This window comes from Anaerobiospirillum succiniciproducens DSM 6400 (assembly GCF_000482845.1).
Lineage (GTDB): Bacteria > Pseudomonadota > Gammaproteobacteria > Enterobacterales > Succinivibrionaceae > Anaerobiospirillum > Anaerobiospirillum succiniciproducens.
Genome location: NZ_KI519511.1, coordinates 40,237 through 97,907, shown reverse-complemented (window position 1 = coordinate 97,907; position 57,671 = coordinate 40,237). Strand labels below are relative to the sequence as shown.

Here is a 57,671-nt window from a genome sequence, read left to right as displayed (position 1 = left end):
GCTAGAAATCGCAGACTGCACCTTATTCTTGTAGGTGTCGTCAATGCTTTGCTGTGCGGAGCTTAATGTAAATAAAGAGCCCGCAGCACAGAGGGTAAAACCAATCGCATTTAACGTAATGACTTTAGAGCAAGCTTGCAGCTTCACAAGAATTTCCTTTTCTCAGGGCTTTGCGCCTTCGCATAAGCATCGTGATGAAAGATCATACTCTGATGCAAAGGCTACCACTAAGCCACAATGCTCAGTAGAAAACCGTCAAAACCTAGCGAAAACCTAAACCAACCCTGCTATTTTCACAGCAGCAAAACGATCTTAAGACAACAACAGCATAAAAAGTAACAGCCCATAGGCTTTGGCATCGAGTGCCAAAGTCTTAGTGCCTTAAATGTGCATGTACCTAACTTAGTGAACAAACAACTTGTAAGTACCAAGCTAAAGCCTAAAGACTTGCTTTAAGTCCCAAAGCTTTATGCACAAAATCAAACAAGCAAAGCCACGATCTTAATCTTAACTTTAACGCCACATCAGACTGTTAATATGCTCTAGAACCTAAGCAAGAGCTGAAAGCATCATCATAAAAAGATGTGCCTAAAAGCAATCGCTTTTAACTAGTAGCACCACAAGATCATAGATGCGGCAACATAATATGAGAGTAAAAGCTTCTATCTATCTTGCGATCTTAAAGCGCAAGTTAAAGATGTTTGCAACTCTCATAGCATAAAGAAACTGTTGTTAAAGAACCTGTATAAGAGACTTAAGATCTTAGAGCAGGCTCTCTTAAGAGCGTGTTAGAGGAGATCAGTATCCCCTTAACTCTTGCATGCATAATATGCTGGGTCACATCGAAAAAATTATAGCACGAAGAGTACATAAAGGCGCACTGTAGCAAGCATTGCGGCTATTGTCTTGACACTTGTAGAGTCTAAAAAATGATCGTCATCACAGGCAGCTAGTACACAATGATCTAGCCAAAATAAAGCCACGAAGAGATCAAAATAGGCAAAAGGCCATGCCTAAAATTCGCTTAAATACGGGATTGTCTAAGAGATTACAGGTGACAAGTTTTTTGTAAAGATGCGAACCTTATCACGCAAGATCAAGCTCTACAAATAGTGCAATTGATGGCTTACAGCCATCATAGACAAATTCCTAATTGAGATTCTTATTCACCATCGAACCAACAAATCTAATTACACCACAAAAGTCATCTTAAGCTTTCAAGCTTTTCACGCGCCATAGCTGCAGCGGCTAGTACTTACTAGCGCCGCTAGTAAAAATGGGCTCATTAGTAGTCCCATTAAGAACGAGCTATGCCCAATTTTGCAAAAACACGGAAAGCAGCCTGATAAGGCTCTTGCAAGAGCTGATCTTGAGATGATGTGGTCAGCTAAGAAAGCTGACCCATAAGATAATAGAGTGTGGCGTGTTTAGATCTAAGAGTGAACTTAGTGATATGGCCTGTATCAAATCAAGTAAATTATGCCTCAGGCCATTTAACAGCTTAATAAGCTTGCCATTTGAGTAGTTTAGGCACCTGGCCACTTAAGGAGGTTATGCTTGCGGGCGCGGTTGAGCTCTTTGATGTTGACCATTTGTTTGATGATCTCAAGATTATCTTCACAAAGAAAGCCACGAATACCCACACGGCAGGTAGTGATGCAGGCACGACAGCCCATGCACTTATGCTCCATACCTGGAATGATCTCATGGGTATGGCGATCGATAATGCCAGCTGGGCATACCTCGGCACAGCGACCACACTCGTTGCAGGTGGAAATATCTAAAAGTTTTGGGGTAGCCTTAATCTTGGATCTTTCACGGTAAGGCGTGGTGGTATCGACATTAAAGCTAGGTAGAGGGCTATTCTTAGCCTCGGCTTCACATACTTTTTCGATAATGCTGCGGGCCATGGTGCTGAGCTGTTCTTTGTCGCGCTTATCTGGTCGGTGTGAGGCTAAGGTACGATCCTGAGAGTGCTCAGCAATGGCTTCTAATGACGCAATCACCTCAAAGCCATGCTCTTTGAGCATAGTAATAGTCTCACGCTCAGCATCTTCTATAGCACGGTTACCGTAAACTGAGCACACCACGGCCTTAGCGCCATTGCCTTTTAGCTGCGGCCATTGTTCTAAACAAGATGGCATACGACCAAAATAGACTGGATAGCATAAGACTAAGAGGTCGTTAGGCGTAAACTCAGGTACACGCTGCTCTCTTTGCATGGGTGAGAGGTAATTGTATGTGATGACTTGGTAGCGATACTTTGGGCTCAGGTCTAAAAGACCGTCCTCTAATGCCATGGCAACTTTCTTGGTGCCACCAGTTGGAGAAAAGTGAGCAACAACAACGCGATTAACTGACATGAAAACAGATCCTATGTCCAAAGAGGCAAGCACATAGTGCGCACAGCAGAGCCTGACGCATATTTAACAAAAATATTGTTCAATTACCATTCTATACTATAAATGCATAACATTGCGCTACAGATAGTCATGCCTTGACTACTGAAGTCGCCACGGGCTCAAGAACCCCATAAAAACAGCATTCTAGCCCATCAATACCCACCATAAAATGACCATACGAGCCTAGCTACACCAAAATTCTGCATACCATCACCAATGAGTCGACACACTCGGCCTTTCTTGCCATGATCCGCTGCTCGAGCCGATCGATCTGATCGATCGCTCCTTCACTTTCACATCAATCTTGCTATGCCTCTTAACTCTTTAGCTCTCGATCTTTATCTGGGACTATGGCTCACCGCCTAAAGAAATGTGCCTCCAATAAAATAGCCTGCCTTGCGTGGTAGCTACATCTATAGCCAAGGTCACAAGCATTACCCGCATCAACAGAGCCGCAAAGCCAAGTCGCCAAAAAACAGCCCATGCTGCGACTAAAGCTTCAGTCTCAAACACAGCTGCAGTGTACACTGCCACTAAAACCCGTTCGTAAGATCTTCTACCATCTTATACTAAGCTTAAGAAGACGGCCGCATCAAGACTAACGGCTTTTGGAAGCGAGTCACCATGCTCAAAAATAATCATTGAGAGTCGTTGAACGTCAATATGACTCATTGAGAGTTATTGAGACTCAATGGGTATGACCACTTTCTAAAAGGCGAGTAGCTGCAGTAGCCACTAGCGTTTCAAAAAAGCGTTATTAGCTAAAATTAGCCCAACTTAGCTAAACGGCCCATTGTCCTAAGCTGCTTCGTTAGTATCTATCGAGCTGATGAGGTAGATCATGAGTCTGTACAGAGCTTGGTTGAGATGAGCTTCTGCAAAAGCATGCCCCATATCAGCGCTGGCCAATGGATTGAAGCGAGAGCAGGGCATCTTGCACTTTGTACGGCTAGATGGGCTTAGATTTAGCTCTTAGTGAGATCGCAAGACACTATGAACACAACAACATCTGCCGTTAAAACTGCAGCACAAAAGACAGGCTACAGTTGCTTTATAGCTGCCTAGAACTGTTATCTTCAAAAAATGGAGATCTTGTTACTAACTGTAGTAATTAACAGAACGTGAGAACTGCTAAAAGAGTGCTGCTAGTGAAGTTTGCTTGGTGCTAATGCATAAAGGTCAGGTTCAGCTATGTGTGAGCCTAGAGGCTAGGATATTTGGTCTGCTAAAAAGTTAGCCTTGCGAAGCGTGGTAGTACGTCTTGGTCTTTTAGACAGATTACTAACTAAGAGTAGTGCCGACTTGTGCGGCTTTAGTGCGCTAAATGCCTAGTGCAGCTTGAAGTCTGGTGCTGATTGAAGTCTGGGCTTATTGAGGTAGCTTGGTGGTAAAAGGCTATCTTGATTGGATGGGAGTGCAAAAGAGGCTTGGTGATTGTTTGATTGCTTGTGGAAAGGGCTTGGCAAGGGAGGATTTATTATTTTGCAGCTAGCCTAGCTCTTGATAGAGCCAAGCTAGCCTTGATATAGCGGTGGCTATAGCGTTAATTACTTCTTAGCGTCGGTCTTGGAGCCCTTAAGCTCAGCAGCAACACGAGTTAAGTTCTCGATACGATCCTCACCTGATGGGTGGGTAGAGAGAAGGTTGGTAAGACCATTGGAGCTGCCAGATAAGGCGATCATCTTCTCCCAGAGCTTAGGAGCGGCATCGATATTGTAGCCAGCACGGTACATCAGCTCTAAACCAAGCTCATCAGCCTCAGTCTCGTGAGAGCGGGAGAATGGTAAGCTCAGACCAACTTGAGAGACGATATCGGCAAGCTGTAACTTCTGAGTTTCAACGCCTAAGAATGAAGCAACTGACATGGCAGTCTGCTTTGCGTACTCAGCTGACATCTGCTCACGGGAGTGCTCGCGCAGAGCGTGGGCAATTTCGTGGCTTAATACTGTAGCAAGCTCATCATCGGTAAGCTTGAGAGTATCGATAATGCCAGTGTAAACACCGATCTTACCGCCAGCAGCACACCAGGCATTAACCTCATCAGAGGTAAAGACATTAACTTCCCACTTCCAGTCCTTGCAGTCAGCACGGAAGGTTGGGGCAATCTTAATCATCTTGTCAGCAATCTTGCGTACACGATTGTAAGTCTTCTTGTTGGTATTGAGAGTATTAGTGCGCTTAGCCTCGGCTAAAACATTCTGATAGTACTTATCTGCCTCTGCCATCACCTCTTGCTCAGATACGAGCATGATTTGGGTACGGTCAGTAGTGACAGAGTTAGAGGTAGTGCTATTGCAGCCGCTCAGTGCAGGGGCTGATACAGCTAAGGTTAAGGCCATTGCCAGTGCACTTAATACAGACTTCTTTGCCATGCTAATCGTCCTTGAAATAATAAACTGCTCAATATACCTAGGCTGCAGCCGCTTAAAGTACGGATAACACTACCAGCCTTAGGTACGAATAACTGTTTAGCTTTAAGAGATAAAAGCAACGTCACCCTGAAGTGCCCTTAAAAGCTTTGTGACATTCTATGTGATAAGACATAGTAAAAATTTAGTTTGCTGTCATTTTGTGAGCAATGCTTCATCATTGCTCTCAAATGTTGCAAGCTTGAATGTCAACAAGCCATTTTCTGTCAATCACCACCCCAAGCCTAGCTACAACAATTCGCATAAATACGCCAAATCCACCCAAAACCACCATATAAGCTATAGGCCCAATGCCAAACCAAGACCCTGTAAGACATGTACAGCTGAGCTAGCCGGCACCACTGCACTACAAGAAGTAGCTGCACTACATTGCATAACTCAAAAATGACATACCCCGTCCCATGCCATGCTCTCGAACCATGCATGGAGCAAGTAGCCATCTTCAAAATCGGCCTCATCTCGTCACGCATGTATAACAGCAGTTGAAAGCAGCAAAGGATCAGCAGCAAGGTTAACTGGTAAAGGAGCAGTTGCAAAGGATAGCGGCAAAGGAGCAGCAACCAAGGAGCGGTTGCAATGGTCAGTCGCTAAGGATGTTTAGCGGCGCAGCAGTACCGTGTTTTATAAATGAGCATGGCATCGTTAAGTGAAGGCAGAGCCATGGCTGACATAACTGCAGGTTATTAATTACAGGCCATGAGCATGCCCAAGCCTGATGCTCGTTCCTATCTAAGACCTAGCATCTATAAAAAGCTCGTGCTCATCACCCACAAAATCTATATACACGTCATGAAACCCATAAATAAGAGACTTTATGGCCTGTGGTCGTGCTAAGCTGTTAGGCAAGATCACCTTACTTAAGCATGATCTATGGTTGCTATGAGGTGATGAGGCATCTGTTAATTGCCCTCGTGCTTTTATACAGACTGTGCGAGTGGCTGTTTAATGCGCTGTAGTTCTGCCTGCTTAAAAGCTAGCCTCTTAGCATGGCACTCTTTATGAACTAGCTAGTTCACGCATACAGCATCAGCATAGGCGTCGCTTAATAAAAGTAGACATTAAAGTTCTTCAAAAAGGCTGAATTAACCATCTGATGCTTGATGATGAGCGCTGCAAGGTTGTTGTTGTGATCATTACTTGTCTTGTGATGAGCTCAGCTTAAGCTCTTAAGATCGCAGCGCAGCTAAGAGCAATTTGCTACATGGCGGCTGTACAAGGCCATGCAATACAGTTCGGTTTAGCCTAAAAGCTAGGCAGTGCTGTGCAATGCGCGGCAGGGAGTGCTGGCGGTATGGTGCGGAGCGGAGCGCATGGTCTGCTGTAAGCAATATGAGGATTTAGTATGAGATTGTTGGTGATGGTGCTTGCGCTGAGTGGCTTAATTATGGTGGGCTGCTCAGGGCCTAAGCAAAAGCCTGAGGATATAGCGCTTGCCTTCAATGAAGCGGTGTTTGCCGGTGATGTCCAAAAAATCATGAGCATCATGTATACCGATGAGGACTATGTTGCAATCCATGGTAAAAAGAAGGCAAACAGCAGTAATGATGCAAATAGTACTGAGAATGAGTCAGGAGCATTATCAGAGGGCAAGCTTACTATCGCACTCAAGCCAGTGGCGGTGCATGCTGCATTGCATGATGGTTATAAGTCGGCAAAAGTCTTAGCTGTAGATGGGGATTGTTATAGCCACAAAGATGAGTGCAGCGTTAAGCTTGTAATAAGCTTTGTTAATGGCACCGTGCACGAAAACGACATTAACCTTATTAACGTAAATGGCAACCTCAAGGTCAAAATGTAGTGCGCTTAGAGTTGATAGTGCGGCGGCATCTTTAGAAAGTGCATTGCAGCACAAGCGGCAATGGCCATTCTGTGAATTTATCTCAAAAAGGCTTAAGCTACTAAAAAGTGTCTAAGATCTATATTGTCGTATATAATCTTGACGACGCAAGGTAAGTGCAATCTCATGAGGACTTGTGTTAGTTAAGTTATAGTCAGTTTTGATTACTGCTCAATAGCAGTATCTCTTATGTGTGTATAGGAATAGTAATGCGCAAGTTCAAGGGCCTCGTTAGTGCCGTAGTATTGGGTGCTTCTGCTTTAGTCATGACTGCTTGTGGCGGTCCAAAGCCAGAAGATGCAGCTTTAGCCTTCTCAAAGGCAACTTTTGAAAATGATATCGATAAGGTCATGACCTTAGTTGATACCAAGGGTTTAAGCGAGGACGAGTTAAAGCTTGCTAAGGGTAAGCTTACTGTTGCTCTCACTCCTGTTCAGACCAAGGCTAAGATGAGCGATGGTTACAAGGGCACTAAGGCTCTAAGCGTTGATGGCAACTGCGCTAATGACGGCGATGCTTGCTCCGTTAAGGTTGAGCACACCTTTGGCGATGGTTCTACCGATACCGGTGTGGTTTCCTTAGTTAACCGAGAAGGCGTCCTTAAGGTTTCCCTCAAGTAGTACTTATTAGTCACTACTTTTAAAAGCGGCCCACTGCATTAGCCTAGTGCTATTTGCTTGGGCCGTTTTTTATTCTGCCTACCAATATTCACCTCCATGCGCATAGGCATGCCCAAAAGTCATGCTTCTACAGCCACCTGTTCGATCTTAATGCGCTTGATGCAGGCAACAAAGCTAAGCAAAGCTAAGCTAAGCTTAAAGATCGCCATCCGCTAAGCTCAGCCCAACTTTGTCATCCAATCCCATCCATTTTCAAACGGGCTTAGCTAAGCTTATCTCTTACTGGTTGCAAGTGGCAATCTTGTTATCTGCTAATGAGGATGAAGAGTTGAATTGCTGCTTATGGCTCTGGGTGTAAAAGCATGTTTTGACAGTGGAGTTTACCATTTGCTATTCGTGATTTAGGCGAGGCAATGGCTACTTTTTGATGGATTATTGAGCCTTTTTAAGGGGTATAGGGCACTTTAATGCAGGGTTTGGGTATCTTTGTTCCCTGATGGGCTGTGTTACAATTTAGTGCACTATGGCTGTAGATGGTGCAAATGGGATGTAAAACTCAGTTTTGGCAATTGTAATGCATGATAATGCGTACTAGCTGTCCTTTTGACATGCATGTTTTTGACAATTACTCGGCACTTTATGTTGATAGATTAGCTCGTTTTGAGTTTATGAGTGCCGCACATGAGGTATTACCTATGCCAAAACTTAAGACTTGGTTAGCTGCAGGTGTTTTAGGCTCTGCTGCATTACTTTTATCCGCTTGCGGTGGTTCTGAAAAGCCTGAGGACGTAGCAGTGCAGTTCTCTAAGTATGTCTATGAGGGCAAGTCAGACAAGATGTTAGAGTTAATCGACACCGGTAAGCTTAGCTCTGACGAGAAGGCTGTACTGGATGGCAAGCTTAAGATCGCTATGGAGAGCGTCAAGGGCGAAGTTGAGAAGAACGGCGGCTGCAAGGAAGTTGTAAGCACTGGCGTTACTGGTGAGTGTAAGGATGAAGGCGGCGTTTGTACCGTTAAGCTCAAGACCACCTTTGGCAATGGCGAGACCGAAGATGGCGAGGTTAAGGTAGTTAACGTAGGCGGCAAGTACAAGGTATCTTTCTAGTAGATAGCCTCTAGTATTTGTTGCGCTTATAAGACACAGCTACAGTAGCTATAATTTAGCGCAATTGATTAAGAGCAAGTTTTAGCTTGCTCTTTTTTATGAGCAAGATTTATAGCCTCAAGAAAAGCTAGTGGCTCTTTTAGCTCTGCTAAGACGTGCCTTAATTGCAGCACTGTTGAAATTGAATAAGAGTTGGGCTTAAAGGGGCTTTGAGGCGCGAGTAAAAGGGACTTTTATTGTCCTCTTCATACATATTGAGTTTGATGATAATCATTCTCAAAGTTGTATGTAGGCGCTAGATCCTGATTTAATCGGATTTTGCTGCGTCTGTATCTAGATTTTAGTGCAAAGCGTCGCGCAACTTTACAGCAAACGCCGTATATATCTTGATCTGTGGAAGTTGCATAGATACAATACGCGACACTCAAACAACATATAAGTGTATTTTAGTTACAGCTTAACAACAAAAATAACATAAGGTCTTATCATGCTCTGCTATAGCATTAAGATTGCTCGCATTTTCCTGTTATTAGCATTATGCGCAATATTAACTGCATGCTCATCTGATCGATCCTCACCAGAATCGATTGCTAAAGCATATGTAACAGCAGTATATAGTGGTAATGGTGAAGCAGCTTTAGCTTGCTACAATGTTGCTGCCCATAATCAAAGACAAATCGACTTCTTAGCTGAAAACCTCGTACGTGAGGCCTCAAGCTCCGTCAAGTTAGTGGAAAACTGTGGCGGTTTAAGCGATGTCGAGATTTTAGGCGTGCATCAGTTAGGTCCATCCCCAGACAATTTAAGAGTGCAGATTAAGAGTACTTTTGAAGATGGTACTGAGGTGATCTCCTTTGCCCGTGTTCATCGCTATCAAGATGAGTATTTCATCAGCATGTAGGCACATTAAGTTATAGCTTAAGCAATCTTCGATGCCTAAAGCCATAGCAAAGGCATTTAACAAAAGCGCTTTAACAGCCTAAGGCCTAGTATCCTAATGATAAAGTGTTGGGATCTGGGCCTTTTATGTTTATGAAATAGGCATTGCCAATGTCCATGCCTAGCTTTGCCTCTCCTTGCTAAAGCATAGGCAAAGCCGTGCACCCCAAGCCACTTAGCTCAGATAGCAAACCAGCGCAACTTAGCTCATCCTTGCAGTCCAGCTCAGCCATGCAGTCGAGTCCAGCTCAGATCGCAAGCGATCCTCTCAGGTCAGCCTTGAAGTTCAATCAAGCTCAGCCTTGAAGCCCAGCTCAGGTCAGTATTGAAGTTATTGAAGTTCAATCAAGCTCAACACCGTACTTTACATCACACATGGTGCTGCCATCACTGTAGTTAACTGCCTGATGCTGTGCTCACAATATGCTGACGACGTGACGAAGCTTAGCTGTAAATTGCTCCATAGTATAAGGAGTCAGCTAGGCCTCTTAGGAAGATAAGATAAAGCCAAGGATAGTAACTAAAGAGCGTAAACCATCAAACATGCCTTTAGTAATTGCCTTGAATGGCTTAGGTATTTTGTAGCTCTTCTTTGCTGCGCTCTAAAGCTTCTAAAACATCATCTTCATGGTCTATGCAGATAGGCTGAAAATCTTTAGTTTTAGGAATTTGTTGATAGACTGGAGTTTTAGTAAAAGCCTTTAGGACTTGATAGTTAAAATCCATCATGCACTCAATTTGACTATCTAGATCATCGCCAAACATCAGCTGTAGCTCTTGCTCAGAAAATACCTCATACGAAGCAACATCTTGGTATTCCCAATCGCCTGTATTAAAGCGCAAGTCTAAAATATCTTCAGGTGTCTGATACATATCAGCATACTTACCCTGAAGATAGTGCTCTAAGCTCTTTTGAAACTCATCTTCGGTGTTAAAGCACAGCATCACAGTGCCATATTCACTATTGCAATCTAAGCCTACGCTATAGAAGGTTAGCTCAGGATTTTCTTCTAAAAAGTCTTTTGTATCATCACTAAGCTTGTTAAGCAGCCATTGCAGTTTACGTTGAAGTAGTTCATCTTTCATATTAAGTACCTTAGTTGAGTATGATGCTGCAGCTACTTAACCGCTAATGCATTAGATAAGTTCCATTACTGATGCAGTATGTGCCAGCAAATGAGTCTTAATGGCGATGCTTTGCCCGCGAGGCTATCTATAAAAGCTTATTGCTGCTGCATGTGCCAAGCTGTGATTATAGAGCTTTAAAGCGGCCGTATCGGCCTTATTGGCTATACAGCTTAATTGCTGCGGTATTGGCCTTGGTGTAGCTGCATTGCTTGGCTGCGCTATATTCAGGGCTATAGCTTTGTTTTGGGCAGCTACTGTAGCAGGATCTTAAGCTTGTCTGTGTTCACAACGAGCAGCACTTGCTTAGTTTGCTTTGTCCTCGCTGCTCTGAGTCATAGCTGCAGCTGCATCGGTACTTGCCTCATCAGATGCATTGGCTGTTGCCTCGGTTGTATCGGCTGCGGCCTGCTCATCTGTTGCCTCGGTTTTATCAGCAGCAGCCTGCTCATCTGAGGATGCAGCTTGTTCATTTGCAGCTACTACTTGCTCGCTGGTATCTGCACCTGTTGTTGTGTCTTGAGGTGCTTGTTTGTCGTTTAAGCCAGACATGGCAAGTAAGGCTACAATCATTACGACAAATCCAATGGTAGCAGCCAACTTACGCTGAGCTTCAGTGAGGTTTTTAAAGAAAAACATGGTGCAATCCTTTAGCTGAGTTGCAGATATTTTGAGCTACGCACTCATACTAAAAAACTATCGATAGTGCGTAGCTAGAAATCGTATCTCTACATCAAACGGCTATGTATAACTGATAAGCAGGGATTATATAGCCTCATATATAGCTATAGCTTAGGACGCACCATAGCACGCTATATAGCAGCATAGCGTGACTTGCAAACGCCAAGGCAAGGTAGCGGCATTAGCATGCGCAAGGCTGTAGTAGCGACCTTAGTTAGAGAAGCTTGACTAAGTAGCTATTGTCGTGTTTTACCAGAGTTGTTACGCTCTCAAGCTCAGTGCCATCCCCAAAACTCAACTGCATGCTTACAATATGCTCATCACCCTCATCGCTTACTGAGATAGTTTGGGCTCCTTTGTAGCCACCAAGAGTATTAGCGCCAATGCGAGCCTTTTGGGAAATACTTTTGATTTGAGCTACGAGGTCATCTTCATAAGCTGCGGCATCTTTAGGCTTATACATCAGCTTTACTGCATGGTTGACATTGCCAGAGTAGATAGAGTCGAGGAAGTTTTTGGCAACCTTATCAGGCTTAGATTGTTCAGAGCAGGCGCTGCTTATTAGAGTTGCGCTAAGCGCAAGTGCAATCAGCGTAAGCTTAGATGCCATGTAAAACTCCTTAACTACATGAGGCAAGAAATGGTGCAATGTATAGACAGGCTCGATACAAGTATGAACGCAGCTATCACATAGAAAATAGTGATGTTTGTTTGGATTGCTGTTAATCATAACCTAAAAGCAGCACTTTGCTAAGAGCCCATACCACTTGCCAAGTACTAAATAAGGCCATATTCTCGCAGCCTTATCAGGCAAGTCGGCTAAACCGCATTCATCTTACCCACCACACAAAAGAGCAAGCGCATCCTCGACCTAAAAGCCACATAGCAGCTATACACAGAGCCCCAAGCGCTGATGCTACGCTGCAACAGGGGCGGACACCACGCTTCTAGACAGTTACAAACGCAAGGCATCTGAGGATGATGTAAAGCTAAGGCTCAGTCTCTCAAATAGGCTAAGCGGGCGCTTGATACTGCAGCAAGGTTGAGATAAGTTGGTGCCTTGCCAGAGCTTAGGTAGTGTCCAGTCTTTTGTGGAGCCGCTTTCAATTGCTCATAGCCACTACGAACGCCACTATGACATGCTGTCATCGCCATCTTGTCTTAGCTATGCATGGACAGAAAACTTAGGCTTGCAATTAAGCATCGTTGCTTACAATGCAAGATGCTGATTTATGGTAATACGCTAAGTAGCGTTGTTAAGGATGGTGCTACGGCCACAAGGCTACAGTTCTTAGCTCTTGAGCAACGCAAGAGGTAGCAGGGCAGCGCAGTTTGAGATGTAAGAGCAATTACAATATCTTACTTGTCTGCCAGTCTGAATGGCGAGGGTTTCTATATTGGCTTAAGGCAATAAAAAGCCCCGCGTGGGCGGGGCTTGAAATATATGCTAGAGAGTAAATTAGTTATTTGCCTTGAGCTTTCATAGCATCATGAACTTGCTTAGCACCAGAGCAGCCATTGGCAATACCGAGCTTACAAGCCTTTCCAAAGTAGGCATTTGCTAAGTTTAAGTTAATCTCGGTCTTGTAGTTAGGAATGTCCTTGCCGCCAGTTAAATAAAGCTGACCTAAGAAGGTACAAGCAAGACCATTGCCTACGTCGCAAGACTTATTAAGCATCTCTAAGGCAGTCTGGGCATTTTGCTCGATAGCAATGCCACTTAAGATATTGGTAGCAAAGAGAGTACAGGCATCGCCATTACCCATTTGGCAAGCAATATCTAAGAAGTAGTTGGAGTCTTTATCATTGCCAGCTAAATGCAGCTGCATGGCATTTTGCAGGCACACATCAGCATTACCTGCCAAGCAAGCTTGCTTGGTGTATTTAATAGCCTGTTCGCCTTGATTGAGCTGAGTGTGGTAATTAGCTAAATCTAAGCAAGCCTCTGGGGTATTTAAGTTACAAGCTATATCAAAGAACTTAAAGGCCTCAGACTTGTCAGCTTCAGTTGCATCTGCTTTTTGGCTAGCTTGAGTGTAGAGCATTTGACCTTGGTAGTAGCAGCCTAAGCCGATATTGCCATCGCCTTTCTTAACGTGCTCGCTCTTGGCCTGAGCATACTCGCAGCTTGAGGCAAATAAGGACAGGGCCATAGCATTATCCTTAGTCTCGCCCTTGCCATCACGATATAAAGTACCTAGCTGAGCACAAGCAAATGGATCACCAAGCTCACAGCCACGCTTTAAGATACGTGCGCCTAATTTGTAATCAATCTTAGGACTACGCTCGGAGATGTAGTAAGTACCGTAAACGCCTAATGCCTTTGACCAAATATCGCAGGCCTGTTGATTGCCGCTTGAGCAGGACTTTTCAAGATTAAAGCCAGCAAGCTTCATATTAACTTCGATATCCTGATTAGTATCGATAGCTAAAGTAGCGTAGTGAGCACCTAAGGTAGTACAGGCCTCAGTATCATGGCCAGATTCGCATTTATGGGTAAGGTCGCGAATCTGCTCTCGGGAAAGAATGTTTTGACCTGATGCTACATGGGAGTTAAAGGTGCTTGCCTTTGCCTCAGTTACAAGGTTCATAGAGCCTAAGATTAAAGCTGCAGCAACAGTGATAAAGGAGAGTTTAGCAAAGGGATGATTGCTAAGGTTTGAACTAGCTGCGGTTGAAGTGCAAGCAGAGTTTGAATAAGCGTTACTTGCACTGATGCTATCGAGCTGAGCGCTCTTATTTTTGATGAACATATCAATACCTCAACTAGTCACTTGTGTTTGTCGATTAACCCTAAATATACCATTAAGCGGCCAATAATCTTGATATGAACCGTAAAAAGCATAGTGTATGAATGCTGCGTCACAATTTTTAACATGATTTTTTGTCTGTAACTAGGAATATCGCAAAATAGCCGCTTTGCGGGGCATTTTCGTGAAACAAGGTTGCAAAAGTTTCACGACAAGTACCATCAATTAATTAAAACATAACACATAGTTAAGAACGTTACATTGAAATACGTAAAAATGTAAAACAATAATCATGCAATCACAGGCACAGTGTAACCACGGCAACAGATAAATAGACCAGCAACGCCACCAAAGCAGCCTAGCAAACAGCTAACCAGCTTTAGCCACGATCCCTTCTAACTAGCAGTGAAGAGAAGGTAAAAAATGACAAGACAAAAAGAAGAGGCACTTTGAAAGTAGGGCCATCCGCCCACCAGCTATAAGCTTGTCGCGCACGAATAAGCGCTTAAGAAAACAGTACAAGCCATATGAGCCGCATGGGGCTACGGCCTAGAGATGCTTTGGCGTGTAAGAGGCCAAGCAACAGGTGCACGTGCATGCAAAGATAGAAGAAAAGGGCAGTTACTAAAGGTTGAGAGTAGTACTGCGAGTAAAGAGCAAGGCATTAGCCAACAAGCTCATATCACCATGAGTACAAGTCAGACGCCTAAGATAATCGCTACACGTACTCTTGCCAGGGCATGAGAGCACTCTACTTTAGGCCGTGCATGAGCAAAAACAACTTTATGCCGTGCATTAGCAAAGGCGGCTGCCCAAAAACAACAAAGGCAGGATTTCTCCTGCCTTGTAGAGGCTTGCCAGCTACTCTGGCAAGCGCATGATGATTGATAACTGCTCTTATTAGAAGAGGTAGCGGCAGCTTGCGCTGAAGCCTAAGTTATCAGTGTTAGATGATGAGGTGTAGTTCAGGCCTGCAGACATACCTAAGTTACCGGTCTCACCATTAATACCTAAGGTTAAGCCATAGCTGAAGTTATCCATAACCTCGGTATCAGTATCGGTGGTCAGGTTAGCAACATTTGCCCACTTGAATGAACCCTTGTAAGAGTTGTCACCGAAGTTACCAGTTAAAGTGAAGTCAGCATATGGGGTAACGATCCAGTTGTCAGATGCGTATGCCTGAGCAATGGTTACACCAACAGGGACGGAGATTACGCTCATCTTATCAGAGGAGAATGAACCAGCATCAGTAATGCTGTAGTCATCAGCCTCGATCATGGAGTAACGCAGACCCATGTGTGGGGTAACTGCCATCTGATTGAAGTCGAAGGTGTACTGAGCATTAACGCCTAAGCTCATGTTAGTAGCAGTAGAGTCAGCCTTGATGGTCTCATCAGTGATGAAAGCCTTAACCTCGTTATCAATCTTGGTGTAGCTTACATCAGCAACTACAGCAAAACGGTCTACGTTGTAACCAGCGTATACAGATAAGCCATAGAAGTCGAAGTCGCTAGAGGCAGTAGATGCCTGACCCTTGCCTTTAGCATCACCAGAACCGATGTTAAAGAGCACACCAGCACGAATCTGAGGGGTGAACTCAAAGTCACCACCAAAGGCTACGCCTGTGGTATCAACATCAACACCGTAGCTTACGCCCTCAGAATCAAAGCCATCAGACTCAAACTGATTCATCATGGGAGCTACGAATGCGCTACCACCCATGTTGTTCTGAGCTGCAATGAAGTCAACTGGGGATGATCCAATTGCAAAGCGAGCAGCAACAGCGTTAGTAGTGACGTTGCCTGCAGCAATAGCTGAGTGAGCAACACCAGAGTAAGCGCCTAAACGGGTGATGGTATCAACATCGTGACCGTAGTTGAGGTTCTGAGTGATGTTCTCTAAGAAACGGTTGTTAACCTTGGTGTAAACCTTATCACCAATGTGCATGTAGTTCTTAATCTCAGCACCGGTTAAGACAGTATTGCCCTTCTTGTACTGACTTGTAGCCTCATCGAAGGTTACGCCTGCAACAAAATCACCGTGCAGCTTAGTACCGTTTGCAAGCTCCTTCTTAGCATAAGCAACGATGGTGTTGCGAGCAGGGTGAGATGCATCGTGGTAGCTCTTATCCAGAACGTCCTTGTTAACGTTCAGCTGGAAGCCATTAGCATTAGTTTCTTTACCCTTCTCCATGACGTACTCATAAACACCGCTTAAGGTGGTTGCCTTGAGGTCATTACCGTTGATGGTTACACCACCTGAAGCACCAGCACCGTTATCTGCGAATAACTTGATGCTATCCATAGAGCTGAAGTCGCCGGTTAACAGAACAGATGAGTTCTTCTCTGCGTATACAGATGCAGTGGCCTTATCAAACTTGATTGCTGCATTCTGAGAGCCGTTAGTATCGAAGCTGTTAACTGCAGCATCAGCTGAAACAGCTAAAGCAGCGCCTTCACCGATGTATGCAGCATTCTGGTTGATTGCGTTTTGGTACTCAGTGTTACCAGTACCAGCAGTCATGTCCTTGTTGTACTTCTCAAGGCCACGCTTAGGATCGATGATGAGCTTGCCGTTAGCATCTTCAACAGTTACGTTCTTAGCAACGTACATGATAGAGCCATAGCCTTCGGAGATTAAGCTAGCGGTTCTTGGATCTAAGTAGTCAGCAAAGAGCTCTTGTAACTTCTCTAAGGTCTTATCGCTCTTCTCATTCTCAACACCAACAGCTAATATGGAGTTTTGCAGCGCAATAGCCTTACCGTCGACAATACCTGCAGAGTCCTTAGTAGTGTCAAAGTTTGCTTCACCAAAGCCAGCCACAGAAACGATAGAAGCTGCACCGCCAAAATCTGGATCAGCGATTAAGTCACCGCCGTTGAGCTTTACGGTGTTAGCAACTAAGTAACCAGTGGAGCTGCCAATTGCGATATCAATACCGTTCTTCTTAGCAGTTCTGCTGTCTTGGCCAACGATCAGCTGAGTATTGTCATTACTAGTACCAGTCTTTTGGGTAAGCGTAATGTGCTTAGCATCTAAGGTTGCGCCCTGAGCAACGGTAACACTCTTCTTGTCTGCAACAGTCAGAGTATCAGTTACCTTGGTGGTACCGCCGTTGTTGATCATGCCATGACCGGTGAAGCTTAATTTTTCGATGGTGTTATTGCCACCGAGCTTAGCATCGTAGTCGCCCTCAGTAGTGTTTGCACCAGTCTTTGAGAAGGTAGCATTCTTAGCAGTGATGTCACCAGCGAAATTAGCTTCACCAGATACGGTTAAGTTCTTACCGTCCATCTTAAGGGCTACGCCCTTAGATGCTAAAGACTTAAGGTTTGTAACGGTAACATTGTCAGTAACTTCAAGCTCACTACCAATCTCAAGATCTTCGATATTTGAGATAGTGCCAGTTACCTTGGTCTTGCCAACGATCTGTACTGAGTTGTTTGTAGCACCAGTGCCACCGGTCTGGCCTGAGATTGCGCCAAGCTCAGTTACAGGAGCGTCACCCTTGCTGCTAATAACTAAGGTGGTCTTGTTATCCTTGTCGGTACCGTTGTTGAGGGTAATTGCACCAGCCTTACCACCACCACTAAGAGTTAAGTAGTTAGCTTCATTGATAGTAATCTTGCCGGCATTAGTGCCATTAGATACAAAGAAGCCGCTGTTGCCTGAGGCATTAGCTAAGATGGTGTTACCATCAACAGTCAGTGTGTCAGTACCATTCTTAAGAGCAATTGCACCAACAGAACCCTTGAATGAAGTGCCTTCAACGTCAGTTACGGTAGCCTTGGATAACTTGTCAGAAGTTACACTAGATACAGTGTCCTGGAAGTTCTTGTACTCAGTCCATGAAACCTTATCGCCACTGATAGTCAGGCCCTTGATGTCTGCATTACCAATGTTTAAGAAGCCGTCAATCTGGCCGTTCTGATAGTCTTTAAATAGCTGACCCTTTAAGGTTTCTAAGCCCTTAGCACTGATGGTGATGGTCTTCTCTTTATCAGTTGCTAAAACGCCTAAGTTTAAGTTAAAGGTGGCGTTCTTGCCCATCTTAAACTGATCAGCTTCGAAGCTGCTATCAAAGGTAACGGTATCGCCGTCTACCTTAGTAATGCCTTTCTTAACAGCGTGCTCACCAAGAGTAACTTCAGAGTTAGCTCCCATTTCAATGGTGCCAGTAGCTGAATTGCCAGCATTAATGAAGTCTACACCATCCTTACCGGTAATAGTTAAGGAGCCGTTAACCTTGATTGCACTTGCTGCACCACCGCTTACGGTCTCAAACTTTGCAGAAGAACCACGGTTAATAGTAAAGGTGTTTGCATTAGCAACGGTTAAGTCAGTGCCGTTGAAAGCTGCATTTGCAGTCTTGTCACCGCTTGTGTAACCAATAGTAAATGAGTCAGGTGCAGTGTTGGTTACATTTACCTTTTTACCATTCCACTCGCCAGACTGGACAGTAACGATACCATTATCAGCTACTTTGATATTGGTTGCGCTGCCACCCTTAGATGTAACTAACTCACCCTTCTCGTTAGTAGAAACAGCACCGAGTAAGAGAGTTGACTTTGTGCCAGCATCAGTAGCGGCTGAGCCACTTACTACTACAAAGTTACCAGAGTTCTCAGAATCTAAACCTGATGAGATCTTGTAAACACCGTCGCCTAATACAAAGTCTTTCGCAGTAGAGCCTTCCTTTGCGTTTACCTTTAAATTTGAGGCAACTAAAGTACCACTAACTGCATAGTGAGGATTAGTGCCGGCATTACCAGTGTAGTTAAGGGTAAGGCCGCTATTTGCTTCTAAAGTACCACCATTATCTGAGCCTGTCTTATCTGCAACAGAGATTGGATTAACATTTGTACCACCGAGCTCTAAAACTACGTCGTTGCTAAGTGCAAGAGTACCATCGTTTTCAGCCTTAAACTTAACTGCCTTTAATGCGGCAGAGGCTTTGCTGTCTAAAACTGCAGCGATATTTTCTTTGCTGATTACTAAGCGACCACCAGATTGAGCGCTAAAGGTGGTTTCGGCGGTAGTAGTAGCTGAGCCAGATAAAGTTGCCTTAGAAATATCTAAGACTGAGCCTTTCTTTTCTGCCTTAGCAGTAAAAGCATTAGCGCCAGTTACGATGATCTTAGTGTCTTTGTCAAAGGTTAAGTTTGATACTGCGCCTTCGTCTACTTTAGAGTTAGTAACTGTGATAGTGCCACTAGTTAAAGTCATCTCACCAGAGGTGTAGTTGAACTTACCTCCATCAACATTAAAGCCGTGAGCTGCATCGGTACCATTGATATTTACATTGCCTGATACCTTGCCTTCACCTGCAGCAACCTTATCACCACTTGCAGATACATTGCGAAGTGTTAAGGTCTCTTTCAGGTTAAAAGACTTGCCATTGAACTCAACGTTCTTAGCTTCTAAGTTGCCAACGCCAGTGGCGAAATCAAAGTTCTTATCTTTATCCTTTTCTTTATCACCAAAGGTAAGCTTGTCAGCCTTGACAGCTAAGGTGCCTGCATTCTGAACAGCATCAGTAATAACGATATTAGAACCGCCTAAAGCACCACCAGCCTTGTTAGCTTGGCTAATTGCACCATCTGTTACAGTACCTGCAAATGTAAGGTCTGTATTAAGCACAACCTCATCAGTGATATAGAGAGTACCTCCTGACTGAATTAGTAAAGAACCCTTATTGGTGCCTGTTAAGTAGCCCTTTAAAGTGTCCTTGCTAATCTTAAAGATAGCTTTTGATGGATCAGTTGAAGCAGCTAGGTTATCACCAACAGCAATATAGTCGTTGGTGCCAGAAGCTGCAGAAGACTTGAGTTCAACGTGCTTGTCGATGTTTACAACACCAGTCTTTACGTTTAATGTGCCACCAACATTAACCTTGCTGGTCTCTTTCTCAGCGCCAGTAATGGTCATCTGACCTGGCTTGCCAGTACCGATCTCAGCGAGATCTACGTTTAACTCACCATTAGCCTCAACAGTGATGTTTGAAGAAGTGAAGGTAGAGCTCTGTACCTTGTAGTTGGTCTTATCACCGAAGGTGAAAGTTGAACCCTTCTCAGCAACTAAAGATGAACCCTGAATGGTGTTGTCCTTAGTGCCCTTGGTCTCAACCTTACCATTGCCCTTAACAACGATTGATGATGAGGTGCCGCCTAATACATTGGTGCCAGTACCGCTTAAGGTAACTGTAGCACCATCACCAGACTCGCCATTACCAATAACAATGCTGTTAGCAGCTAAGTTAACAGTAGCATCAGCGTTGGTAGTATTTACGGTAACATTACCCTTCTTGATGTTAACTGAGCCTAAGTCAACATTTAACTTTGCGCCAGAAGCAGATGACTCTAAGGTTAAGCCATTCTTTGCATCAACCTCTAAAGCACCTTCACCAGTTAAGGATAAGGTCTTGCCTTGACCAGTAGCGGAGATCTTAGCGCCAGTAACCTTGTCGCCAACGAGAGAGAGCTTCTGCTTTTCGGAGAGAGTTAAAGGCTTGTCTTCGGCAGAGGTGATGTTTAATGAGGTGTATTCACCCTTTGCTGGATCGGTAGAGGTCTCGCCATTGATGACTAATGAGCCATTGGAGGAGCCTGCAAGTGCATTATCCCAGCCTGCTGCGTCTAAGGCATTGGCGGCGTTAGCCTGTGCGGCGGCGAGGAAAGAGGTTAAAGCAACGGCAGTGGTAATGCCTGAGACGTATGCGCTTTTGAATACAGCGCGATACTGGGCCATTAAAAACTTAATAGCGTTATTAGTCTGCTTCATTGGTTTTTAAATCCGCAAAAGTGAAGGGTGGAACAAACTTAAGTTTTGTCAACCAAGACCACCAAAAATCAGGGGCCTTATGGAAAGCACTTAGCCGTCTTGTGCAGCATTGGCCGCACTGACAATCCAAGATGGTAGTAACTATCTTGGTGGTGGAGCGCTTGGTTAGTAAAGATTGCTAGTTCTAAAAGACTGTGTACTCTTGTTTAAGAGTGGGGGAGCACTAGGCTCTTTTAAGAATGTAAGAGCATCAAGTGCAAAGAATTCTGTTAACAAGTAGTTAATAGTAACAACAGCTTGTTTGTATTTGACGCGTGTTAGAACGAGTTCTAAGGTTAAGTCTGTGAACTAGCTCGTAAAATACTGCAAATTATATCATCACTACATCACATTTTTTGCAAACTGCGTATATATACTTGTCTAACCTTATTTATGCTGGTGGCAAGAGATTATTTAGAGTTTGCCTAAGCCTTGAAAATACTTATTTTGAGTAAGGTTTGGCTAGTGAACATGTCGATTGAAAGTAGATAGCTTAATCCTTAGCCCTAGCCACTTATGATGACATAATCATGCAGTGATGGCCTCTTTTGCATTAAACGCTTAGATGCAGTGGGTATGAGCGGGCGATGTGGCATAGTACAGAAGATGGTCTTAGTAAGCTCGTACTTTGGCGGTGGTTACTCATTAAGGTTTAGGCTATATCTTTTGTATATTTTGCTTAAGTCTTCATCTCTATTTGGCTACAGAGCTCGAGCCTTGATAGACCTGCTTATGTCGAGGGGTAGAGTATAGAGAGTATCTCTTAGCTGTAGTGAAAGTCGGTGGCAAGGTATTGGCTTTTGCTGCTGCGGTGTGTCCGTGAGCTGATTTAGTGATGCTTTGTGCTTCTCTGCTTGAGTCGTTGGTGTGGGCTCTTCATTGTCAGGTAAAAATACACTAGCAAATGCCAGCCAAGTACTCATTTGAGTCTTTGGCACAGTACGTCCAAGCTTTTTTCTTACCTTGACCAAAAGTGCGATAGTACAGTCCTTTTGATAGCAAGCTAGTTAATACAAGGCTCTTACCTTGGTATCTAAAGATAGTACCTGGCAAATCTCTTTTTAAGCTATTGTATCGGCGCATAGACTTTGTCACTTCAAGCTGTGACACCATTCTTTGTGCTTTAGCCTTTCCATATTGTTTGGCTATTTTCTCGCGCCGCTGACTAAGAGAGTCTCCCTTTTGCTCAAAACGAGGGGGACGGTTCTTTGCAACGATATTCACTTATACTTATACAGGCTAAATTTTTACAAAATTAAGCCTAAGCCTAAGTCTAAGGAGCTCTGCTATGTACGAAGCCTTTTATAAAAAATATGAAAGTGAAGTTTTTACTGCCACTATTTTAGTTAAAGAAAATCTAGGTATTGGCCATATTGGCGGTTACGGTAACTTTAGTTGCAAAATACTTGCTATGGTCTTACCTGATGGCACTTTAATCGATAATGAGCTCACACTTAACTGGCCTGTAGCTTGGGAAAATGCTCCACGATCAGAAACCTTTGATCGCCTCAAAGCACTTCATACTTATGAAGTTGAAGTCTCCAAATACTTAATTGATCCTGACACAATGGATGAGAGCCGTCAGGAGTATTGCTCAAAACATTATTGTTTACACAAAGTACTTAAGTCCGATATTGAGCACAGCGCCTTACAGGCTATTAAAGAAGAGTTTTTACGTGAAGTTGCGATAAATGATCCTATGCTAGGCAAAATTGTTTTGGATAAGAATATGGGCAACTTTGTATCAGAGGTTGACTGGTGTGCAGGCCAAGACAACGCAAGTGAGGTGCAACTGTATTTAGATGTGGATGAAGACAATGTCGATGCTTGCACTCAATCTCTTAGCCATGCCCATACCATGTTCCAAGCACAAGAAAAGTTTGACCGCTTGATGCGCGAATATGCTGCCAAAAGCCTTCTCGAGGATGCTAATGCTTGGATAGCCGACGACGATGAGCAATCACAACTTTACCCCAACGGCCTAAGCCTTGAAGACTTCATGAAACGTATTAGACTAAGTGAGCTATCCATTGATTCTGATGGGTCAATTTGCGCCTATTATGATGATGACGACATGTTTTGGGGCCATGTCATTATTGTTGAAGGAACAATACCAAACTTAACATTTGAGCGTGCTTATATTGCAGGTTGATTTTAAGCAAACCACTCTCATAGATGAAGCAGCCTTTACCCCATACCATCAGCCATACGGCTCTTGCTCTGCCCCGCCATGGCCTATGCTAGGGCTTGTGCCATATCCACAGGGCCAAGGCCAAGGTCGGTCAGCGGGCGATGTGGCATAGTGCAAAAGATAGTCTTAGCTAGTTCGTACTTTGTCGGTGGTTGATCATTAAGGTTTGGGCAATATCTTTTGCATATTGTGCTTAAGTCTTCATCTCTATTTGGCTACAGGGCACGTGCCTTGATAAACCTGCTTATGTCGATGGGTAGAGTTTAGAGAGTTTGTCTTAGCAGCAGTGGAAGCCGGTGGCAAGGTATTGTTTTTGCGCGATGGCGTGTTCGTGAGCTGATTTAGTGGTGCTGCGCTTGACTGCTTTGGTCGTTGGTGCGGGAGTATTGTGGCTTTGTGACGGGCCGTGCTATACAAAGCTAAGCATTGGTGCTTTAATCGTGGGTGGTCAATTCTTTTAGTAAGATTTGAGCAAGAGCTTGGTTGTATAGCTGTACTGCAGCATTGAGTATTACGTCATGATTTGTCTTGTACTTAAGACCATGGTTCTTGTGTAAATTGAGGTGAGATTATGAGCGATTCATTCTTTGCTAAGCTGCGTGAGAGTGCCGATGAGCACGGCTATTTTGCAGTGCTGACTGTAGATTTTGAAGATGAAGGCCGCGATTACGATCGTCGTGATGAGTTTGTTGACAAGGGCTTTTGGGAATACCCTGGCAAGAATCATGTAATGGAGGATCGTGTCTGCAATCTCTTTGTTGGCGATGTAGTGCTGCTGAAGACTGCTATGAGTGTAGCCTCTGGTTTAGAAGCTTACGGTGTTACTAAACCGATACAGGCAATGTGTCTGCTTGCTGCAGGCAAGGTAGTAGAAAATGGCTTAGATGGTCATAATGTCCGTATTGAATGGCAACGCTTTGAAGAACCACTAAACTTCTTTGCTTTAGACACTAAAGAGCCAATTGAGCTTTTCAAGCTCGGTCAAAAGAGCGATAGCTTAGATGCTGAGCTGGCGCTGTTAGACTTTGCGTTAGTTGAGCCTAAGCAAGACTTAGAGGCATTTTTAGCAGATGAGCGTTGGGCTTCATTAAAAGATTAGCGCATTAGTCAAAGCTTAACTTGATGAAGTGCGATGCCCTTAGGTTACTTTGGGTTAACTCTAAGAGCTGTGCTTATATATCAGCATCTTATCTTTAGCAATACCAACACATCTGCTGCTGCACACTTGGATTTTCTATGAACTTAAGAACCTTAACCTGCCTTAGTGCTATAGCACTGCTTACCTCTTTATCTATGCCGTTTGCTCAGGCAGAGTCTGACAATGGCATTGCAGGCACACAGTCTACCTTGCTTGATAACCTCCCGCAAGATCGCGAGCTTAGTGAGTTTAAGGTAGTGATGAAGCTACAGCAGGGATCAGAGATTCGTCTTGAGCTCAATAACTCCAATGTCAGCCGTGATTTACTCAACCGTCTGCCATTACGTATCGATTTAGATACTAATGGAGCCGGTGGCTTAGTCTTTAGCCTTAATGATGGCCTATTACATGAAGGCGATCGCGAGCTTAATGAGGTAGGCCCTCAAGATGTGGTCTATGACCCTCAGCTTAAGCGTGTCACTTTTGCTTTGGTCGACAGCCCAGAGCTTGCAGGTTGCTACAAGATTGGTGAGATTTCTGAAAAGGCAGTTAAAACCTTATCCGACTATAAGCCAGCGGTAGCTTTCTTAGAGGCTCGCCATAAGTAGACACATGGGGCTAAGGCTGGATTTGCACGGAATATAGAGCTGAGCTGTGCGCTATAAAACCGTTGGTCATGGTTAGTGCAGATGACTTTGTAGAGCAGTTGAATTGGGCTGGATGTCGAGGGCTGATGACGCTGGTGAGCTTTTGGCCTGGATGCTGATGGGAAATGGCGCTGGAGAGCTATTGGCCTGGATGTTGAGTTCTGATTGCGCTGGTTAGCTGTTGGGCAGGGTGATGAGGTGAGATGCGCTAGAGGGCCAATAGGCTTACTCTAGCGCATTGAGTGTGGGGTGAGTTTAAATTAGTCTTCTACAGACTGAGGCTCTTCTTTGATCTGGATGAGGATGTTGGATACGATAGCTGCAACACCACCAGTGGTAATACCAGAGCTAAAGATGTTCTTAATCATTTCAGGGAACTGCTTTAACACATCTGGTACGAGCTCTACAGACAGACCGAATGAGAAAGAGATGGCCATAACTAAGATGGCTTTACGGTTGATGTGCTGAGAGGCAATGATACGAATACCAGAAGCAGCAACGGTGCCGAACATGAGTAAGGTAGCGCCGCCTAAAACTGGATCTGGGATTAAAGAGAAGATGTAGCCAACTACAGGGAAAATGCCCAGGATGATTAAGAAGCCGGCAATGTAGTAACCAACGAAGCGGCTAGCTACACCAGTAAGCTGAATCATGCCATTGTTCTGAGCAAAGATAGAGTTAGGGAATGAGTTTAAGATACCGGCAACCATGGAGTTGAAGCCGTCAGCTAAGATACCACCAGAGGCACGCTTGATAAATGCTGGGCCTTCTACTGGCTCACCTGAGATGAGGGAGTTGGCAGTAACGTCACCATAAGCTTCGATAGCGGTAATTAAGTACACAATGCCTAAAGCAATAATGGCAGAGATATCAAAGTCGATACCATACTTAAATGGCATTGGAACATTGAAACCACCATAGCTTTGTACTTGTGAAAAATCGACACGACCCATAGAAAAAGCTACTGCATAGCCAATAGCCAGGCCGATAACGATGGAGCTCATACGTAAGTAGCGATTAGAGCTACGATTGAAAATGAGGATGGAGATTAATACTAAAGCAGCTAAGCCTAAGTTTTCCATGCTGCCAAAGGTACCATTGCTCATAGCACCAAAACCACCACCACAAGCAGTGATACCAACCTTAATTAAGGATAAACCAATTAAGGTTACTACAATGCCTGAAACTAATGGGGTGATGATCTTACGAGTGAAGCGCAGCACACGGCTTACGGCCATTTCAACAAAGGAGCCAGCGATTACAGCACCAAAGATCATGGATAAACCACCAGTGGCACCTGCAGCAATGATTGGGGCGATGAAGGAAAAAGAGGTACCCTGAATACATAAAAGACCGCAGCCAATAGGACCAAGCTTACGGCACTGAATAAAGGTGGAGATACCTGAGGCAAATAAAGACATGGAGACTAAGAAAGAGGTAGTCTCAATATCAAAGTTTAAGGCACCTGCAATGATCAGAGGAGGAGTAACAATAGCTACGAAGATAGCTAATAAGTGCTGAAGTGCTGCAAAAAAGGCATCTTTAACTGGAGGCTTATCATTAAGACCGTAGATAAGCTCAGACTTCATCTCCTTTACAGTGCCATTAGGCTCATGATAGCTAATATCTACACCCTTAGCATTATCGCTAGTGGCCTGTACGGACTTGTTTTCTTGCTCTGACATGTGAACAGTTACCGTCAACAAAAAGTTTTAAAGAACAGCCTACTGTTACTCCCCTCCACTAAAAGAGTTCTACACATAATGAGTGTAGGTGTGATGGTTTTGGAGCCACAGAAAGCTAAAAGGATGAGCGGTATTGTACACGTAAAAAGTGATTTTGCGCGTCCAAAATCACACTTTTTGTTTTACCATCTTGCATAAAAATAATACTTGTATCTAGGCATAACGAGCTTGTATCCAAGAATCAGCTATTTTCCCGCGACTAGAGAAAAAGGCCATCGTATGGTGGCCTTAAAAACGATGTGCCCTCAACGCGATCTTCACAAGCTACCCAAGCCAATTACATAACCATGGCAACAGAGCACCTTTAGCCTTCAAGTAAGACATCTACACAAATAGCACTTGCAAATGCCCACTATGAGGCATGCTGTTCCACAGCCACAGCCACAGCCACAGCCACAGCCACAGCCACAGCCACAGCCACAGCCACAGCCACAGCCACAGCCACAGCCACAGCCACAGCCACAGCTGCAGCAATAGCTATAGCTGGCGCAACAGGGAGTGGGGCATAAAGACAAATACCCGAGCCTCGGCATGTGCAATTCACAAGTACAGCCATAAAAGGCCTAAGGCTACAGGCACTTGCAAATACTTATGCCCCAAAAAACAAAGGCCACCTGATGGTGGCCTTAAAGATGATGATCTAAATTGCTTAGAGCTTTTCGTCGTATGGATCATCAAAGTCGTCAATGAGCTCAGCTGCGAGGCTAGCAAGAGAGTTTGAACTCTTATGCATGATTTGCTCATATGAGGTTGGATCGATTTCGATATCGTCGATCTCTTCTTCATCCTCACTAAACTCATCTGCTAAAAGATCAGGGCTGACAAAAGACTCAGCTACAACATCTGCCACTGCAGCTTGTACGGCACGAGCAGCATCATCAGTTGCCTCGAGATTAGCTGCAGCTCCTGACTCAGAGACGAGTTTGTTTTCAACTACAGCACCCTCATCTTCGTTATCTACAAAGCGAGTTGGAGTTGCAAAAATCACGTCCTCAGAGATGAGTGGGTCATGTACTAAAGCAGATGGCTCTTGCTCAGCCTCGCTAGCATTGTGCTCGCTAGCCTCAGCAACACTCTCATCTTCATTATGAGTATTTGCCTCTTCAATAGCATGCTCAAAGGCCTCAACTGACCCCTCAGTTTCACTGCGCTCTTCAATTACTAAAGTGCCAGCTTCCTCAGTAGTCTTGCTCTTTGCAGCTTTAGCATTGTAGAAGTAGCCACCGTGCATCTCCTGACTTAAGGCATTGATGAGATTTTCGGTACTCTCATTAGCTGCAATATAACCAGAGCTTGCAATGGCCACTGCATCAGTAGCACTTAAGGCAGCGTCTTTATTTACATCTCTAGCCTTGTCAGCAATTGATGCCTTAGAGCTAATCTCAGATACATTTAATGGAGTATTGATAGAGCTCTTGCCTGAAATAATGGCAGAAAGCTCTTCAAGGCTCTGATGGGTGTACTCTGCAGTTACATTAACCTTAGCAGTGCCTACAGAAATCTTTGGAGCAGGTGCATCTTTATCATTGCGGACAGTCTTGTAAGAGATGCTAGTTGCAAGATCCTCTTCACGAATGTCCTGTACAGATGAACTTTCAGCGCTCTTGATCTCACTAGCAGCTGCACTTTCCTTAACCGCAGCTGATGAAGTAGAAGAAACTGAAGTCTCAACTGCAGCAGCGCCATTCTTCTTAGCCATGTGCTCAAGGCGTAGTTGAGCAATCTGCAGTCTAACCTTACGCTTAATGCGAGCAATTTGAGACTTGCTCAGTGGCTCACCAGCATTGCGCTCCTTAGCTGCAGCAAAAGCTTCATCAGATAAACGAGTACGTTCGCTAGCTAAGAAAGCCTCAATCTCTGGATCAAGACCTTCGCTCTCGCTTGACTCGCGCTCCTCTGACTCTTCTTCAGCAGCCTTGCGCTCAGTCTCAATACGAGCTGCTTCTTCGGCAGCCTTACGCTCGGCCTCAATACGAGCTGCTTCTTCAGCGGCCTTGCGCTCAGCCTCAATACGAGCGGCCTCTTCAGCAGCCTTACGCTCAGCCTCAATACGAGCGGCTTCTTCGGCTGCCTTACGCTCAGCTTCGATACGGGCGGCCTCTTCAGCAGCCTTACGCTCAGCTTCGATACGGGCGGCTTCTTCAGCAGCCTTGCGCTCAGCTTCTAGACGTGCAGCCTCTTCAGCAGCCTTACGCTCAGCTTCTAGACGTGCAGCCTCTTCAGCAGCCTTACGCTCAGCCTCAATACGTGCTGCTTCTTCGGCAGCCTTGCGCTCAGCTTCTAGACGTGCAGCCTCTTCAGCAGCCTTACGCTCAGCTTCTAGACGTGCAGCCTCTTCAGCAGCCTTACGCTCAGCTTCGATGCGTGCAGCTTCTTCGGCAGCCTTACGCTCAGCCTCAAGACGAGCTGCTTCTTCAGCAGCCTTGCGCTCAGCCTCGATGCGGGCGGCTTCTTCAGCAGCCTTACGCTCGGCCTCGATACGGGCAGCTTCTTCAGCAGCCTTACGCTCAGCTTCGAGACGGGCGGCCTCTTCGGCAGCCTTGCGCTCAGCTTCGATACGGGCGGCCTCTTCAGCAGCCTTACGCTCAGCCTCAATACGGGCAGCTTCTTCAGCAGCCTTACGCTCGGCCTCAATACGAGCTGCTTCTTCGGCTGCCTTACGTTCAGCCTCGAGACGGGCAGCTTCTTCAGCAGCCTTACGCTCAGCCTCAATACGAGCTGCTTCTTCAGCGGCCTTACGCTCTGCTTCGATACGGGCAGCTTCTTCGGCGGCCTTACGCTCAGCTTCGATGCGTGCAGCTTCTTCAGCAGCCTTACGCTCTGCTTCGAGACGGGCAGCTTCTTCAGCAGCTTTACGCTCTGCTTCAAGACGGGCTGCTTCTTCGGCAGCTTTACGCTCAGCTTCAAGACGGGCGGCTTCTTCGGCAGCCTTACGCTCGGCTTCGATACGGGCAGCTTCTTCAGCAGCCTTACGTTCTGCTTCGAGACGGGCGGCTTCTTCAGCAGCCTTGCGCTCTGCTTCAATACGGGCAGCTTCTTCAGCAGCCTTACGTTCTGCTTCGAGACGGGCGGCTTCTTCAGCAGCCTTGCGTTCTGCTTCGAGACGCTCGGCCTCGATGCGGGCTAACTCAATTTGTTCGGCGAGCTCTTGCTTGGCCTGATTGATCTTAGTAATGAGATCGGCTTGAGCCTTAGCTAGGCTGTTTAACTCACCAAAGAGCTCTTGAGCGGTGACATTGGCCTGAGCAATACGCTGACGCTTTTGTTCTGCTTCACGGGCTCTAATTTCATCACGCTCACGACGAGATAAGATCTTAAGCTCGTAAACATCATTAGAAGAGGTGCCATTAGCGGTAGTAAAGTCAGCAAATGGTGAGTTGCTTGGCTTAACGGTGCTAGCTTGGCTGCTACCACTTGCTAATGACTTATCCTCACTCTTAGTAGCAACATCACTTACGCTAGTATTCTGTGAGGCAGTGGTAATGATAACGTTGCCATGCTCTAAGACGCTCTCTTGCTCTTGTGTAGCAGGAGTTGAGGTCTGAGGCTCAGGTTGTTTAGCACTATCACTAGCAGTAGTTGCTTGGGCTGTTGCTTCTTTGTCTTGAGCTTGAGTGTCAGCTTTTGCTGAAGCTGTAGCTGCATCTTTAGCTGCAGCTGCATCAGTAGATGAAGTAGCGGCACTAGCACTTTGGGTAGAGTCACTTGAGTTAAGTTTCTCTTGTGAAGCAGGAGCTACACTGTCTTGCTGAGCAGCTTGCTCAGTAGATGTGTGTGCTGACTCGCTCTGGGCTGCAGCTGATACCTCTGCTTGAGCTTGAGCTTGCTTTTCTTTAGCCTCTTGCTCTTGAGCATGTTTATGGGTGATGTTGACGCCTTGATGAGGGTCTTGCTGCTTTTTAAGTGCCTCTAAGAACTCTTTTGGAGTACCAATAAAGGAACCAGCTGCTTTATTAGCGCCATTGTGCAGAGCCTTAAGCTCACGCTTGTCATATAAAATTGGCTCGCTAATACCTTCAGCTGGTTGCTGTTCATCGGCAAGTAAGTCTTTTTCGTCAATACGCTCTTTGGTAATAGCGACATAATCAGAGCTAGCAAAAGCATAGCGGGCTGATGGTTTATCAACTTTTACTGCCTGATGACTTACCGGCATATCAGGTACTTTTTGCGGTAAGTTATCTACACGAGTATTAACATCTGGCAAGCTTAAGTGCGACAGGGCTGAGAGTCCTTGTGCACGATTAGCTTGGGCTGCATCAATTTGAGCTTGGCGAGCACGTGCAGCCTTTTGCTGAGCTGCAGCCTTCATAAACTCAATACGGCTTTGCTCTAAATAAGCCTGAGCCTCGTCAACAGACACATTTTGTCCTGATGAGACGGTCATGGTGGTATTCACTTCCACCTCAGCTGCAGGGGACAGCGTGTTGAGGTTTTGTGAATAAATAGAGCGGCCTTGAATATTAGTAGCTACAGCAGGATCTTGAGGGCGCTGATTGTGGGGTTGGCCCATATGCTCACGAGTGGACGAGACTCGTGTAGATCTGCCAGAGCTGATTTCAACACAGGCAGTGGCATTTGCAGCAGTAAACTCACCACCAAAACGATCGATTGGGGTGGAGAAATCTCTAAAAGCAGTACCGCCACGCAGGCCTGGTTTGAAGTTGCCATTTGGATCAGCAACTGTATCTACCTGACCTTTATTGCCTGGCATTAATGGCATATCTGCTACGCCAATCATCTTGGAGGTAGCAGTAGTTGCCTCAGCTAAAGCACGTTGCTCTGAACGTGGCAGACCACCACCAGCAGTAGCAATTTCAAAGGCAGACATACGCGACAGATTGCTCTCGCTGCGCTGAGCTTGCTTACGTCTAAAGCTGTTTAAGTATTTAGCATCAGTTTGCTGCAGAAGCGCATGAGCCTCAGGGCTTACTACAGCTGAGTGAATTACACGCTGTGGCATATCCAGCTCACCAGGGTTTAACACCTCAGGGAACTTGGTATTACGTGCAGCAATAGAAGAGGCAGCACGTGCGGCAGCTGCTTGCTCACGCTCTGCGGCGGTGTGCTCATTAGATGGCTTGAAGAATGATCCAGCTAAGTTATGGGCTTTACCATGCTCAAGCTGCTGTTCGCCCTTGGCATACTCTAATTGCTGAGAGTAGAGCTCTTGATCATTGTCATGAGTGCCAAATGAAGCTTCAGAACGTGCGTAGTTCTCAGAGAGATGACCAACACTGTTGTTTGCCTCATGATTAAAGTTAGATACCTCACCCTGAGCAGCATCATACATAGCACTCTCATCGGCACCATGAGCAAAGCTCTGCTGATCGCCATTAACAGGGCGAGTGCGGCCATCATTAAACTGAGAGTGATCACCAATGTGTGCATCATCCTGAGTAGATGCAGCTAAGTCACTCATAGGCATATGGCTATGGGCTGCAACTTGTGATTGCTCAAACTCAGATGCACTTAAGCTGTGAAGCTTAGCTTGCTCATCGCTGTGAAGCTTGGCCTCTAAAGACGAGGAGGAGGCGTTTGATGAGGCTAAAACATTACTGCTACCTGACTGACCATAGGCTGCAGCATTTTGAGAGAAATAACCATAGGCAGCAGCATTATCAAAGCTACCGCTAGCAAAGTCATAGCCGCTATTGACGAGGTGATCCTCGTTGCGCATATAGGCATCATTGCGGCCCGTCTTTGGCATTTGAGGTGGGGTTGGGTTTATATCAGAGGTGGCAGAATGTAGATCATTATCCTTGCGCTCAGAGACTGACAAGTTCTCATTATTTTTGCGATTATTTGAGGCAAAGAAATAGTGCGGGGCTTCTAAAGCCGAGTCATTGTCATCAGAGAAGCCACGTAATAAATCATCCGAATGGTTTAAAGAAACAGAATCAAGCTCATCGCTTAAAAAGTCATCGCCAAAAGGATCACTAAGTTGGTCGTTTTGATTGATGCTATGCAATTGTTCAAGAGCTTGCTCAGCATTCTTACTCCGCTCAGAGGCGGCAAAAGAGCTATTAAGATCGTTAATAGCCACATCAGCGCGTAAGCTTAAATGCGTTAGCGTACCAAAGCTGTCATGTACTTCTGCAAGCACGGACCCGCGCTCAATGCCACTAGCACTCACAGTGGCAATAATGTCACGTGAGTTGGCACTCTTAAATGCACAAGTAGTTAGGTTATTCATGCCATCTTGTCCGATGGACTGCCCCTCTTTAAGGGCCGCTTTATAAATAACCGAGCCGTCGGCAAGTCTGTGCGCAACTACCGATCTAAACTTGTTAATGTCAGTCATGCTAATTAATTATGCTGTACGCGCATAGATAGCTAGTCTATGTCGACAGCCCCCTGATAAATACAAGATGCTCGCAAAAAACTAAAACCACACATAAAAGCAATCCTCATAAACCTGCCTCGTCCGCAAGTAACAAGTTAGTGCTTTAAGTCACCATAAAATATAGCAATGGTTGTACTGCCAAGCTAAGGTAGACCTAGGCTTAAGTTGCGTTACGCGCACCTCCCCACAATAACCATACCATTGTATATGACAATACACGCTTCGTCGCGCTTTTTAGTTGTCTGTAAGCACTTAATCACAAAAAAACGAACGCTATTCTTACAAAGCGCGATCAAACGATGTCATTTGTGACAACAAAACACTAAAAAGTACCCGCAAAAGATAATAGAGCGACTGCCACCCTCCCCATCCACGATAAGACACGCTATTTCAAGGCGACACCCAACTATCAGATACCAAAGTGGCTTTACCGCCACAAAAGATGCCCATCAGCGCCATAGTCCAAAGATAGAACCACCACAGGTAAAACCAATCTTTTCCCTCAAGATCAGCACTCAGGAGTAATTCAGCAGCCAATCTACACGAGAGCAACTGCAGTATTGAGTTAAAGCTACCGACGTGCAACTATCATGAGCAATGACTAACCATGCCTACAAGAACCAAATATTGCCCAAACCAATCAAAAGATAGGCAACGACGTGCGTGCTAAGCCAATAGAGCTAAGCAAACAGTGCATTGACTTAGACAGCCAGTTGACTAATGCAGGTGAGTGGCACGCAACAGCATTAGCTATACACATCTGCAGTAGCGCTACAGTGGCAAGTGAAAGGGGAATAGGCATATACGTGCTGCTATTAAGGTTCACAAGCTTGATATTGCCAAGAGATTGGAAAGCAAAGACTTTGCAAGTACTTGAAAGATACTAAGACACGTGAGCGCAGGGAGCGGGGCGCAAATGTTGAAGCAATGGGATCAAAGATAAGAGGCGCATGGCTCTTAGCAACACCCAGCGTAGGCTTGTAGCAACGGCCATAAGTTGGATTGCAGCAACAGCCGTGAGTTGGCTGTTGCGCGAGGAGTCAGCGCATTGTAGTTAGCTTGATGCGCTGAACGTAAGAATTGAAAGAGATCGGATTGCTAGTGGCAGCTATGGCTAGGCAAAGGTGATCTTGCAATCGTCAAGGGAGGCGATAGTGGCTAAGGACTCTACATGAATGCCTTGATCTCGGAGCATTTGACCGCCGTTTTGGAAGGACTTTTCAATTAAGAAGCCCATGCCCACAAGCTCGGCACCAGCCTGGGCAATTAAGTCTTGAACACCAGCTGCAGCCTTACCATTAGCAAGGAAGTCATCGATGAATAACACCTTGTCATCTTTAGTTAAGAACTCAGCTGAGCAGCAGATTTGATAAGTGGTGTTCTTAGTGAAGGAGAAGACCTCAGTAACTAAGGTGTTATCCATGGTAGATGGTTTTTTCTTCTTGGCAAAAACCACGTTCTTATGAGCAAGGTAGCCAAGTACTACAGCAGGGGCAATGCCGCTTGCTTCGATAGTGAGAATCTTATTGTAGGAGTTTGGGTCAAAACGACGCATAAACTCCTCAGACATGGCATACAAAAGCTGAGGGTCGAGTTGGTGATTGATAAAACCATCAACCTTAAGAATACCTCCAGGAAGGCTCTTTCCGTCACGGTTAATACGATCAACTAAGATAGGAAAATTGTTAGCCATTGCTCTTCCTTGCCACAAATGAAAATACGAAAGTACGTCAAATGTAGATGAGCTAGTGTTTGTATGCTCAGTGGCTCTACCAACGCGTTTAGCAGCACATCAAGACGTAAGAGAGCATAGATCTACCTATGCAGCTCGTAAATTCTGCTCATTCTACAGCTAAAGATCTGTGCTGACAATGAAAAATGACACTCATGGCCAATGCCGCTTTAAGCATGTAATTGAAGATAAAACGTAAACGGTCGCTAGCTCTTAATCTATGAGCTCACAGCCAGCACGAGGAGCTAATTGAGACTAGATGCGATTATGTCTAGGATGATTGGGTCGCTACCATACTAGTTGTGAGCATGATCCCGTATTGGCAAATTGCTTGGGTTGTTTTTGTGATGAGGTCTCCTTATTTGTTCATCTAAGCTTACTTACTTTGAGCGCATCACTATAATGATTTGAAGATCATAGTGCCCAACTTTGGGATGCTATATGACTAAAGCTTTTGTCGAATGCTTAAGTGCTCATGGTCAAACTTCAATACCATGATCTTTTAGCTTGAATGCTCGATTAAAAGGAACAGTAGCCATACTTGCAGCTAAGCTGAACTTATGAGGCTACATTTGCATCTCCTTATCTTTAGACAAAGTTAAGGTCGATGCGTTCAATGATGATAATGGAAATTTGATACGTAAGAAGAATTGGACAGCAGCGCGGCTTTAAGAGTCGCTCTTTAAGACTGTCTGTAAGGTTTTGCAGCAATGAGTGAGTTTAAAGGTCAAGATTTCGGTGATGATTCTTTGGACCTTCATCCTGAACTGTATGATGAAGTGCAATTTCAGGCAGTAGATGAACATATTGCAAAGTTCTTTGGTGAATGCTCTGGCGTATTTCATGAGCTGATTTCACCAGATATTCATTGCGATATCTATATTGTTCATGCCAAAGATCAAGATGATCGTGCCTTTTTCAATTTAATTACTCATGGTACTGGTGCGCATGTTATGAACGTACCAGACAAGTTTGCCTCAGCCGATGTCTACCGTGCCGAATTTGTCGTAAGTCTTCCTAGCAATTGGAAAGTCGACTCATCTGTAGAGATAGACTATTGGCCAATCCGCCTGCTCAAAGTACTCTCAAGATTACCAATTGAAGAAGATAGCTGGCTTGGCCCATATCATACTGTTAGCCTGCCAGATGGCTTTGCTCAAGGTACTGATTTTACTGGCGTGCTCATCGTGCCAGCCTTATCTGTCAGCGTGGGTGCTGATCGGGAAGAAGCTTCGATTTGTGAGCTGCCATATGGTGATGGTGATGTTAACTTCTATCAAGTTATTCCTCTCCATCAAGATGAATTAGACTTTGCCGTTGATCACGGCTCCATCGAGCTCCTCAAACGCTTTGGCGATCAGATGAGCTATATCATCGATCCAACACGCCCATCCATCCTCTAGTCCACTTTCAAAAACCAAATCCTCCTCCTCCTAAAGAAAAAGTGAGATGACCTCTTTTTAAGGAGGAGTGGTTGACCTTTCTTAGCAATGAACGAGCTCTTGAAACGCTCTGTACATGGGCTTAGTTACATACGCATCAAGGCTTAACTGCTCTTCAGTAAGCTTAAGATCTGCAAGCGTGAGGGTATCAACCATTTTTCTGAAATCCAAGCGCGTAAGTATTTTCTTGGTGTACGGACGCTTGGCATCCAAAAACGCAATGGTCTTCAAAAAGGCTTGTACTGGCGTGCTATTAAGCAGCAACATCGCCACATAAGCAGTGTCAAAGTGCTCAAAGCAAATAAAGTAACTAGTATCATCTGTCATGACTGGAGAGCCGTCATCTGCATACAGCACAGAAAACAGTGGGGTCTTATAGAAGCCACTAACACCAACTTTATATGGGGCGTAAGAGTAATCACCAACGCCAAACATAGAGAACTCTGGTGCATTGGCATATATTGAGCTTTTGCGCTTGTTAAAATCATCTAAGTGCTGCTGTAAATATGCCCATGTCTTTGGAACTTCAAACTCTAGATGATCAGTTGGGTCTTTTGCTTTGCGCTGCGTAACAATTACGTACTTGGTAAAAGAGTTGATGATTGGCTTTTTGAACATGCTACTCTTAATCAAAGGGTAGACAAGTTGCCGTTCAATATCTACAAGCTCACTTCTACCATTAACAAGCGAATCTCCACGCCATGTAAGCTCCATAACTTTAGAGCAATCATGCTTGACCCCTTGTCGCCATTCAAAGCAGCTCGTGCCCTCAAAATCATATGGCAAACACGATGTATCGCTGTAGAGCTGACCGTTCTTGTAACCAAAACTTGAAGTTACATGGTCAACATCATGGAAGTTGCGTATATGGCAAATATCTGGGGAGTTGTTAGTTTTTCCCAACCTTATAGTGAGTAAGCAAGCACTTGCACTGATGTTGAAAACTTTAGATGCATCAAACTCAAGCACTTCACACTCATGAAAACCGATGTTGCTTCTTTTGAGCTCAACAAAAACATTCCTTGCAACCGCTGTTTTACACAACATGGCTATGGTTGTATCGGTATCTTTGTACTCATGAATCAAGTGTGAAATGATGTACTCGCAAATATCAAAATTGCTCGAACCTGTGATTGCGTCAATGCCTCTAAGGCCCTTGATATTATTCTTTGTAGGCAGATTATCAGATGAGAGCGCAGACAAAGTGCTATTGGTCACCCACGGTGGATTACCAATAACAAGACAATGTTGGGGATTACGAAACAGGCTTCTAGTCTTACTGCCAAATATGCTCTGGTTAACAACTCGTACTCTTGGATCACTAACACTCTCTTGGCAATGAGCACAATACTCTGGATTGATCTCGATGCCGACGATCTCTTCTGCACCAAAAATAAGGCTGCTCTTGAGTAGATTGCCAACTCCACAAGTTGGCTCCAAGATAGCTGTTGGGGTAATGCCCTTCTTATCTTTGAGGTATAGACATACCTTTTGTGCAAAATCGAGGGGAGTTTGATAGTCGCCAAACTCTCTTCTATAGCTCATAGTTGCAAGCCCCATCAACACCATTGTTTAGCAAAATAGCTCTAATCGAAACTCAATTGCAACTCCATTGTAAATCATGGGGGCTATGTGGACAGCCATGCGGTGCGACATATTTTTAGTACTTAGTTTTGACAGTCATCTAAAAAACACATTCTGTCAGTTGTGATGGCCTAACAGTGGCGCTAATGTTTGTGTTAGCTTAGCTAAATGAAGATGGCTTCTTAAGCCTTGAGCGTACATAGATTGCCACGATACGGCAGGCGCTTCTAGCAGACATAGATTGAGCAAGATTTGGCAGACGCTTCTAGCCGACATAGATTGGTATGATTCGACAGATGCTGCTAGCGTGCATAAACTGATCAAGTACTGCAGTAGCTTCTGCAGACATAGATTGAGCAAGATGCTGCAGCTGCATTTGGCTTACTCAGTAGATACGATTTGGGGGTTACATGGATATTTTAGAGCAATGCCAAAAGTGGCATGAGGAAGAAAAGTTCGACAAGATCATTAAGGCGCTTGATGCCATAGATCCTAGCGAGCGTACCCCTGAAATGGATAGTGAGCTAGCAAGGGCATTAAATAATCTCGGCGTACGTACCAAGAACGGCAGCTACATGCTAAAGATAGCAATTTCGCTGTTAAAGAAGCACGAAGAACTCATGGGTGAGAGCTATCTTTGGAACTATCGTATGGGCTATGCCCATTACTTTCTTGACAAGAAGGGCCCCGCACTTAAGTATTTTATGAAGGCCAGTGAGATTGATCCTGAGGATGAAGATTGCGATGCCTTCATTTCTAATTGCATCAAGCGCTTAACCTTACCAATCTATGAGCGCAACTTTAGAACCCGTGTCCTCATGGCATGGTTAACCTTTGCTGATCAAGAAAAAGAAATCCGCAGTCTATTGGGTAAGAAAAACAAGGAGCTTAAGCAACAAGAAGCGCGTGATAGGGCCTTTAAGATTTTTAGAGACTGCATTAATTATTTTGGGTTCTCTATCGGCTTTAATGGCAGTAAGTATGAGCTTATATTTAGCCCTTTAGGCAATTCCATCACCTTGCTAGAGCTTAGCTTTTTAAAACAACATGCTCCAGAGTCTGTCTTGAAGCATTGGGACATTGTTATTGGAAGAGCAGCTACTAATGATAATTATCATATGGTGGGTGATGTTGAACTTAGCAATGAAGAGCTGCAGCTATGGCTATCTGAGGACAATGGCAAGCTTAAGATCTCAGCTTATTGCCCAAAAATTAAGGGAGTAATAGCCAATAGTTTCAAAGCTGCCTCAAAGGTAGTTGAAGCTATCATATACACAGCCATAGGCGAGATTGCTTATATGCGCTATGTCCGCGAGCTTGAGCTTTTAGATGAGCCTAAGACAGATAAGCATATTCTTCTTTGCGACCTTCAAAATGAGCTCAGCTCAATGGGCTGTGATCTAAACATTGACGCTCAGCAGTTCCTTGAGACCAATTTTGACAGATACACAAGGAAGGTCGATGAAGAGCCATCTAAGATATGGCGCGATGATATTGTGGCAGGCTCAACTTGTGTACCAGAGCTTATTGAAGGCTATTTTAACGATGATGAGAGTGCTATAGACAAGCTGCATGATGACGGTGTTGCTGCTGGATTTATTGCCTACTCATTAGACAGTTTTGATGGGGATGATCGTACTGATAAGATCTTTGCCTTCCGCGAAGCCTTTGAGGAGTATTTGACCCAGGATGGACTTGATGATGTGGTCAAAGTTGTTGGTGGTGCTACAGGCGTAGACTTTGGGTATGTCGATGTGCTGGTCTGGGATCTTGTGCCATTTTTAGATGCTGCCAAAGATTTCTTTGATGATAGCAAGATCGAGCATGCCGTTTTCCATACATTCCGCAAGAATGTAGGCACAGTGACCCTCAAGAAGGCTGAGGCGGATGACGAAGATCAAGAGCAAGTTAATCCTCAGTCTAATGATGATGGCATTTGCTACGCACAAGATCATCAAGAGGCAGATGATGCAGATAATTTTGCCGCTCAAGAACAAGATGAAGTCACGGACGCACTTGGCACTTATGATGATGCTGAAACTGGCTCTTTTGATATGACTGAGCAAGCAAATGAGCCTAGTCAAGAGCTTGTCTACGATCCTCAACATCCTCAAGCATTCTATGCGCAAATTGACGAGTTCAATGATGACGACGAGTACTTAAAGAGCATTGCAGCTCTTGAGAGTGTTGATCGCAAGTATTGGGACTTTAACCATGCTTACCTTTTAGTTAGAGCTTTGCAAAACTACGCCATTATTGGTGATCAACTGGATAAGACATCAAGATACAAGGGCGATCAAGCTTTGCTTCGCTCCCTTAAACTGCTAAAGGAATTTCAAGCTAAGGGTAAAAATGAGGCACGCTGGCATATGCGTATGGCCTATGGCTATCAGTACTTATACGGTCAAGAAGAACAAGCCATTGCTTATGCCAAAACATGGGCTGAGCTAGACCCTGAGGATGAGGATGCTAAAAGGGTAATTAATGAGTGCCAAGAACAGATCGAAAAACGCTCAGCACCACTCATTGATATTATGGATGAGTGTAGTGATCCGGATGACTCTGAGGACGGTGAAGCATCTTCAGTTAATCGCAAGGGCCAATTTGTCTGCTCAATCTTGCTTGATAAGCTTGGCTTTGACAAAGATGCATTGCTTGAGACTTTGAAGACTCAATGGGGCATTGTTGATGAGCCCGACGATAGCGTTGAAGCTGCTGCAGAGGCTGAAGTTGATGCAGAAGATGGCGCTGCAGAAGATTGCGATGGAGATGATGGCGCTGACTCTGAGGCACAGGCACTTAAGGATGATATAAAATCTGAGGCTTTAGTTATCCGACAAGGCAAGATGTTTGTAGCCATTTCATACATGCCATGCAAGGTTCCTCAAAAAGACATTATGTATGCGGCAGAAAACAATTACATGTGGCCTGATGCGCATAAAGCCGCTAAACAGCATAAGGCCCATATCTTAATTGCCGTGGTTGGTCAGGAAAGTGAGCTTATGGATCGAGCCATGGTCTTTGCCAAGGTTGCAGCGGCATGCTGTGCACTCAAATCGGTAAGTGCGGTTTTCTTCAACAATGTCATCATTCAAAAAGAGTTCTATGCTGATATGGCAAATCTCATGAAAGATGACATTTTGCCGCTGAACAATTGGATTTGGTTTGGTCTGTACAAGAACAAGCATGGCTTGTGCGCCTACACATATGGCCTTGATTTATTTGGCAAAGAGGAAATCGAGGTGCTAGACGCTGCTTGTGAGCCGGCTCAATTGCGCGATTTTATCTATGATCTTGCAAACTATGTCATCGCCTATGATGTTACCTTGCAAGATGGTGAAACCATCGGCTTTAGTGCCACGGACAAGCACGCTATTACACGCTCAGATGGTGTAGCCCTCCCAGGTCATCAAACACTCAAGGTCGAGTTTTTCAAAAACGCTAAGAGCGAGGAAGAACAAGACGAAATTGCTTTGAGCGACGAGTAAAGAAAACACGGATAGAGCGCTTAAAGCGAGTAGTAATAAACCATGCTCTGAGCACTTTGAGCGATGAGAAATAAGTCTTGCGTAGAGTGCTTGGAGCGATGATTAATGCCACATGCTTAGTACTTTTAACGACGGGAAATATGCCTTGCTTAGAGCGCATTAAGCTATGAGTAGCAAGGCGTGGTAGGGTTTTCGCGTCCTAATCAATGTTATTATCAACATTGAGTCGCAAGACGATCATCTAATCTAACTAACTTAGCAAGAAAATCGGCACTTCTGTTCCCTTCTAAAAAGACCAGGTCTATGTGTCAGTTTCTTATGAGGTGACAATGGATATCTTACAGAAGTGCCAAAAGTGGCATAAAGAAAAAAAATTTGACAAGATCATTAAGGCGCTTGATGCCATAGATCCTAGCGAGCGTACCCCTGAAATGGATTGTGAGCTTGCAAGGGCCTTAAATAATCTCGGCGTACGTACCAAGAACGGCAGCTACATGCTAGACATAGCAATTTCACTGCTAAAGAAGCACGAAGAGCTCATGGGTGAGAGCTATATTTGGAACTATAGTATGGGCTATGCCCATTACTTTCTTGATAAGAAGGGCCTTGCACGTAAGTATTTTATGAAGGCCATTGAGATTGAGCATGCGGGTAAAGATTGCTATGTATTCATTTATAATTGCATCATGAGCTTAACCTTACCGAGATATGAGCCCGACTTTAGAACCCGTGTCCTTATGGCATGGTTAACCTTTGCCGATCAAGAAAAAGAAATCCGCAGTCTATTGGCTAAGAAAAACAGGTCGCTTAAGCGCCAAAAAGCGCGTGATATGGCCATTAAGATCTTCAGAGACGTTATTCATAATTTTGGGTTCTCTATAGGCTTTAATGGCAGTAGGTATGAGCTTACATTTAGCCCTTTAGGCAATTCCATCACCTTTCTTGAGCTTAGCTACTTAAAACAACATGCGCCAAAGGCTGTCTTAAAGCATTGGGACATTGTTATTGGTAGAGCTGCTACTAATGATAATTATCATATGGTGGGTGATGTTGCGATCAGTAATGATGAGCTGCAGCTATGGCTATCTACTGGTCAAGGCAAGCTTAAGCTCTCAGCTTATTGCCCAAAACTTAAGGGAGTAATGGCTCATAGCTTAAAAGCTGCCTCAAAGATAGTTGAAGCTATCATATACACAGCTATAGGCGAGATTGCTTATATGTACTATGTCCGAGAGCTTGAGCTTTTAGATGAGCCAAAGTCAGATAAGCATCTTCTTCTTTGCGACCTTCAAAATATACTCATCTCAGTGTGCGGTGATCTAAATATCGATGATCAGCAGTACCTTGAGACCAATCTTTACAGATACACAAGCAACGTCGTTGAAGAGCCATCTAAGATATGGCGCGATGATATTGTGGCAGGCACAACTTTTGTGCCAGATCTTATGGATGGCTACTTTAACAATGATGAGAGTGCTATAGACAAGCTGCATGATGACGGTGTTGTGGCTGGATTTATTGCCTTCTCATTAGACAGTTTTGATGGGGATGATCGTACTGATCAGATCTGTGCCTTCCGTGAGGCCTTTGAGGAGTATTTGACCCAGGATGGACTTGATGATGTGGTCAAAGTTTTTGGTTCTGCTACAGGCGTAGAGTTTGGTTATGTGGATGTACTGGTCTGGGATCATTTCCCATTCTTAAATGCTGCCAAAGCTTTCTTTAAAGATAGCAAGATCGAGCATGCCGTTTTCCATACATTCCGCATGAATGTAGGCTCAGTGATCCTCAAAAAGGCAGCCAGAAATCAAGGGCAATTAAGGCACAAGAGCGATTACGATGTCATATGGTTCGCAAAAGATGATTATGTAACTGACAGTATCGATATGACTGAGCCTAGTCAAGAACTCGTCTACGACCCTCAACATCCTCAAGCATTCTATGCGCAAATTGAAGATCTAAATGATGACAACGAGTACTCAAAGAGCATTGCAGCTCTTGAGAGTGTCGATCGCAAGTACTGGAACGTTAACCATGTTTATCTTTTAGTAAACGCTTTGCAAGGCTACGCCACTGTGGGCGATAAATTGAATCAAGCACCAAAGTACAAGGGCGATCAAGCTTTGCTGCGCTCTATTAAGCTGTTAAAGGAGTTCAAAGCTCAGGGTCAAAAAGAAGCTCGGTGGCATAGCCTCATGGCCTATATCTACCATTTATTATATGGTCAACAAGAACAAGCCATTGCTTATGCCAAAACATGGGCTAAGCTAGATCCTAAGGATAAGAATGCTCAAGGGCTAATTAAAGAGTGTCTAGAAGAGATCGAAGAGCGCTCTGTACCACTCATTAAGCTTATGGATGAGGTTTATAATCTGGATGACAGTGATGACACTGATGATTATGAGGACAGTGAAGACACTGAGTGCGGTGATGACACTGATGACTCCGATGAAAGTGAAGACACTGAGTGCGGTGATGACTCTGAGGATGGTGAGGCATCTTCATTCAATCGCAAGGGCCAATTTATCTGCTCAATCATGCTTGATAAGCTCGGCTTTGACAAAGATGCATTGATTGAGAGTTTGAAAAATCAATGGGGCATTGTCGATGTGCTCGAAGGTAGCGTTCCAGCTTTTACAGAAGATGATGCAGAAGATAGCGCTGAGTCTGAGGCTTTATATATTCGACAAGGCAAGATGTTGGCATTCATTTCATACAAGCCATGCAAGCTTCCTCAGAAAAACCTTGAGTATGCGGCGCAAAACAATTTCATGTGGCCTGATGCGCATAAAGCACTTAAACAGCATAAGGCCCATTTCGAAGTTGTCGTTGTCCGCAATGGAAGTGAGCTTATTGATCGAGCCATGCTCTTTGCCAAGATTGCAGCAGCATGCTGTGCGCTCAAATCGGCAAGTGCGGTTTACTTCAACTATGTCATCATTCAAAAAGAGTTCTATGCTGATATGGCAAATATCATGAAATATGACATTTTGCCGATTAGCAATTGGATTTGGGTTGGTCTGTACAAGAGCAATAATGGCATGTGCGCCTACACATGTGGCCTTGATTTATTTGGCAAAGAGGAAATCGAGGTGCTAGACGCTGCTTGTGAGCCTAAGCAATTGCACCAATTTGTCTATTATCTTGCATACCATGTCATCGCCAATGAGATCACCTTGGAAGATGGTGGAACCATCGGCCCTAATGCCACGGACATGCACACTATTACACGCTCAAAAGGTGTTGCCAACCCAACTCAGCAAACACTCAAGGTCAAGTATTTTAAACCACCAAGAGCGAGTAAAAAACCACGGTAATAGCGCTTGAGGCGAGTAGCAATAAATCATGCTCTAAGCGCTTTTGGCGATGATAAATAAGTCTTGCTTAGAGCGCTTGGAGTGATGGGCAATAGTTCACGCTTAGAGCTCATTGAGCGTTGAGTATTAGCCCATGCTTAGCACTTTTAACGACGGGCAATATGCATTGCTTAGAGTGCAATAAGCTATGAGTAGCAAGGCGTGGTAGGGTTTTCTCGTCTTAATCAATGTTATTATCAATATTGAGTCGCAAGACAATCATCTAATCTAACTAACTTAGCAAGAAAGTCGGCACTTCTGCCCCCTTCTAAAAGGACCAGGTCTATGTGTCAGTTTCTTATGAGGTGACAATGGATATCTTACAGAAGTGCCAAAAGTGGATCCAAGAAGAACATTTTAGCAAGGTCATTAAAGCTCTTGATGGTATCGAGCCTAATGAGCGCACACCTGAAATGGATTTACAGCTGGCTCTAGCCTTAACTAATCAAGGCGCAAGAGTAAAGAATGGCAGCCACATGATACAGAGGGCTATTGAGCTTTTAGAGTCACACGAGCTGCTCTTGGGTAAGTCATTCATGTGGAACTTCATTTTGGGCAACGCATATTTCTTACTTAATGAGGAGGGACGTGCGCTTAAGTATTTTGAGTGTGCTAGTGAGGAAGATCCTGATGAATTCAGTAGTAAGTCAAATATTGCACTATGTATCAAGCGCTTAACTATGCCTGTTTATGAGCGCAGCTATAGAGCACGCGTCCTCATGGCGTGCCTATCATTTGCTGATCAAGAAAGAGAAATACGCAGGCTTTTGGATAATCTGGACAAAGAAGGTTATGCTCACCGTGTATTGCAGAAGCTTTCAGCTATCTTTCTGCCAGTCCTGCCCACTAAACGCATAGCCGCTATCCCTCACATATTGCATTACGAGCTTGTTTTTAGCCCTGATGGTGGCGATTATGCCCTGCATCAGTTGTTATTCTTAAAGCAACAGTTCAAGAAAATTGTCAAAAGGCACTGGAACATAACTCTTGGAACAAAAGCTAGCAGGGATATCTCTTATAAGAGAGATGGTATTGAACTCATTGGCGGCGATGTAAAACTGTGGGTAACTAAAGAAGATGACACGCTGTTCAATGTTTCAGCTTATTGCCCAAAACTATTGCAGACTCGCTCAGAAAATTATGCGCTTGCATCATGGTATCTTGACAATTTTATAGACATCGCGATTGGCGAGATTGCTAATATGCGCCATATCTACGATTTAGATATCTTAGATAAGCCTAAGTCAGGTAAGTTCATTTATCTTTACGAGCTTGAAAGTACGCTCAGATCAAAGGGCTGTGATCTAGATATCAGCGCCGAGCAATATCTTGCGTCAACCTTTAAACTTTATAATGGTAAGCCCGATAACAATCCATACAAGATTTGGCGAGAAGATATTTGTGCAGGTACAACTAGTGCACCTGAGCTTCTTGATCGCTATGAGACTGGTGATGAACGACTTCTGGACGAACTGCATAAACAAGGTATTTGTGCAGGGTTTATCGCCTTTTCTTTATACAACTTTATAGGCTCTGATCGTGCTGAGAAGATTCTTGCTTTTAGCGATAAGTTTAAGGAATATTTGACTAAGGATGGGCTTGGCGATGTGGTTAAAGTTGTAGGCACTGCTGTAGGCCTAGGCTATGGTTATGTGGATGTAATGATCTGGGATCTGCGTCCATTTTTAGATGCGGTATATGACTTTTTCAATGAAAGCGACATCGAACATGTTATTTTCCACTCATTCCGTTACAAAGTAGGCACAGTAACCATTAAACAAACTCAAGATGATGGCCAAACACATAATTTTGGCATCAATTACGTTAGAAGCTATCAAGTACAAGATACTGCAGATAAGCACGCTAAGAGTAAGCGTGGCAAGCGTAACACTAAGCTTATTGCCTATGATCTTACACAACCTCAAGCATTTTATGAGCAAATTGAAAAGCTCAATACTCAAAATGAGTACCTCAAGTGCATTACGGCTCTTGAGAGCGTAGATCGTCAGTACTGGGATTACAACCATGCTTATCTTTTAGTCAGAGCGTTGCAAAACTACGCCATTAAGGGTGATAGATTACAACAAACTCCAATACACAAAGCAGATGAAGCTTTGCTGCGCTCCATTATGTTGTTAAAAGAGTTCAAGGCAAAGGGCAAAAATGATGTGCGCAGATTTAAGTATTTGGCTTTGGGCTATAAGTCCTTATATGACCAAGAAGAAAGAGCCATTACTCATGCCAAAAAATGGGCGTCGCTTGACCCTGATGATGAGTCTGCTTTAAAGCTAATTGATGAGTGCAAAGCTACAATCGCTGAACGCTCAACTCCGCTCATTTATAAGCCAAATTATGCTGAGTCAAAAGAAGATGAAGATGAAGGTACAGATAGTAAAGGTTTGTTCTTCTGCTGTATCTTGCTAGATAAGATCGGTTTTTACAAAGCAGCATTAATTAAGAACTTAGAAACTCAGTGGGGCATTGTCTGTAATGCGGAGGAAGGCGATAACAGCAATCATTGGGTGATAAAAGATAAATCGTCCGAGGCGCTAATTGTTAAACAGGGTAAACTGTTTGCAATCGTTGGATACAATCCTCGCAGGCTAAGTGAGAATCTCGAGATGGCCGCATATGATAATTACATGTGGGAAGGCGCTCAAGCAGCACCTCAAAATTATAAGGCCAATATCACGATCACGATTATGGGTCGAAAGGGTGATCTTATGCAACGTGCCAAGCTCTTTGCCAAGGTAACAGCTGCATGTTGCTCACTAAAATCAGCATCTGCCGTTTACATCAACGATGTACTTGTGCAAAAAGATTTCTATATCAACGCAGCTTCTCTCATCAAAGAAAATGAGTTGCCGCTTGATTGTTGGATTTGGTTTGGCATTCACAAAACTAAAAAAGGCTATAGTGCATACACATATGGACTTGAGGCATTTGGTAAAGACGAGCTAGAGGTGCTTGACGCTGATTGCGATCCTAATCAATTGCGTAATTTCCTTTATGATGTTGCAGAAAATATTATTAAGAACGATTTGACATTTAAGGATGGGGACATCATAGGCTTTAGCGCAGAAGATGAACACGCCATTACACGATCTGAGGGGGTAGCGCTCCGTGGACTGCAAACACTCAAGATCGAGTATTAAGAAAACTAAAAGCTTCACAGAGCAAGACTAAAGCGCTTTGACATGGAGTTACAAGTCACATCTTGCTCTCATTACCATCATCAACCCCACGGACAAGTCCGTGGGAATTTAGCTATAGCTCGTACCTTGCTAAGGCATGCTGTACAAGCTTGACGGTGTGCTGTCGTTATTTGCTTTGGCAGTGCGCTTTTCGTGTTGTGAAAATAGGAGTTTTTTATGGTCGATACAAAAGCTCTTGAGCAGGACATCCCTGAACTTGCTCAAGTTATGATGGACTATTTAGGCTGTGAGTGTACCTTCTTTGCGCCTAGCACTGATGATGCGCCGATCTTACAGGCCTTAAAAGAGGCAAAGGCTCAAGCACAACAAGGTGGCTATGTGCCTATGTTAATTGCCGTCGACGAGATTCTTTTTGATTGTCTGATCATGAACAGCGATGAAGACAATGAAGATATGTACGAGTTTGACAAAGATTCGGTTGCCTCTTACCGCAAGCAGCATTTGTCACTCAGTCTTGGCAATGGCAAAGACACTCTCAATAAGATGCTCGATGTTTCAATGTCATATGCTAAGGAAGATGACATTGATTGGGACACAGAGATTGTGGGCACTATGGAGGGTGGCGACGAGGGCGAAGATGGTGATGGCTTTAGTGGCTATTGGGACTACAACGACAAATGCACATTACCTCTAATCTTAGCCAAGATCCCAGTTAAGCATCCTTGGGAGGTATTTGCCTATGTGCCTTTTGGCAATTGGAATGAGTGTCCTGACACTCAGGTTCTGATGGAAGTTAGCAAGTATTGGTTTGAAAAGTACGGTGCCATACCTGCAGTACTAACCCATGATGTACTTGAGTTTGATCTCCCTGAGGCCATTGCAAAAAATGTAGCCATGGAAGTTGCTCTTGAACAATATGTATTTTGTGAAGACATTGTTTCTCAAGGCACTGAAACAGTGGGCGCTCTTGCAGACACTTTGTGGCGTTCTAAGCATTGGTATTTCTGGTGGGATTAGTCATGGTGCATGCATGCAATTTTGCTTGCCTGATTGCATGCCGGTTAGACTGATGAGTCTCATGCATATGAGCCAAGCTAAAGTCTTGTATGTATTGATGAAGTTATCTTGCTAATGTGCTTTACTTTGATGATGGGACAAAAGGGCACCTTGCTTTGGTGCCTTAAATAGCCCCATCATCTTAAGAGCATATGATGGATTGATGCTTATGACGATAGAAAAGCTAATTAGTGAGTACAGTGACTTCATCTTTGCCTTGTTTGGCGTTCTCTTGGTAGTCGGCTCCATACGCAATTGGGATTGGTTGTGTGATCCTACAGGTAAACCTCATGCACCCTTGATGACACGAGGTTTGCTGCGTTTCATTTTCTTTTGCCTAGGCATCATCCTCATCATATGCGAGCTATATTTCGTGATTAATAGATTTGTCTAACTTGCAAAGTGCTCTGAGGCTGCGAGCGAGCCAAGCAATCGAGCCAAACAAGCTAGCCTGCGCTCTAAGCTCTAAGCACAGAGCTATAAGCTCATGCACTTGCCATTGCCCTTTGCTTAGGACTTTGGCAAAGCAAAGGGCAATTGCTGCTATTAAGATAATTATGGCAAGAGGCGTTTATGAATGGCGTCATCATCATAGTTGGCATCTTGGTGGTCTTAACCTTGCTCAAGCAATTATTCGATCACGACTATGTTGCTTTGGGTTTATCCATAGTTGCGTTGCTCATCGTACTGTTTGGCACGCATCACTTTCGTTAACTTGAGTTATTGAGGTGTTCTCATGGTGCAAGATAAGTCTAAGAAGACAGATAGCAAAGCTCAAGATGACAAGTACAACTATCACCTGATTCACGAGAAAGATACGGATAAGCGTATTTTAGCTGAGGCCGATGCTTGTATTGCTGATATTCTCAGCTCCAAGGCAAGTGCAAGATGCACTGACTTTCCAACGTTAGTGTGCAACCACTCAGGTGAGCGCTTCTTGCCATTTCAGATAGTTGAGCGCTATTTGAACAATAGATTTGAGCTTACGAGTGATTATGATGAGGCCTATATCTTCTTTGAATCCTTGCGCCGTCTAGTTGGATGGCGAGAAATTGAGCATGAACTAGATAAGTTCATTAAAAGCAATGTGTTTGAGCGCTACTTTGATATTCAAAGAGGTGCGAGAGGCTACTTCAGCAGCAATTCTCTGTGTACGCTTAAGAGCGATGTGACTCTTGATGAGGATGATGAGCACAGACTAAAGCTTGCTTGCTATAGTGCTGTCTGCCATAGCAGCTATGGTGCTAGCTATGAGAGCGTTACTACGCAACTTTATTTTTCCTTAGTAAGTCAGCTTAGGCCAGATATGGTCAAAGCATTAAAGCAAGATGGCACTGGCAAATTGCCAAAGGACATTCGTTCCTTCAAGACTGAGCTAATGAGTGCTAAGGCTAATGATGCTTTTGCCACGATTCGTATTCAGGCAAAGGAAGATAGTGCTCAGTGCTATGAGCAGGTGCTAGATTATCTGTGCCAAGTCTTAGAACAAGAGGACTTTCCAGATAGTTATGCACTTGAGTTTAGAGGACCAAACAAAAGCTATCTGCCTATACCAGGGCTGCCTAAAAAGGGTATTAATCAGCTTTTTGCCTGCGCTGTAGCCTTTGAGTCCTTGCATCCTAAAATAGAGCGCTATGCCAATTTGGCAATGAAAGAAGATGAGTTCTACAACAACCTTTCAGATGAACAATGCGCCATGCCGGGATCCTTTGCTATCTTTGCATTGGGACTTGCCGATTTCAAATACACTCCATTAGTTCGCAAGTATCTTAAGCTTTGCGACGATGAGCACTCATCGCTGCAAGCTAAGTTCATCATTGCCTACATGCGTAAGTATGGTTTTACCAAACAAACCATGGGCGTATTTATTGATGGTGTCATGTCGATGCAAAACTTTGAGGGGGCCAAGGACTTTAGTAAGCTTATAGCCAACGAGGAAAGCTTAACAGCCCTTATCGACCTCAAGGATCACCTTGGCGATTATCTTGATGCAAAGGATGCTAAAGACGAGAGTTTTGTCCAATATGTTCAAGATGAACTGATGTATGCTCTCTTTGGCAAGCAAAAGAACAATACCAAGAAACTTATTGAAAGCGCACCTGAGCCGCTGCGTAAACTTTACGAGCGCCTCTTACAAAGCTCATAACTGCCGCCCAAAAACAATGGCACTAGTCACCCACAAAACGCATTCATTCACAAGCACAAGCATAAGCATAAGCACAAGCATAAGCCTCACTCTTGCACTGAGGCAAATACTATAGGCATTGCTGCACTGCACAAGAGACGGGCTACTAGCATTTAGCTAAGAGCAATTAACAGCATCTCAACGTTTTTTCAGGGGATAAGCATATGTTCAAACTTGGATATATCGGTACTTTTGAGAGTGTGCCTAAGCTTGCTGCAGCCATATGTAATCATGATATGGAAGCTCTCAAAGAGCTTTTGACTGATGGCGATTGCGTCAATCGTGCCATTGAGATTAGTGAGTACTCACGCTTGTATCCTTTAGAGATCGCCGTGCTACGCGGTGATGTTGATATGACACATTATCTGCTTGAGCATGGTGCTAATCCTGATTTGTATGCTGAGCAAGCATTGCTGTTGTTAGCCATACGCAGCGGGTCTGATGAGTTAATTGAGCTTTTTGCCCCTCATGCAGCTAAGCTAAGTGGCGAGCAAAAAGAGCGTGCTTTTCAAGAAGTGCGTTGGTCCAAAAATTACCATGTGATCGAGATGCTTGAGAAAGCATCCATTAGTGTAGCTAAGTTTGCAGGACAAACACTGCGGGCTGCAGCATCTGATGGGGATATGCAATTAGTCAAACTCTTATGTGAAAAGGGTGTGGACGTTAACTACCATAAATCAGACATGGTCTTTCCTTATGCATCTACGGCGGTTACTGAGGCTGCGCGAGCCAATCATTTTGATCTGGTGCGCTATTTAGTTGAGCGTGGGGCCGACATCAAAATCAGTGATAAGTATGGGGATAGGCCATACTCGCTTGCTCAACTCAACGGCAATGATGAGATGGCAGATTTTCTTAAATCTTTAGAGCCAGAAGATTGGCATAACGAGCAACAAAAGCTCTTATCGTTACGGCCATTCAAGCTGCCAGTTAAGATGCTCAATTATCTAAAGAGCGGCCCGCACCGATTAGAGTTTCCTGAGGGCCAATATGTAAGATGGGTGCAGTTATATACGCTTATAGATGTACAAGTTATTACGTATAAGCGCAAAAAGCTGCTCTCCTTGCTTCAGTCAATGGATAACTATAGCGACTGCTTATTACTTTGGAGCGCCAAAGACAAAAAGCTGTGGTATTTAGATTACGAGCACGACGAGTTTCATCCCCTGTGCAAATGGGATGAGTTCATTGCCAATCCTGCTTTCTATATCAATGGCATGATTAGTGGTGAGTTTGATAAGTAGGCTCACGACAGTCAAAGAAACCTTTAAGTTAAAGATGACATCAAGTTACGAAGGACTCACGAACTTTTGAAGTTCAAAAGACCTTATCGGCTCATTAAGCCATGCCGTGAAAAAGCCGAATCATCCAAGTAAACATTGCTAAAGACCCAAGCACTCTAAGTATATTGATAAAGCTTAATGTGGCCTAATGAGACCTAGTTTGGCCTGCATAAGCCACGAAAACTTGAGTGAGGTAATGAGGCCTAATCAGCCCAGGAAATTGAGTGGGCTAATGAGGCCTAATCAGCCCAGAAAATTGAGATGTCTAATGATGCTGCATCAGTCCTGAATAATTGAGGTAGCTAATGAGGCCTCAATCAGCAAAGAAACAATTGAGAGGGCCTGAGAGGGCTGAATAGGCTCGGTAGAGACTGACAAAGACTTGGGGCGTCTGAATAAACATGAGAAAGCTAGATGTAGTTAAGTGGCCTGCTTAGGTGGCCAAGCTTTTTCATGAATGATGGTTGGCGTATTTTGATTTACATCAAAAGATTAATGCGCTAAACAATCAAGGTGAACGTATGGTGCTACTCTAACTAAGCTAGTCATATGGACTGGGTTTTAGCAAGGCATGGACTATGGCGCTTGGCTGTAGTTTAGTTATGAGGTGCACTATGGATGTCAAAGCAAAGCTGCTTGAGTTATGTAAGCAAGCCATTGGTTTGAACATTGGCAATGAAGAAGAATACAAATTAGGCGGCAGACGTTTTGGCGGTGTACCTGATGTGCCTGAAGATTTTGTCTGGCCAACCTTTACCACTGGTGACAAATACTATGAAACGAAGGAGCGCTATCTGTCCTTCTTAGCTCAGATTAACTGCAGTGAATTAGTCGAGTTTGACAAAGAACATCTTCTGCCAGATCACGGCATACTTTCGTTTTTCTATGAGCTTGATACTCAGCGTTGGGGCTTTGATCCAGAGCATAAAGGTTGTGCGCGTGTCTATTATTTTGAGGACGTCTCCAAGCTTAGAGCAGCAACCTTTCCAAGCGATATGGACGAAGATTTCATTATGCCTTGCCTCAAGATTGAGCTAAAGAAGAAAGATAGCTACCCGCAATGGGAAGACATCAGTGAAGTTTGCCCTGAAATTCGTGATGAGGACGACGATAAAGTCGAAAAAATCTACGAAGAAATGGGGGCATACAATGATGATGAGAATCACTCACAATTGCTTGGCTGGCCAAATACTATACAAGGCAGCATGTTCTCAGAGTGCGATCTCGTCTCTCAAGGCTACAAATTAGGCGATGGCTACAAGGATGTCCCCAAGAGTATTCGTAACGAGGCAGAAAAATCATCCACCGACCGCTGGATGCTCTTATTTCAGCTCGATACAGTAGAGACTAATGATTTTGAGCTGATGTGGGGCGATTGCGGCCATATCTACTTCTTCATTCAAAAAGATGACTTAGTCGCACGGCGCTTTGACAAGGTGTGGCTGGTGCTGCAGTGCTATTAGCTATTGATTGGCTAACTAAGCACACTATCAAGTAGCTGCTGCATAAATTGTCATTCTGCGCTTTGCTAATTCATGAGTACGTGCAATAGCGCAATTACTTGTTTGCATGTCATACAGCTACTCATGCAAAGAGTGTATTGTCTCTGAGCTTTGAGCCAAGTGAGGTTCATGCTACAGGATGAGTAGGTAAGTGTTATCTACCCTCATTTCAGAGCTTAGCTAGGCTCTAGCTTAAGCCTAGCTGCAGCCTTGAAAAAACCAACAAAACCAAAAAAACAACAAAACTAGTAGAGCAAGCAAGAGTGGGCCCCTTGGCACGCCATCAAGGTACTGATGTTTAGCCAAGTTGTGCCATGTCTTTTCTTGAATGAGCCTCGAAGATTTTGTTGGCAATATTAGGAGTTGTCATGAAGACTTTTGATCCAAACTATCAGCTGCTTGCTGATATGTACCGTGATGATTACTTTCCACCATTCTTAGTCGATAAGATTAAGGTCGAGCTTAACAAGTTAATCTCACTTCTAGAAACAGGTGAGCAGGATGTTGAGGTAATTCAGGACAAGCTCGATGAGATCGTCATTGCCATCAACAACTTGCAAGAAGAGTTTGACGAAAACGAGAGCGAGATTGAGACTGTTGCTAGAGACTCAATCGGCGTAACAGTTGAGTATATCCTCAAGTGGTTTGGCATCGATATCGAAATTGAAGAGGCTCTCAGAGAGCGCGATTGGTAGCGTAAACTAGAGTTAATCACAGCTAAAGACCTAAGCTCAATAGCCCATCAAGCTTGCGCTAATGCTTGCGTCCATACCGGGGCCTCTGGGCACGTTTTTGTCAATGCTTGAGCATGCTAGGCTTCCTTGAGCATGCTAGATATGCTTGATGGCCAGTACATGCTTGTGTATATGCTTGAGAGTGCTGGAGGTGCTTGAGCGAACCGTCCATGCTCGATTATGAGCTGTGGGCTTAGAGCAATTAACAGCTAAGCTTTGGATAAGATGCTTGATTGACAGCATAGGCTTACATATAACTTTGAAGGAGGATGACGCTTCTTGCATTATCGAAGATAAGTTTATGAAGCGTCAAATGATTGCTATGGATACTAGGACAAACTTAACTCAAGAGTGGCTCGATAAGTATGAGTCCATTAAAGATAAGCTGCAGTGCAAAGTCGACCTTGATGAGTACTTTACTAAGAGCAAAGTTGCCAATATGGATGTGGCGATTTTAGATCTTGGACAGGCACACTTTCCTACAGGTCAAATTATTGCCTGCGATCCATTCGTTGAGCTAGAAGATTGCGAGCCATTCATACAGACCATTGCACCTGGTACATATAGCGTGCAGCTTTGTGTCGTGCCACATCAAAAGTATGGTAATCGCTATACCTGCGCAAAGCTCAAGATCTCTGATGCTAAGGCAGTGCGCTACGAAATGGCGATGACGGGCAAAGAGAATCTAAATGAAGAAATAGGCGAGGATGAGTACTTTGGTTTTGGCGTTGATGCAGGTATGGGATGCTTTGCCGACGTCGCTGCTCAAAAGGCTTTCAAGAAAGTTTGGGAGAGCATGCTTGAAGAGGATCCAGATATTGATCCATACAATGATCTCTTTGACGATTTGCTTTGTGAAAACGCCAAGCTCCATCCTGACTATCAGCTAAGTCATGGCGAGTGGCTTAATTACACTGTCCCAAATAGCGAGACCTCCATTGTTATGTTCACATCTGGCTGGGGCGATGGCTATTATCCTGTCTATTTTGCCTATGATGCTCAAGGCAATGTCTGCGCAGTCTACATTCTGTTCATCGACATTGCCAACGAATACAATGACTAAATGTCATACTAGCCATGCGTATAGCTAAGCAGGCTAGTCCTTATTTGCTGACTTTACGCGCTTAGCTTTCTTGGCTTTGCTTGTCGCTTTGCGGTACATGGATCTTAGTGTGCCGCGCTTCGTGAGTTTGCTTGACAGATAGGTTACTTCATAGCTTCCATCACCTTTCACAGCACCAATGGCTCCAACTTGCCTGAGATCATTGCTAAATACAATGCAGTAGCGCACAGGATCAGGGTTCTTATAACTAATGCCATAGCGCTTGTCTACAATTTGTTTAGCACCTGCTGCGAGCTTTTTGAGAACGTTTTCACCTTGGCGAGCAACCTTAAATTCAATGACAGTATCAGAAAGTAATGACTCTTCAGAAGACTTGTACAAGACTAAATCAGCTCGGCCTTGGACATAATGAACCTCACGTCCTACTGCCATTGGTGTACGATCTAGTGCAAGAAAAATGATGAAAGTTAGAACATTTTCGTAGTTATTATGTGCAAACAATTGTTCTGGTGCAGTATTGAGCATGTCATCAAGAAAGTTAGCTAGGGTTTCACCACCTGCATGGAAGATAGCTAAGATCTCATTAGCTGGCATATTAAGGCGGGAAAACTTCTCTGACAAGCTAAATGGATCTGAGTCAATAAATATGCTCTTATCATTCAAAATTGATTTTAGGGTTGCTGCAACCTCGTGATTGGCAAGACCTAGCTTTGCCATATCGCCATCGATTGCTTTTATAGCTAAATATCCAGATTGGAATAAGATCGGGATGGCGTTGTATGTATTTAGAGCATTAATATTGTCGAGTTTGACAGTTAGGCTATCTGTTGGTACTTCCAACAGACGATGGGGCTGCTGATTATTGTCGTCAACATCAATACTAAGGGTTAACGCAGGAACCCAAGCCTTGATGTAATCAATAACACTAGGATCAAGGCTCTTATCTGTTTCAGGAACGTCAGCAAAGAGTTTTTTGAGCAAATCGTTGACTAAAACTTCTGAACATAGCTTGAGGAGCTTGAAAAGGAAGGTTGAATTGGCCCCTGTTTTACTCCAATAGTTGATAAATCCCTTTTCAGGCTTAGTCAAAAACAATGAAACACTAACTGGGTTAAAGATCTTATTGCTGCTAATCGCCTTTGCTGGAGAGGTGCAAAAAAGGTAGCCATCATAAAAATAGCTAAGTTTAGCCATTAGCTCATCATAGCTAAGGTTAAGAGCAGTTTGTGCTTTTACAAGCTCAGGAGCAAAGGAGCGCTCAATCTCCTGTTGAGTGTATCCACAGCAAGTAGCGTAATCGTCATCAAGTGAGATGTTAATAAACTGATTGGCACCAGAGAAAATTGAAGTCTGAGCGTATGAGCTGACGCCGGTAAGAAAGACAAAACGAAAGTTTGTAATATTCTTGATTGTTGAAAATAGAGCCTTGTATTCTTCCTTTATTTCATTAAATACAGCACTATTGTCTAAATTTTCTGCCAGAGGAGCATCGTACTCGTCAATGAGCAATACAACATTATCTGTGCACAATGGGCGCTCTACGTCTTGAAGCTCTGGGTGCTGTGCTAAAAAGCCCTCATCTGATAATTTTTTCACACTAAACTCAATAAGCTGCTTAAAGGCTAGATGTGAATCCAAATCTCGATTGAGCTCTATGCCAAAATAAGAGGTATAGTTACTAAAAAGTTGAAACAATTTATCTTTAAATTCACCATACGAGCAACACTTAATCTCATTGAACGCAAAACGAAAGACAAAGTAGCGCTCTTTATCTGGCCAATGATCATGGCAGTAGAGACCTTCTGTACCTACAGTGCCTTTTGAGAACAGATACTCCAAGGTTAAGACCATGGTGCTCTTGCCCATACGACGAGGTCTGGTTAGCAAGTATGCGCCCTCTGTATTGGCTAGTTCACAGGCAAACTTAGTCTTATCGACATAAACATAACTACCTTTAATCAGTTTTTCAAAAGAGGTTAAAAAACCGTTAGTAATGAGTCTGCGTCCCATAGGCACCCCTGCTTAAAAGACCACCATGACAGAAATCGTCTCTTAATATTATAACGCTTAAGTTCATAATAGGCGCAGCAAAGCGATGCACAGCTGCAGATCTTCAAGTAGATGCAGCCAGTATGAGCTTCAATGGCTCTAGTCCTTATCTGATGACTATTCGCGCTTAGCTTGCTTGGTTTTGTTAGTTTTAAGCGTAGGCTAGATTGTGCTTGTAGCTTTGCGGTACATGGCTCTTAGTGTGCCGCGCTTCGTGAGTTTGCTTGACAGATAGGTTACTTCATAGCTTCCATCACCTTTCACAGCACC

General features: G+C 44.2%; 32 protein-coding genes (1 of these 32 running past the window's edge). 19 read left to right on the top strand and 13 right to left on the bottom strand.

The features are described 5' to 3' along the window. From H524_RS0112340 to H524_RS0112320, 3 genes are all read right to left on the bottom strand, one after another. On the bottom strand, nucleotides 1–147 hold the 5' end (the start) of the coding sequence (locus H524_RS0112340; RefSeq protein ID WP_027940402.1) for a PP2C family protein-serine/threonine phosphatase. It extends 2,364 nt beyond the left edge of the window; only the first 147 of its 2,511 coding nucleotides appear in the window; the start codon lies at nucleotides 145–147; the stop codon falls past the left edge of the window. Between the two features lie 1,379 nt (nucleotides 148–1,526). Continuing rightward, nucleotides 1,527–2,363, bottom strand: coding sequence for a 4Fe-4S dicluster domain-containing protein (locus H524_RS16880; protein WP_052339098.1), 837 nt, complete (start codon nucleotides 2,361–2,363; stop codon nucleotides 1,527–1,529). 1,586 nt (nucleotides 2,364–3,949) lie between these two features. After that, entirely contained in the window at nucleotides 3,950–4,774 is an 825-nt protein-coding gene (locus tag H524_RS0112320; RefSeq protein WP_027940401.1) for a M48 family metallopeptidase, read from the bottom strand. A 1,399-nt stretch (nucleotides 4,775–6,173) separates the two neighbouring features. Between H524_RS0112320 and H524_RS0112315 the strand changes: the two genes are divergently transcribed. The 4 genes from H524_RS0112315 (at nucleotide 6,174) to H524_RS0112290 (ending at nucleotide 9,295) form a co-directional block, all read left to right on the top strand. Next, nucleotides 6,174–6,629, top strand: a complete 456-nt coding sequence (locus H524_RS0112315) for a hypothetical protein (RefSeq protein ID WP_156907619.1) — start codon at nucleotides 6,174–6,176, stop codon at nucleotides 6,627–6,629. A gap of 248 nt (nucleotides 6,630–6,877) precedes the next feature. Beyond that, nucleotides 6,878–7,288, top strand: coding sequence for a nuclear transport factor 2 family protein (locus tag H524_RS0112310; RefSeq protein WP_027940399.1), 411 nt, complete (start codon nucleotides 6,878–6,880; stop codon nucleotides 7,286–7,288). Between the two features lie 695 nt (nucleotides 7,289–7,983). Further along, nucleotides 7,984–8,394 carry a nuclear transport factor 2 family protein gene (locus H524_RS0112295; RefSeq protein ID WP_169726164.1) on the top strand — a complete coding sequence of 137 codons (411 nt, stop codon included), beginning with the start codon at nucleotides 7,984–7,986 and terminating at the stop codon, nucleotides 8,392–8,394. Nucleotides 8,395–8,881: 487 nt separating this feature from the next. Next, nucleotides 8,882–9,295 carry a DUF4878 domain-containing protein gene (locus H524_RS0112290; RefSeq protein ID WP_027940397.1) on the top strand — a complete coding sequence of 138 codons (414 nt, stop codon included), beginning with the start codon at nucleotides 8,882–8,884 and terminating at the stop codon, nucleotides 9,293–9,295. 608 nt (nucleotides 9,296–9,903) lie between these two features. Here the strand turns inward: H524_RS0112290 and H524_RS0112285 are convergent. From H524_RS0112285 to H524_RS0112255, 5 genes are all read right to left on the bottom strand, one after another. Next, complete coding sequence (locus H524_RS0112285; protein ID WP_044122439.1) at nucleotides 9,904–10,419, bottom strand: DUF4303 domain-containing protein; 516 nt, start codon at nucleotides 10,417–10,419, stop codon at nucleotides 9,904–9,906. A gap of 345 nt (nucleotides 10,420–10,764) precedes the next feature. Next, on the bottom strand, nucleotides 10,765–11,097 hold the full coding sequence (locus H524_RS0112280) for a hypothetical protein (RefSeq protein WP_027940395.1): 333 nt from the start codon (nucleotides 11,095–11,097) through the stop codon (nucleotides 10,765–10,767). Nucleotides 11,098–11,353: 256 nt separating this feature from the next. Next, nucleotides 11,354–11,749 carry a DUF4878 domain-containing protein gene (locus H524_RS0112275; RefSeq protein WP_027940394.1) on the bottom strand — a complete coding sequence of 132 codons (396 nt, stop codon included), beginning with the start codon at nucleotides 11,747–11,749 and terminating at the stop codon, nucleotides 11,354–11,356. An 853-nt stretch (nucleotides 11,750–12,602) separates the two neighbouring features. Then, a complete protein-coding gene (locus H524_RS0112265) occupies nucleotides 12,603–13,892 on the bottom strand; it encodes a tetratricopeptide repeat protein (RefSeq protein ID WP_027940393.1) in 1,290 nt (429 codons plus the stop codon). An 897-nt stretch (nucleotides 13,893–14,789) separates the two neighbouring features. Then, nucleotides 14,790–20,669, bottom strand: coding sequence for an autotransporter domain-containing protein (locus H524_RS0112255; protein ID WP_027940391.1), 5,880 nt, complete (start codon nucleotides 20,667–20,669; stop codon nucleotides 14,790–14,792). Nucleotides 20,670–21,996: 1,327 nt separating this feature from the next. Between H524_RS0112255 and H524_RS0112245 the strand changes: the two genes are divergently transcribed. The 3 genes from H524_RS0112245 (at nucleotide 21,997) to H524_RS0112235 (ending at nucleotide 24,645) form a co-directional block, all read left to right on the top strand. Further along, a complete protein-coding gene (locus H524_RS0112245; RefSeq protein ID WP_027940389.1) occupies nucleotides 21,997–22,860 on the top strand; it encodes a DUF2262 domain-containing protein in 864 nt (287 codons plus the stop codon). 610 nt (nucleotides 22,861–23,470) lie between these two features. After that, nucleotides 23,471–23,998, top strand: coding sequence for a hypothetical protein (locus H524_RS0112240; RefSeq protein ID WP_027940388.1), 528 nt, complete (start codon nucleotides 23,471–23,473; stop codon nucleotides 23,996–23,998). Between the two features lie 137 nt (nucleotides 23,999–24,135). After that, nucleotides 24,136–24,645 (top strand): cyclophilin-like fold protein, encoded by a 510-nt coding sequence (locus H524_RS0112235; protein WP_027940387.1) that lies wholly within the window; start codon nucleotides 24,136–24,138, stop codon nucleotides 24,643–24,645. Nucleotides 24,646–24,944: 299 nt separating this feature from the next. Here the strand turns inward: H524_RS0112235 and H524_RS0112225 are convergent, their stop codons facing one another. Further along, complete coding sequence (locus H524_RS0112225) at nucleotides 24,945–26,273, bottom strand: nucleobase:cation symporter-2 family protein (RefSeq protein WP_027940386.1); 1,329 nt, start codon at nucleotides 26,271–26,273, stop codon at nucleotides 24,945–24,947. Nucleotides 26,274–26,774: 501 nt separating this feature from the next. Between H524_RS0112225 and H524_RS17910 the strand changes: the two genes are divergently transcribed. Next, on the top strand, nucleotides 26,775–26,906 hold the full coding sequence (locus H524_RS17910) for a hypothetical protein (protein WP_281171321.1): 132 nt from the start codon (nucleotides 26,775–26,777) through the stop codon (nucleotides 26,904–26,906). Between the two features lie 172 nt (nucleotides 26,907–27,078). Here the strand turns inward: H524_RS17910 and H524_RS17675 are convergent, their stop codons facing one another. Both H524_RS17675 and xpt read right to left on the bottom strand, forming a co-directional pair. Next, entirely contained in the window at nucleotides 27,079–32,730 is a 5,652-nt protein-coding gene (locus H524_RS17675) for a hypothetical protein (protein ID WP_052339097.1), read from the bottom strand. Nucleotides 32,731–33,886: 1,156 nt separating this feature from the next. Further along, nucleotides 33,887–34,465 (bottom strand): xanthine phosphoribosyltransferase, encoded by a 579-nt coding sequence (gene xpt / locus H524_RS0112210; RefSeq protein WP_027940385.1) that lies wholly within the window; start codon nucleotides 34,463–34,465, stop codon nucleotides 33,887–33,889. A 749-nt stretch (nucleotides 34,466–35,214) separates the two neighbouring features. Between xpt and H524_RS0112205 the strand changes: the two genes are divergently transcribed. Further along, on the top strand, nucleotides 35,215–35,907 hold the full coding sequence (locus tag H524_RS0112205) for a suppressor of fused domain protein (RefSeq protein WP_027940384.1): 693 nt from the start codon (nucleotides 35,215–35,217) through the stop codon (nucleotides 35,905–35,907). Nucleotides 35,908–35,988: 81 nt separating this feature from the next. On the opposite strand, the gene H524_RS0112200 is transcribed toward H524_RS0112205, so the two are convergent. Next, nucleotides 35,989–37,491 (bottom strand): class I SAM-dependent methyltransferase, encoded by a 1,503-nt coding sequence (locus tag H524_RS0112200; protein ID WP_027940383.1) that lies wholly within the window; start codon nucleotides 37,489–37,491, stop codon nucleotides 35,989–35,991. A 449-nt stretch (nucleotides 37,492–37,940) separates the two neighbouring features. Here H524_RS0112200 and H524_RS0112190 point away from each other — a divergent pair, with 449 nt between their 5' ends. The 10 genes from H524_RS0112190 (at nucleotide 37,941) to H524_RS0112145 (ending at nucleotide 55,352) form a co-directional block, all read left to right on the top strand. Next, entirely contained in the window at nucleotides 37,941–41,018 is a 3,078-nt protein-coding gene (locus tag H524_RS0112190) for a DUF4261 domain-containing protein (protein WP_027940382.1), read from the top strand. A gap of 329 nt (nucleotides 41,019–41,347) precedes the next feature. Continuing rightward, nucleotides 41,348–44,335, top strand: a complete 2,988-nt coding sequence (locus H524_RS0112185) for a DUF4261 domain-containing protein (protein ID WP_027940381.1) — start codon at nucleotides 41,348–41,350, stop codon at nucleotides 44,333–44,335. Nucleotides 44,336–44,685: 350 nt separating this feature from the next. Then, a complete protein-coding gene (locus tag H524_RS0112180) occupies nucleotides 44,686–47,529 on the top strand; it encodes a DUF4261 domain-containing protein (protein WP_027940380.1) in 2,844 nt (947 codons plus the stop codon). A 216-nt stretch (nucleotides 47,530–47,745) separates the two neighbouring features. Further along, nucleotides 47,746–48,546 carry a DUF4253 domain-containing protein gene (locus tag H524_RS15880; protein WP_052339096.1) on the top strand — a complete coding sequence of 267 codons (801 nt, stop codon included), beginning with the start codon at nucleotides 47,746–47,748 and terminating at the stop codon, nucleotides 48,544–48,546. Between the two features lie 202 nt (nucleotides 48,547–48,748). After that, nucleotides 48,749–48,979, top strand: a complete 231-nt coding sequence (locus tag H524_RS18025) for an Imm17 family immunity protein (protein ID WP_052339095.1) — start codon at nucleotides 48,749–48,751, stop codon at nucleotides 48,977–48,979. 342 nt (nucleotides 48,980–49,321) lie between these two features. Further along, the gene (locus tag H524_RS0112165; protein WP_044122436.1) at nucleotides 49,322–50,731 is read left to right on the top strand and encodes a DUF6138 family protein; all 1,410 of its coding nucleotides are present in this window, start codon (nucleotides 49,322–49,324) and stop codon (nucleotides 50,729–50,731) included. Nucleotides 50,732–50,934: 203 nt separating this feature from the next. Beyond that, the gene (locus tag H524_RS0112160; RefSeq protein ID WP_027940377.1) at nucleotides 50,935–52,014 is read left to right on the top strand and encodes an ankyrin repeat domain-containing protein; all 1,080 of its coding nucleotides are present in this window, start codon (nucleotides 50,935–50,937) and stop codon (nucleotides 52,012–52,014) included. A gap of 653 nt (nucleotides 52,015–52,667) precedes the next feature. Continuing rightward, entirely contained in the window at nucleotides 52,668–53,516 is an 849-nt protein-coding gene (locus H524_RS0112155) for a YwqG family protein (protein ID WP_027940376.1), read from the top strand. A gap of 407 nt (nucleotides 53,517–53,923) precedes the next feature. Then, on the top strand, nucleotides 53,924–54,250 hold the full coding sequence (locus tag H524_RS0112150; protein ID WP_027940375.1) for a DUF5713 family protein: 327 nt from the start codon (nucleotides 53,924–53,926) through the stop codon (nucleotides 54,248–54,250). 340 nt (nucleotides 54,251–54,590) lie between these two features. Beyond that, complete coding sequence (locus H524_RS0112145; RefSeq protein ID WP_084281789.1) at nucleotides 54,591–55,352, top strand: DUF4241 domain-containing protein; 762 nt, start codon at nucleotides 54,591–54,593, stop codon at nucleotides 55,350–55,352. A gap of 33 nt (nucleotides 55,353–55,385) precedes the next feature. Here the strand turns inward: H524_RS0112145 and H524_RS0112140 are convergent, their stop codons facing one another. Then, on the bottom strand, nucleotides 55,386–57,362 hold the full coding sequence (locus H524_RS0112140) for an AAA family ATPase (protein WP_027940373.1): 1,977 nt from the start codon (nucleotides 57,360–57,362) through the stop codon (nucleotides 55,386–55,388). Between the last annotated feature and the right edge of the window lie 309 nt (nucleotides 57,363–57,671).

What these genes read in the sequence shown, in the direction of transcription:
- H524_RS16880 (WP_052339098.1), bottom strand. Translation starts at nt 2,363, where the DNA reads ATGTCAGTTAATCGCGTTGTTGTTGCTCACTTTTCTCCAACTGGTGGC.
- H524_RS0112320 (WP_027940401.1), bottom strand. Translation starts at nt 4,774, where the DNA reads ATGGCAAAGAAGTCTGTATTAAGTGCACTGGCAATGGCCTTAACCTTA.
- H524_RS0112315 (WP_156907619.1), top strand. Translation starts at nt 6,174, where the DNA reads ATGAGATTGTTGGTGATGGTGCTTGCGCTGAGTGGCTTAATTATGGTG.
- H524_RS0112310 (WP_027940399.1), top strand. Translation starts at nt 6,878, where the DNA reads ATGCGCAAGTTCAAGGGCCTCGTTAGTGCCGTAGTATTGGGTGCTTCT.
- H524_RS0112295 (WP_169726164.1), top strand. Translation starts at nt 7,984, where the DNA reads ATGCCAAAACTTAAGACTTGGTTAGCTGCAGGTGTTTTAGGCTCTGCT.
- H524_RS0112290 (WP_027940397.1), top strand. Translation starts at nt 8,882, where the DNA reads ATGCTCTGCTATAGCATTAAGATTGCTCGCATTTTCCTGTTATTAGCA.
- H524_RS0112285 (WP_044122439.1), bottom strand. Translation starts at nt 10,419, where the DNA reads ATGAAAGATGAACTACTTCAACGTAAACTGCAATGGCTGCTTAACAAG.
- H524_RS0112280 (WP_027940395.1), bottom strand. Translation starts at nt 11,097, where the DNA reads ATGTTTTTCTTTAAAAACCTCACTGAAGCTCAGCGTAAGTTGGCTGCT.
- H524_RS0112275 (WP_027940394.1), bottom strand. Translation starts at nt 11,749, where the DNA reads ATGGCATCTAAGCTTACGCTGATTGCACTTGCGCTTAGCGCAACTCTA.
- H524_RS0112265 (WP_027940393.1), bottom strand. Translation starts at nt 13,892, where the DNA reads ATGTTCATCAAAAATAAGAGCGCTCAGCTCGATAGCATCAGTGCAAGT.
- H524_RS0112255 (WP_027940391.1), bottom strand. Translation starts at nt 20,669, where the DNA reads ATGAAGCAGACTAATAACGCTATTAAGTTTTTAATGGCCCAGTATCGC.
- H524_RS0112245 (WP_027940389.1), top strand. Translation starts at nt 21,997, where the DNA reads ATGTACGAAGCCTTTTATAAAAAATATGAAAGTGAAGTTTTTACTGCC.
- H524_RS0112240 (WP_027940388.1), top strand. Translation starts at nt 23,471, where the DNA reads ATGAGCGATTCATTCTTTGCTAAGCTGCGTGAGAGTGCCGATGAGCAC.
- H524_RS0112235 (WP_027940387.1), top strand. Translation starts at nt 24,136, where the DNA reads ATGAACTTAAGAACCTTAACCTGCCTTAGTGCTATAGCACTGCTTACC.
- H524_RS0112225 (WP_027940386.1), bottom strand. Translation starts at nt 26,273, where the DNA reads ATGAAGTCTGAGCTTATCTACGGTCTTAATGATAAGCCTCCAGTTAAA.
- H524_RS17910 (WP_281171321.1), top strand. Translation starts at nt 26,775, where the DNA reads ATGCCCACTATGAGGCATGCTGTTCCACAGCCACAGCCACAGCCACAG.
- H524_RS17675 (WP_052339097.1), bottom strand. Translation starts at nt 32,730, where the DNA reads ATGACTGACATTAACAAGTTTAGATCGGTAGTTGCGCACAGACTTGCC.
- xpt (WP_027940385.1), bottom strand. Translation starts at nt 34,465, where the DNA reads ATGGCTAACAATTTTCCTATCTTAGTTGATCGTATTAACCGTGACGGA.
- H524_RS0112205 (WP_027940384.1), top strand. Translation starts at nt 35,215, where the DNA reads ATGAGTGAGTTTAAAGGTCAAGATTTCGGTGATGATTCTTTGGACCTT.
- H524_RS0112200 (WP_027940383.1), bottom strand. Translation starts at nt 37,491, where the DNA reads ATGAGCTATAGAAGAGAGTTTGGCGACTATCAAACTCCCCTCGATTTT.
- H524_RS0112190 (WP_027940382.1), top strand. Translation starts at nt 37,941, where the DNA reads ATGGATATTTTAGAGCAATGCCAAAAGTGGCATGAGGAAGAAAAGTTC.
- H524_RS0112185 (WP_027940381.1), top strand. Translation starts at nt 41,348, where the DNA reads ATGGATATCTTACAGAAGTGCCAAAAGTGGCATAAAGAAAAAAAATTT.
- H524_RS0112180 (WP_027940380.1), top strand. Translation starts at nt 44,686, where the DNA reads ATGGATATCTTACAGAAGTGCCAAAAGTGGATCCAAGAAGAACATTTT.
- H524_RS15880 (WP_052339096.1), top strand. Translation starts at nt 47,746, where the DNA reads ATGGTCGATACAAAAGCTCTTGAGCAGGACATCCCTGAACTTGCTCAA.
- H524_RS18025 (WP_052339095.1), top strand. Translation starts at nt 48,749, where the DNA reads ATGCTTATGACGATAGAAAAGCTAATTAGTGAGTACAGTGACTTCATC.
- H524_RS0112165 (WP_044122436.1), top strand. Translation starts at nt 49,322, where the DNA reads ATGGTGCAAGATAAGTCTAAGAAGACAGATAGCAAAGCTCAAGATGAC.
- H524_RS0112160 (WP_027940377.1), top strand. Translation starts at nt 50,935, where the DNA reads ATGTTCAAACTTGGATATATCGGTACTTTTGAGAGTGTGCCTAAGCTT.
- H524_RS0112155 (WP_027940376.1), top strand. Translation starts at nt 52,668, where the DNA reads ATGGATGTCAAAGCAAAGCTGCTTGAGTTATGTAAGCAAGCCATTGGT.
- H524_RS0112150 (WP_027940375.1), top strand. Translation starts at nt 53,924, where the DNA reads ATGAAGACTTTTGATCCAAACTATCAGCTGCTTGCTGATATGTACCGT.
- H524_RS0112145 (WP_084281789.1), top strand. Translation starts at nt 54,591, where the DNA reads ATGAAGCGTCAAATGATTGCTATGGATACTAGGACAAACTTAACTCAA.
- H524_RS0112140 (WP_027940373.1), bottom strand. Translation starts at nt 57,362, where the DNA reads ATGGGACGCAGACTCATTACTAACGGTTTTTTAACCTCTTTTGAAAAA.